Annotated in this window: 41 protein-coding genes, 2 tRNA genes and 3 rRNA genes (2 of these 46 only partly in view); 21 read left to right on the top strand and 25 right to left on the bottom strand. The window is 72.1% G+C overall.

Annotation, left to right across the window (positions count from 1 at the left end; translation table 11 throughout):
* On the bottom strand, positions 1–2,186 hold the 5' portion of the coding sequence (locus tag AYX06_RS14720) for an HAD-IB family hydrolase (RefSeq protein ID WP_062736401.1). 70 nt of this gene lie to the left of the window's left edge; 2,186 of the gene's 2,256 nt are visible here — the first part of the coding sequence; the start codon lies at positions 2,184–2,186; its stop codon lies beyond the left edge, outside the window.
* 146 nt (positions 2,187–2,332) lie between these two features.
* Here AYX06_RS14720 and AYX06_RS14715 point away from each other — a divergent pair, with 146 nt between their 5' ends.
* The 4 genes from AYX06_RS14715 (at position 2,333) to AYX06_RS14700 (ending at position 6,273) form a co-directional block, all read left to right on the top strand.
* Complete coding sequence (locus AYX06_RS14715) at positions 2,333–3,121, top strand: SDR family NAD(P)-dependent oxidoreductase (RefSeq protein ID WP_062736400.1); 789 nt, start codon at positions 2,333–2,335, stop codon at positions 3,119–3,121.
* A complete protein-coding gene (locus AYX06_RS14710) occupies positions 3,118–3,903 on the top strand; it encodes a lysophospholipid acyltransferase family protein (protein ID WP_062736399.1) in 786 nt (261 codons plus the stop codon). The genes AYX06_RS14715 and AYX06_RS14710 overlap by 4 nt, the downstream gene beginning before the upstream one ends.
* A 37-nt stretch (positions 3,904–3,940) precedes the next feature.
* Positions 3,941–5,614: an FAD-binding oxidoreductase gene (locus tag AYX06_RS14705; protein WP_062736398.1), complete on the top strand. Its 1,674-nt coding sequence runs from the start codon at positions 3,941–3,943 to the stop codon at positions 5,612–5,614.
* Between the two features lie 224 nt (positions 5,615–5,838).
* Positions 5,839–6,273, top strand: coding sequence for a YkvA family protein (locus tag AYX06_RS14700; protein WP_062736397.1), 435 nt, complete (start codon positions 5,839–5,841; stop codon positions 6,271–6,273).
* Positions 6,274–6,468: 195 nt separating this feature from the next.
* Here AYX06_RS14700 and rrf read toward each other — a convergent pair.
* From rrf to AYX06_RS14670, 6 genes are all read right to left on the bottom strand, one after another.
* Positions 6,469–6,585: ribosomal RNA gene (gene rrf, locus AYX06_RS14695) — 5S ribosomal RNA — on the bottom strand.
* Positions 6,586–6,812: 227 nt separating this feature from the next.
* Positions 6,813–9,946, bottom strand: a 23S ribosomal RNA gene (locus tag AYX06_RS14690).
* Positions 9,947–10,618: 672 nt separating this feature from the next.
* A 16S ribosomal RNA gene (locus AYX06_RS14685) occupies positions 10,619–12,145 on the bottom strand.
* Together the 16S, 23S and 5S rRNA genes form the textbook arrangement of a ribosomal RNA operon.
* Positions 12,146–12,718: 573 nt before the next feature.
* Positions 12,719–16,648 carry a 1,4-alpha-glucan branching protein GlgB gene (glgB, locus tag AYX06_RS14680; RefSeq protein ID WP_062736396.1) on the bottom strand — a complete coding sequence of 1,310 codons (3,930 nt, stop codon included), beginning with the start codon at positions 16,646–16,648 and terminating at the stop codon, positions 12,719–12,721.
* Between the two features lie 53 nt (positions 16,649–16,701).
* The gene (gene treS / locus AYX06_RS14675) at positions 16,702–18,471 is read right to left on the bottom strand and encodes a maltose alpha-D-glucosyltransferase (protein WP_062736395.1); all 1,770 of its coding nucleotides are present in this window, start codon (positions 18,469–18,471) and stop codon (positions 16,702–16,704) included.
* Positions 18,472–18,578: 107 nt separating this feature from the next.
* Positions 18,579–21,071 carry a maltotransferase domain-containing protein gene (locus AYX06_RS14670; RefSeq protein WP_269148877.1) on the bottom strand — a complete coding sequence of 831 codons (2,493 nt, stop codon included), beginning with the start codon at positions 21,069–21,071 and terminating at the stop codon, positions 18,579–18,581.
* A 144-nt stretch (positions 21,072–21,215) separates the two neighbouring features.
* Here AYX06_RS14670 and glgP point away from each other — a divergent pair, with 144 nt between their 5' ends.
* Positions 21,216–23,813 carry an alpha-glucan family phosphorylase gene (glgP, locus tag AYX06_RS14665; RefSeq protein ID WP_062736394.1) on the top strand — a complete coding sequence of 866 codons (2,598 nt, stop codon included), beginning with the start codon at positions 21,216–21,218 and terminating at the stop codon, positions 23,811–23,813.
* Positions 23,814–23,835: 22 nt separating this feature from the next.
* On the opposite strand, the gene glgX is transcribed toward glgP, so the two are convergent.
* From glgX to AYX06_RS14635, 6 genes are read right to left on the bottom strand one after another with little or no spacing between them, the layout of a single operon-like run.
* On the bottom strand, positions 23,836–26,055 hold the full coding sequence (gene glgX, locus AYX06_RS14660) for a glycogen debranching protein GlgX (RefSeq protein ID WP_062736393.1): 2,220 nt from the start codon (positions 26,053–26,055) through the stop codon (positions 23,836–23,838).
* Complete coding sequence (gene rlmB / locus AYX06_RS14655) at positions 26,042–27,004, bottom strand: 23S rRNA (guanosine(2251)-2'-O)-methyltransferase RlmB (RefSeq protein ID WP_062736392.1); 963 nt, start codon at positions 27,002–27,004, stop codon at positions 26,042–26,044. The genes glgX and rlmB overlap by 14 nt, the downstream gene beginning before the upstream one ends.
* 40 nt (positions 27,005–27,044) lie before the next feature.
* On the bottom strand, positions 27,045–28,475 hold the full coding sequence (gene cysS / locus AYX06_RS14650) for a cysteine--tRNA ligase (RefSeq protein ID WP_062736391.1): 1,431 nt from the start codon (positions 28,473–28,475) through the stop codon (positions 27,045–27,047).
* Positions 28,476–28,510: 35 nt separating this feature from the next.
* Positions 28,511–29,002 (bottom strand): 2-C-methyl-D-erythritol 2,4-cyclodiphosphate synthase, encoded by a 492-nt coding sequence (ispF, locus tag AYX06_RS14645; protein WP_062736390.1) that lies wholly within the window; start codon positions 29,000–29,002, stop codon positions 28,511–28,513.
* A gap of 4 nt (positions 29,003–29,006) precedes the next feature.
* Positions 29,007–29,840, bottom strand: a complete 834-nt coding sequence (gene ispD, locus AYX06_RS14640; protein ID WP_062736389.1) for a 2-C-methyl-D-erythritol 4-phosphate cytidylyltransferase — start codon at positions 29,838–29,840, stop codon at positions 29,007–29,009.
* A gap of 7 nt (positions 29,841–29,847) precedes the next feature.
* Positions 29,848–30,330 (bottom strand): CarD family transcriptional regulator, encoded by a 483-nt coding sequence (locus AYX06_RS14635; RefSeq protein ID WP_017831963.1) that lies wholly within the window; start codon positions 30,328–30,330, stop codon positions 29,848–29,850.
* A gap of 154 nt (positions 30,331–30,484) precedes the next feature.
* On the opposite strand from AYX06_RS14635, the gene AYX06_RS14630 reads away from it, so the two are divergent.
* Positions 30,485–31,048: a hypothetical protein gene (locus tag AYX06_RS14630; RefSeq protein WP_062736388.1), complete on the top strand. Its 564-nt coding sequence runs from the start codon at positions 30,485–30,487 to the stop codon at positions 31,046–31,048.
* 95 nt (positions 31,049–31,143) lie between these two features.
* Here AYX06_RS14630 and AYX06_RS14625 read toward each other — a convergent pair whose 3' ends face one another.
* Positions 31,144–31,824 carry a response regulator transcription factor gene (locus AYX06_RS14625; RefSeq protein WP_062736387.1) on the bottom strand — a complete coding sequence of 227 codons (681 nt, stop codon included), beginning with the start codon at positions 31,822–31,824 and terminating at the stop codon, positions 31,144–31,146.
* On the bottom strand, positions 31,821–33,089 hold the full coding sequence (locus AYX06_RS14620) for a sensor histidine kinase (RefSeq protein ID WP_062736386.1): 1,269 nt from the start codon (positions 33,087–33,089) through the stop codon (positions 31,821–31,823). The genes AYX06_RS14625 and AYX06_RS14620 overlap by 4 nt, the downstream gene beginning before the upstream one ends.
* A 217-nt stretch (positions 33,090–33,306) precedes the next feature.
* On the opposite strand from AYX06_RS14620, the gene phoU reads away from it, so the two are divergent.
* Positions 33,307–34,005: a phosphate signaling complex protein PhoU gene (phoU, locus tag AYX06_RS14615; protein ID WP_047803016.1), complete on the top strand. Its 699-nt coding sequence runs from the start codon at positions 33,307–33,309 to the stop codon at positions 34,003–34,005.
* Positions 34,006–34,105: 100 nt separating this feature from the next.
* Here the strand turns inward: phoU and AYX06_RS14610 are convergent, their stop codons facing one another.
* From AYX06_RS14610 to AYX06_RS14600, 3 genes are read right to left on the bottom strand one after another with little or no spacing between them, the layout of a single operon-like run.
* Positions 34,106–34,864, bottom strand: a complete 759-nt coding sequence (locus AYX06_RS14610; protein WP_062736385.1) for a phosphoglyceromutase — start codon at positions 34,862–34,864, stop codon at positions 34,106–34,108.
* A 57-nt stretch (positions 34,865–34,921) separates the two neighbouring features.
* A complete protein-coding gene (locus AYX06_RS14605) occupies positions 34,922–35,233 on the bottom strand; it encodes a DUF2516 family protein (protein ID WP_307725491.1) in 312 nt (103 codons plus the stop codon).
* 9 nt (positions 35,234–35,242) lie between these two features.
* Positions 35,243–36,412: a trans-sulfuration enzyme family protein gene (locus tag AYX06_RS14600; protein ID WP_062737108.1), complete on the bottom strand. Its 1,170-nt coding sequence runs from the start codon at positions 36,410–36,412 to the stop codon at positions 35,243–35,245.
* A gap of 82 nt (positions 36,413–36,494) precedes the next feature.
* Between AYX06_RS14600 and tmk the strand changes: the two genes are divergently transcribed.
* The 4 genes from tmk to AYX06_RS14580 are packed head-to-tail and all read left to right on the top strand — an operon-like array spanning position 36,495 to position 40,588.
* On the top strand, positions 36,495–37,208 hold the full coding sequence (gene tmk, locus AYX06_RS14595; protein ID WP_062736384.1) for a dTMP kinase: 714 nt from the start codon (positions 36,495–36,497) through the stop codon (positions 37,206–37,208).
* Positions 37,205–38,344, top strand: coding sequence for a DNA polymerase III subunit delta' (locus AYX06_RS14590; RefSeq protein ID WP_062736383.1), 1,140 nt, complete (start codon positions 37,205–37,207; stop codon positions 38,342–38,344). Before tmk ends, AYX06_RS14590 begins: the two co-directional genes overlap by 4 nt.
* Positions 38,345–38,376: 32 nt before the next feature.
* The gene (locus AYX06_RS14585; RefSeq protein ID WP_062736382.1) at positions 38,377–39,963 is read left to right on the top strand and encodes an alpha/beta hydrolase; all 1,587 of its coding nucleotides are present in this window, start codon (positions 38,377–38,379) and stop codon (positions 39,961–39,963) included.
* 31 nt (positions 39,964–39,994) lie between these two features.
* The gene (locus AYX06_RS14580) at positions 39,995–40,588 is read left to right on the top strand and encodes a HutD family protein (protein WP_062736381.1); all 594 of its coding nucleotides are present in this window, start codon (positions 39,995–39,997) and stop codon (positions 40,586–40,588) included.
* A gap of 29 nt (positions 40,589–40,617) precedes the next feature.
* Here AYX06_RS14580 and AYX06_RS14575 read toward each other — a convergent pair whose 3' ends face one another.
* Both AYX06_RS14575 and AYX06_RS14570 read right to left on the bottom strand, forming a co-directional pair.
* Positions 40,618–41,256 (bottom strand): hypothetical protein, encoded by a 639-nt coding sequence (locus tag AYX06_RS14575; protein ID WP_062736380.1) that lies wholly within the window; start codon positions 41,254–41,256, stop codon positions 40,618–40,620.
* Positions 41,257–41,367: 111 nt separating this feature from the next.
* On the bottom strand, positions 41,368–42,075 hold the full coding sequence (locus tag AYX06_RS14570) for an HAD-IA family hydrolase (protein ID WP_062736379.1): 708 nt from the start codon (positions 42,073–42,075) through the stop codon (positions 41,368–41,370).
* 242 nt (positions 42,076–42,317) lie between these two features.
* Here AYX06_RS14570 and AYX06_RS14565 point away from each other — a divergent pair.
* Positions 42,318–42,393 (top strand) — tRNA-Thr (locus AYX06_RS14565).
* A gap of 104 nt (positions 42,394–42,497) precedes the next feature.
* On the opposite strand, the gene AYX06_RS14560 is transcribed toward AYX06_RS14565, so the two are convergent.
* Positions 42,498–44,192: a sensor histidine kinase gene (locus tag AYX06_RS14560; RefSeq protein ID WP_084271784.1), complete on the bottom strand. Its 1,695-nt coding sequence runs from the start codon at positions 44,190–44,192 to the stop codon at positions 42,498–42,500.
* Between the two features lie 88 nt (positions 44,193–44,280).
* Between AYX06_RS14560 and AYX06_RS20885 the strand changes: the two genes are divergently transcribed.
* The 6 genes from AYX06_RS20885 to AYX06_RS14535 all read left to right on the top strand — a co-directional run bounded on the left by AYX06_RS20885 (position 44,281) and on the right by AYX06_RS14535 (position 48,853).
* Positions 44,281–44,712, top strand: a complete 432-nt coding sequence (locus tag AYX06_RS20885; protein ID WP_307725492.1) for a response regulator transcription factor — start codon at positions 44,281–44,283, stop codon at positions 44,710–44,712.
* A 30-nt stretch (positions 44,713–44,742) separates the two neighbouring features.
* Positions 44,743–45,405 carry a PP2C family protein-serine/threonine phosphatase gene (locus AYX06_RS20880; RefSeq protein WP_307725493.1) on the top strand — a complete coding sequence of 221 codons (663 nt, stop codon included), beginning with the start codon at positions 44,743–44,745 and terminating at the stop codon, positions 45,403–45,405.
* A complete protein-coding gene (locus AYX06_RS14550) occupies positions 45,402–47,357 on the top strand; it encodes a glycosyltransferase family 2 protein (RefSeq protein WP_062736378.1) in 1,956 nt (651 codons plus the stop codon). Before AYX06_RS20880 ends, AYX06_RS14550 begins: the two co-directional genes overlap by 4 nt.
* A complete protein-coding gene (locus tag AYX06_RS14545; RefSeq protein WP_062736377.1) occupies positions 47,341–47,673 on the top strand; it encodes an STAS domain-containing protein in 333 nt (110 codons plus the stop codon). The genes AYX06_RS14550 and AYX06_RS14545 overlap by 17 nt, the downstream gene beginning before the upstream one ends.
* Positions 47,666–48,097: an ATP-binding protein gene (locus tag AYX06_RS14540; RefSeq protein ID WP_062736376.1), complete on the top strand. Its 432-nt coding sequence runs from the start codon at positions 47,666–47,668 to the stop codon at positions 48,095–48,097. Before AYX06_RS14545 ends, AYX06_RS14540 begins: the two co-directional genes overlap by 8 nt.
* A 186-nt stretch (positions 48,098–48,283) precedes the next feature.
* Positions 48,284–48,853, top strand: a complete 570-nt coding sequence (locus AYX06_RS14535) for a glycosyltransferase (protein WP_062736375.1) — start codon at positions 48,284–48,286, stop codon at positions 48,851–48,853.
* Positions 48,854–48,891: 38 nt separating this feature from the next.
* Here the strand turns inward: AYX06_RS14535 and AYX06_RS14530 are convergent, their stop codons facing one another.
* The 4 genes from AYX06_RS14530 to AYX06_RS14515 form a co-directional block, all read right to left on the bottom strand.
* The gene (locus AYX06_RS14530) at positions 48,892–49,221 is read right to left on the bottom strand and encodes a hypothetical protein (protein ID WP_147017505.1); all 330 of its coding nucleotides are present in this window, start codon (positions 49,219–49,221) and stop codon (positions 48,892–48,894) included.
* Positions 49,222–49,281: 60 nt separating this feature from the next.
* Complete coding sequence (locus AYX06_RS14525; RefSeq protein WP_062736373.1) at positions 49,282–49,746, bottom strand: hypothetical protein; 465 nt, start codon at positions 49,744–49,746, stop codon at positions 49,282–49,284.
* A 167-nt stretch (positions 49,747–49,913) separates the two neighbouring features.
* Positions 49,914–50,897: an NAD(P)H-quinone oxidoreductase gene (locus tag AYX06_RS14520; RefSeq protein ID WP_062736372.1), complete on the bottom strand. Its 984-nt coding sequence runs from the start codon at positions 50,895–50,897 to the stop codon at positions 49,914–49,916.
* A gap of 149 nt (positions 50,898–51,046) precedes the next feature.
* Entirely contained in the window at positions 51,047–52,450 is a 1,404-nt protein-coding gene (locus tag AYX06_RS14515) for a cryptochrome/photolyase family protein (protein ID WP_198161403.1), read from the bottom strand.
* Positions 52,451–52,534: 84 nt separating this feature from the next.
* Here AYX06_RS14515 and AYX06_RS14510 point away from each other — a divergent pair.
* From AYX06_RS14510 to AYX06_RS14500, 3 genes are all read left to right on the top strand, one after another.
* A tRNA-Ser gene (locus AYX06_RS14510) sits at positions 52,535–52,622 on the top strand.
* A 168-nt stretch (positions 52,623–52,790) separates the two neighbouring features.
* Positions 52,791–54,923, top strand: a complete 2,133-nt coding sequence (locus AYX06_RS14505; RefSeq protein WP_062736371.1) for a bifunctional metallophosphatase/5'-nucleotidase — start codon at positions 52,791–52,793, stop codon at positions 54,921–54,923.
* An 88-nt stretch (positions 54,924–55,011) separates the two neighbouring features.
* Positions 55,012–57,671 carry the 5' portion of an ExeM/NucH family extracellular endonuclease gene (locus tag AYX06_RS14500; protein ID WP_062736370.1) on the top strand. It continues 1 nt past the right edge of the window, so only the first 2,660 of its 2,661 coding nucleotides appear in the window; the start codon lies at positions 55,012–55,014; only part of the stop codon is in view: it crosses the right edge, with 2 bases visible at positions 57,670–57,671.

The raw sequence follows: 57,671 nt of genomic DNA, 5'->3' as shown, positions 1-57,671 counted from the left end.
TTGACGGTGTAGGGGTGGCCCATCAGCACCAGCCAGCTGGCGTCCGCGTGGGAGTCCCCGTAGCCGTAGGACCGGGTGAGGTCGTACCCGCCCTGCTCCGCGTACTTCTTCAGCCACTGGGCCCTGGCCTCGTCGACCAGGGGCGGGGTGGCCAGGTAGCCGGTCATCACGCCGTCGCGCTCGTCCATCCGCCCGGCCACGACCTCGTCGAACAGGTGGGCGAGGGGCTCCACGAGCAGGTCGATGGAGCCCGTGACCAGGACCGTGCGGTGCCCCGCGGCGCGGTGCTCCTCGATCCGGGCCAGTGCCCCCGGGCGCAGGAGGCGCCGCATGTCCCGGCCCAGCGGCCCGGCCACCTGATCGCGCACGGTCCGGGCGGGGACCCCCTCGTAGCGGCGCATGAACGCGCGGATGAACTCGCCGCGGTCCCGCTTCTCGGCCTTCAGGTAGGTCGGGGCGCTCGAGACGAGGTCGACCGCCTCCGCGGGCCACTTCGCGAGGCCCAGGGTGCGGCGGCGCAGCTGCAGGTACTGGTGGATGACCGTGGAGTTGAGCACGGTGCCCTCGAGGTCGAAGACGGCGAGCACGTCGGTGCCCTCGCGGAGCGTCCGCCGGGGCGCGTTGCGCCGCCGGGACGCGGCGCGGAGCCGGCCGTAGGCCTTGGTCATCTCGGTCAGCGCGGGCAGGTGCACGTTCTGCCAGTAGTCGGCCCAGTCGATGGACCGGACGTCGAAGGTGCGGTCCTCCGGCGTGCCGGCCGGCAGGGAGTCGTTGAGCTGGCGGGTGCGGGCGTCGTCGAAGATCATCTCCGTGCGCGTGTAGGACTGGTAGAGGTCCACGTAGGTGCGCAGGGAGCCGAGCCCGGACTGCATCTTGTGCATGGAGTTCGCCCACTCCCGGGTGCGGGAGGTCGCCGGCAGGGCCGCGGTCAGTTTCCCGCCCACCGCGGAGAGCTTCTCCTTGACCGCCAGGGAGCGCTCCACGGCGTTGTTCGCGGGGAACTTCCACTCGGGCACCCGGATCGGGTTGCCCTCGTCGTCCTGGATCGGGTGCGCGGTGAAGAACGCCAGCACGTTCTCGTACATCTGGTGGAACGGCAGCGGGTTCGAGGCCCCCGAGCACACCTGGTAGAAGCCGGGTTCGGGGGCCTCGGCCCCCGCGGGGGTGGGCGTGCCGGACGCGTCCCGGTGCCCGCCCACGGCCAGCGCCACGATCGCGTTGACCACGAAGTCGACGGGGATGACGTCCAGCACCGAGTCCGGCAGGCCGGGGAACTCCGGCAGCGCGCCCTTGGCGTAGGCCATGATCAGCGGGTCGGCCACCTTGTAGCCGTCGATCCAGCCCGGGTAGGGGTGGCGCAGGGCCGACTCGATGATGGAGGGCCGCACCACGGACAGCCGGTGCCCGGCACCGGCCCACTTCTGCTCGGCGACGCGCTCGCCCAGGGCCTTGGTGAAGGTGTAGATGTCGGTCCACCCCAGCGACTGGGCCCGGGTGCGCCCGTACTCGACGAGGCGGGTGCGCACCCACTCCTCCCGGGCGGCCTCCGCGGCGCGGGCCACGGACTTGGGGCCCTCCTTGCCGTGGCCGGCGGTGGCGTCGTCGATGAGGGCCTGGAGCCGCTCGGGCGTGCGCGAGGCCATGTCGGCCTCCTCACGGGCCCGCAGGGCGGCGTCGAACTCGGCCGCCCAGTCCACGTCGTGGTCCACGGGGGCCTCGGGGCGCAGCCCCTTCGCGATCCCGCCCACGTAGCAGGTGGAGACGTGGATGACGTGCGGGTCCTGCCCGGAGCTCAGCAGCGCGTCGTAGAGCCCGATGGCACCGCCGACGTTCGTGCTGAACGCCTCGTGGATCGGCGGGTCGAAGGACACGGTGGAGGCCGAGTGGATCACCACGTCGAACGGCTCGGTGATCTCCGCCAGCGCGGACAGGTCCCCCTCGAGCACCGCGGTGCGCTCCGCGAAGACCTGCTCGGCCCGCTCCCCCATCGACTCCCGCCAGGTGCGGAAGGCCGGCTTGCGCAGCAGCTGCCGCAGGCGCTGCGCCCCGCTGGTGCTGCCCTTGGGCCGCACGACGGCGGTGACGTGCACGCCGTCGTGGGCGGAGAGCAGCCGTTCGAGCACGGCCTGCCCCAGGAAGCCGGTGGCTCCCGTCAGCAGAACGCGCGTGGTGGGGGTCTCGGTCAACGGGGTTCCTCCGGATGGTGTGCTGGTCCGCCGACGGTGCGGTGCGGGCGGGGGCTGGGGCGGACCGGCACGGCGGGCGGCGACGGCGACCCGCGCGCGGACCGCTCCCGGTTACGCTACGGCTACCGTAGTGTAGCCTAGATCTCATGCTTACCGCTCTCGTGACGGGGGGGACGTCCGGCATCGGCGCCGCGTTCGCCGATGCCCTGGCCCGCCGTGGAAATGCCCTGGTTCTGGTCGCCCGCGACGCGGACCGCCTCGAGCAGACGGCGGCCCGTCTGCGCGCGGAGCACGGCGTGCCCGTCGAGGTGCTGGCGGCGGATCTCGCGGACCGCGCCGACGTCGACCGGGTGGCCGCCCGCGTCGAGGACCCGCTGCGCCCGGTGGACGTGCTGGTGAACAACGCCGGCTTCTCCGTGAAGACGCCCTTCACCGCCCCGGACACCGGCGCCCACGACCGCGCGTTCGAGGTCATGTGCCGGGCCGTGCTGGTCCTGTCCTCCGCCGCGGCCCGGGCCATGACGGCGCGCGGGTCCGGCTGGATCATCAACGTGTCCTCCATCGCGGGGCTGATCACGATGGGCTCGTACTCGGCGATCAAGGCCTACACCACCGCGTTCACCGAGGCACTGGCCGTGGAGCTCCACGGCACGGGCGTGCACGTCACCGCGCTGCTGCCCGGCTGGGTGCGCACGGAGTTCCACGAGCGCGCGGGCATCACCGGCTCCTCGATCCCCTCCTTCATGTGGCTCACCCCGGAGCGCGTGGTCGAGGAGGCCCTCGACGACGTCGCCCGCGGCAAGGTGATCTCGATGCCGACCAAGCGCTACCGGGCCCTCGGGGCCGTCCTGCGGCACCTGCCGCGGTTCGCGGTCCGGCGGATCTCCGGCATGGTCGCCTCCGCCCGCCAGAAGGAACGGGCGGCCGGGTCGTGAACCGCCGCAAGCACCACGACCAGGTCCCGGTCCGGCGCTCCATCGACGGCGGGGGCGAGACCTCCGCCTCCGAGCCGGCCCCGTCCGCCCCGCCCGCCTCCTCCGCGCAGCTGGACCCCGCGCGGTTCCGGGACCCCCGGCGCCGGCTGGCCCGCCGGATCGCCCAGCGGGTGTTCCTGCACGGGCTGGCCTACCGCACGGTGCGCCGCACCGTGGTGACCCATCCGGCGGCCGAGGCCCTCGACGGCCCCTGCATCGTGGTGGCCAACCACTCCAGCCACCTCGACGCCCCGCTGGTGCTCGGCTCCGTGCCCCGGCGCGTCCGCCGGGACCTGGCGACCGGGGTGGCCGCGGACTACTTCTTCACCGCCCCGCACAAGCGGATGTTCACGGAGCTGATCTTCAACGCGTTCCCGGTGGACCGCACCGGCACGGGGGCCAACCGCGGGCTGTCCAAGCAGCTGCTGAAGGCCGGCGTCCCCCTGCTCGTCTTCCCCGAGGGGACCCGCTCCCGCACGGGCCGGATGGCGCCCTTCAAGATCGGCGCCGCGGGCCTGGCCAAGGCCGTGGGCGTGCCGGTGCTCCCGGTCGCCCTGATCGGCGCGCACGAGGCCATGCCGCACGGCAGCAAGTGGCCGCGCCCCGGCCGGCCCCGCGTCGTGGTGGCCGTCGGCGAGCCCCTCGTCGCCCGGGACAAGGAGCCCACCGCGGCCTTCAACGAGCGCATCGAGTCGTCGGTGCGCGCGCTCTACGCCGAGCACCGTCCGCGCATCGACGCCTGAGCACCCCCACCCCGAGAACCAGGAGAGTACTGCGCAGATGGCACACGTGAAGCACATGAAGTGGTGGGGCTGGGGCGAGGAGGGCGTGCACTTCGAGTACGCGAACAAGCCGGCCTTCGCCCCCTTCGTGAAGAAGGCCCTGGACGTCGACCTGCGCCCGCGGCAGCGGGACACCATCGACTTCGCGACGGTGAGCGTCCCGGCCTCCCGCGCGGACGACGACGTCCTGGCCGCCCTGCGGTCGGTCACCGGCGCCGAGCACGTGAGCCTCGACGACGAGCTGCGGATCGTGCACTGGGCCGGCAAGTCCGTGACCGAACTGCTGCTCACCCGGGCCGGCGACTTCGCCCGGGTGCCCGACGTCGTCGTCTATCCCGGTGCCGAGGACGAGGTCGCCGCGGTGCTGCGGCTGGCCGTCGAGCGGGACCTGGTGGTCATCCCCTTCGGCGGCGGCACGAGCATCTCGCGCAGCCTCCAGCCGGACCCCACCGAAGAACGAACGATCGTCTCCCTGGATCTGGGGCGGCTGAACCGGGTGCTCTCCATCGACGAGACCTCGGGCCTGGCCACCATCGAGGCCGGTGTCCTGGGCCCGGACATGGAGGACCAGCTCAACGCCCGCGGGTGGACCCTGGGCCACTTCCCCGACTCCTTCACGCACTCCACCCTCGGCGGCTGGGCCGCCACCCGGTCCTCCGGGATGCAGTCGGACAAGTACGGGGACATCGCCGACATCGTGCGCGGGCTGCGAGTGGTCCGGCCCGGCGGCACCGTGGTGCTGCGCCCGCTCCCGTCGACCTCCACGGGTCCGAGCCTGCGGGAGATGATCATCGGCTCCGAGGGCCGGCTCGGCGTGATCACGCAGCTGGACGTGCACGTCCACCGCATCGCGGAGCAGCGCGAGGTCATCGCGTACATGTTCCCCACCTGGCAGCAGGCGCTCACCGCGATGCACGACATCGCCCGGTCCGACATCCGGACCACCTTCGCCCGCGTCTCCGACGCGCACGAGACCGCGTTCTCCCTGTCCACGCAGAAGGCCCCGACCACGCTCAAGAAGAAGGTCACGGCCAAGGGCCAGGACCTGCTGTGGGAGGTCATGCGCCGCCGCGGCTGGGACACCGACGCCATGTGCATCGCCTATGTCTGCTTCGAGGGCGAGAAGGCCGAGGTCGAGCGCCGCAAGAAGGCCGTGGCCGGCCTCGTGAAGAAGCAGGGCGCGCTGGTCCTGGGCTCGGGCCCCGGCGCCCTCTACGACCAGAAGAAGTTCGACACCCCGTACCTGCGGGACTTCCTGCTCGAGCAGAACACCATCGGCGACGTCTCGGAGACGGCCGCCCCGTGGTCCAAGCTCACCACCGTGCACAAGGCGGCCTACGACGCCGCGCACCGGGCCTTCGCCGCACAGGGCAAGACCGGGTGGATCATGTCCCACATGTCGCACTCCTACCACGCCGGGGCGTGCCTCTACTTCACCTTCGGCTACGAGATCGGCGCGGACCCGCACGGCGAGTACGCCGCGATCAAGAGCGCCGTCCAGCAGGCCTTCATCGACGCCGGCGGAACCCTGTCCCACCATCACGGCGTGGGCCTGGAGCACAGCCCCTGGATGGAGCAGGACGTCTCCCCCGAGGGAGTCGACCTCATGCGCCGCCTCTTCAGCGCCACCGACCCGGGCGGCAACCTCAACCCGGGCAAGATCGTCAGCTGACCCCCGGACCCGTTCGTGCGGCAGGCCCCCACCCCGCGCGGGTGGGGGCCTGCCGCACGAACAGATCCGTCTCCGGGCACCGGCCGGAGACGCCCTGCCGCAGCAGGTCACTGCCTCGGCACCTGAGGGTAGTGTCGGGCCCGTCGAGGTCTTCCCGCGACAGGGCGCGGGAGAGCCCCCGTCCTCGGGGAGCCGCTTCGAACGGTGAGAGGGGATGGTGCGCCGTGCCGTGGTGGTGGAGCTCGGCCTGGCCCGTGCTGGTGGGCGCCCTCGGGGCGCTGCTGGTGGTGTGGCTGGTGCTGCTCGTCGTGCTGTGGAGGGCCGCACCGGACCGCCCCGGGGTGCACGACGCGCTGCGGCTGCTGCCGGATGTGCTCCGGCTCGTCAAGCGGCTGGCCGGTGACCGCGCACTCCCCCGCGGGGTGCGCGTGCGGCTGCTGCTGCTGCTCGCCTACCTGGCACTGCCCGTCGACCTGGTCCCGGACTTCGTCCCGGTGCTGGGCTACGCCGACGACGCGGTGATCGTCCTCCTGGTGCTGCGCTCGGTAGCGCGCACCGCCGGCCCACAGGCCTTGGAGCGACACTGGCCGGGCACCCCGGACGGCCTGGCCGCGGTGCGCCGTCTCGTGGGTGACCACAGGCAGCGGGACGCCGAATGAAGAAAAGGCCCGCACCGGTGTCGGTGGAGTGCCGGCAGCGCCGGTGCGCAGGGCATGAGGAAAGGCCCCGCACCGGTGGGTGCGGGGCCTGTCGACTGATGTGGGGAGCCCCCGCACCGGTGGGTGCGGGGCCTTTCGACTGATGTGGGGAGCCCCCGCACCGGTGGGTGCGGGGGCTCGACCCTTGTGGGTGTGGTCCGGCGGTGTCCTACTCTCCCACACCCTGGCGGGTGCAGTACCATCGGCGCTGTGGGTCTTAGCTTCCGGGTTCGGGATGGGACCGGGCGTTTCCCCCACGCTATGACCGCCGTAACTCTGTCTCCCCCTGCTCTCCCGCGCCGGTGCCGGCGGGGTGGGGGGGAAATCTGGTCACAGTGATGACTGTGGATGCAATTGTGTGCTGCGGTGGTGCAGCCGTGGCCCGTGCCGGCCCACCGCGGGCGGTGGGGTCGGGGAGGGTTGTTGGTTGGGAGCCGTATAGTGGACGCGGTGTTCTGTGGTGTCCCACCGGTGTCCCCACGCTTGGTGGGGGGTGGGTGTGGGGTAAGTTGTCGGCGTATTAGTACCGGTCGGCTGCACACGTCGTTGGTTCGTGCTTCCACCTCCGGCCTATCAACCCAGTGGTCTCGCTGGGGGCCTCTCACACCAAGTGGTGTCTGGAAATCTCATCTCGAAGCGAGCTTCCCGCTTAGATGCTTTCAGCGGTTATCTCTTCCGAACGTAGCGAAGCAGCGGTGCACCTGGCGGTACAACTGCCATACCAGAGGTTCGTCCGTCCCGGTCCTCTCGTACTAAGGACAGGTCTTCTCAAATTTCCTGCGCGCGCAGCGGATAGGGACCGAACTGTCTCACGACGTTCTGAACCCAGCTCGCGTACCGCTTTAATGGGCGAACAGCCCAACCCTTGGGACCAACTCCAGCCCCAGGATGCGACGAGCCGACATCGAGGTGCCAAACCATGCCGTCGATATGGACTCTTGGGCAAGATCAGCCTGTTATCCCCGAGGTACCTTTTATCCGTTGAGCGACGGCCATTCCACAATGTACCGCCGGATCACTAGTCCCGACTTTCGTCCCTGCTCGAGCTGTCGCTCTCACAGTCAAGCTCCCTTGTGCACTTACACTCGACACCTGATTGCCAACCAGGCTGAGGGAACCTTTGGGCGCCTCCGTTACTCTTTAGGAGGCAACCGCCCCAGTTAAACTACCCATCAGGCACTGTCCCTGACCCGGATCACGGGCCGAAGTTAGATGTCCAGAGTGACCAGAGTGGTATTTCAACGTTGACTCCACGTGCACTGGCGTGCCCGCTTCACCGTCTCCCACCTATCCTACACAAGCCACACCGAACACCAATACCAAACTATAGTAAAGGTCTCGGGGTCTTTCCGTCCTGCTGCGCGTAACGAGCATCTTTACTCGTACTGCAATTTCGCCGAGTTCATGGTTGAGACAGCGGGGAAGTCGTTACTCCATTCGTGCAGGTCGGAACTTACCCGACAAGGAATTTCGCTACCTTAGGATGGTTATAGTTACCACCGCCGTTTACTGGGGCTTGAATTCTCCGCTTCGCCGTGAGGCTAACGGGTCCTCTTAACCTTCCAGCACCGGGCAGGAGTCAGTCCGTATACCTCGTCTTGCGACTTCGCACGGACCTGTGTTTTTGATAAACAGTCGCTTCCCCCTGGTCTCTGCGGCCCTTACCCGCTCGCACCAGCTAGTGGTGTCCACGGTCCGGGCCCCCCTTCTCCCGAAGTTACGGGGGCATTTTGCCGAGTTCCTTAACCATGATTCTCTCGATCGCCTTAGTATTCTCTACCTGATCACCTGTGTCGGTTTGGGGTACGGGCGGCTGGAACCTCGCGTCGATGCTTTTCTCGGCAGCATAGGATCACCGAATCCCCCCACGGATGGGGGTCCCGTCACGTCTCAGGCACGTGATCCGCGGATTTGCCAACGGATCGCCCTACACGCTTAGACCGGGTCTACCATCGCCCGGCTCGGCTACCTTCCTGCGTCACACCTGTTAATACGCTTACCTCCCCGGTTCAGGTCCCACGCTCCCCGACACCGGCGACCGGCCAATGGCCGGCACCTGGTGCGGTTCGGGTGGTTAGTGTCCCCGGTTCGATAGGGGCGGTTCTTCGCCGGTACGGGAATATCAACCCGTTGTCCATCGACTACGCCTGTCGGCCTCGCCTTAGGTCCCGACTGACCCAGGGCAGATTAGCTTGACCCTGGAACCCTTGATCATCCGGCGGACGGGTTTCTCACCCGTCATTCGCTACTCATGCCTGCATTCTCACTCGTGTGGGCTCCACCACTGGGTCACCCCGCAGCTTCACTGCCCACACGACGCTCCCCTACCCATCGCACCACCTGAACCACCCCCACGAAAGGGACGGCTGGGTATCGTTGGTGCAATGCCACAACTTCGGCGGTGTACTTGAGCCCCGCTACATTGTCGGCGCGGAATCACTTGACCAGTGAGCTATTACGCACTCTTTCAAGGGTGGCTGCTTCTAAGCCAACCTCCTGGTTGTCTGAGCAACTCCACATCCTTTCCCACTTAGCACACGCTTAGGGGCCTTAGTTGGTGGTCTGGGCTGTTTCCCTCTCGACTATGAAGCTTATCCCCCACAGTCTCACTGCTACGCTCTCACTTACCGGCATTCGGAGTTTGGCTGACGTCAGTAACCTTGTAGGGCCCATCGGCCATCCAGTAGCTCTACCTCCGGCAAGAAACACGTAACGCTGCACCTAAATGCATTTCGGGGAGAACCAGCTATCACGAAGTTTGATTGGCCTTTCACCCCTACCCACAGCTCATCCCCTCCATTTTCAACTGAAGTGGGTTCGGTCCTCCACGCGCTCTTACACGCGCTTCAACCTGGCCATGGGTAGATCACTTCGCTTCGGGTCTAGATCACGCCACTCACTCGCCCTGTTCAGACTCGCTTTCGCTACGGATACCCCTCACGGGTTAACCTCGCGACGTAACACTAACTCGCAGGCTCATTCTTCAAAAGGCACGCCGTCACCTTGTAGGGCTCCGACGGATTGTAGGCACACGGTTTCAGGTACTATTTCACTCCCCTCCCGGGGTACTTTTCACCTTTCCCTCACGGTACTGGTCCGCTATCGGTCATCAGGTAGTATTTAGGCTTACCAGGTGGTCCTGGCAGATTCACACGGGATTTCTCGGGCCCCGTGCTACTTGGGTACATGCTCCGCGCGGCAGCGGCGATTTCGTCTACGGGACTCCCACCCTCTACGGCCCGGCACTCACACCGGTTCGACTATCGCCCTGCACTCACACGCCCGGGCCGGCAGACCCGGGACGACACGCCCCACGACCCCGATGATGCAACCCCTGCCGGGTCTCACACACCATCGGTTTGGCCTCTTCCGCGTTCGCTCGCCACTACTGACGGAATCACTGTTGTTTTCTCTTCCTGTGGGTACTGAGATGTTTCACTTCCCCACGTTCCCTCCACGCACCCTATGCATTCAGGTACGGGTCACCACGCATAACACGTGGCGGGGTTTCCCCATTCGGAGACCCTCGGATCACAGCTCGTTTATCAGCTCCCCGAGGCTTATCGCAGATTACCGCGTCCTTCATCGGCTCCTGATGCCAAGGCATCCACCGTGCGCCCTTAAAAACTTGCCACATGATCACAGAACACACCGACCAACAACCACAACCAGCACCCGTCCACCGGCACCCCCACCCCGAAAGGCAGCAGCACCAGCACGAACACGCGCTCTCGCAGTCGTCGGCGGCGATCAATCACGAACTCTCCCGCACCACCACCCACCCCGCACGCAGCGGAAGCAGGAGAGGGCACGGGCGTTCTTAAGATGCTCGCGTCCACTATACAGTTCTCAAACAACAACCCACACACCCCACACCATGGTGCTTCGGGGGGCGGCACCGGACCCCCGCAAGGAGGACCGCACCGACCCACCGCACCGGTGGGGCGCCGGGACAACCAGAGCCAACACACCCCCACGACCCCGGCCCCCCGCACCACCACCCCCCTGAGGGGACAGCAGCACCGGAAGACCCGGAAACCACGAGGGCCCTGTTGTCTCAGGACCCAACAGTGCGCCATGGACCACACCCCCACCACCCGGGTATCAGCCGTTCCACCACCCCACCGACCCCCCGGCCCGCAAGGACCAGAGAACACAGCGGAGCGGGTACTGAAGAAGAACCCGGCCGGCACACGAGGTGCGGCCGCTTGCTCGTTGACATTCCACCCATGAGCTCACCCCACCAGCACCACGCACGGGCACTAGGGCGGGGGCGACCACCACACGGCGGTCAACGGCTCCTTAGAAAGGAGGTGATCCAGCCGCACCTTCCGGTACGGCTACCTTGTTACGACTTAGTCCCAATCGCCAGTCCCACCTTCGACGGCTCCCTCCCACAAGGGGTTAGGCCACCGGCTTCGGGTGTTACCAACTTTCGTGACTTGACGGGCGGTGTGTACAAGGCCCGGGAACGTATTCACCGCAGCGTTGCTGATCTGCGATTACTAGCGACTCCGACTTCATGAGGTCGAGTTGCAGACCTCAATCCGAACTGAGACCGGCTTTTTGGGATTAGCTCCACCTCACAGTATCGCAACCCTTTGTACCGGCCATTGTAGCATGCGTGAAGCCCAAGACATAAGGGGCATGATGATTTGACGTCATCCCCACCTTCCTCCGAGTTGACCCCGGCAGTCTCCTATGAGTCCCCACCATCACGTGCTGGCAACATAGAACGAGGGTTGCGCTCGTTGCGGGACTTAACCCAACATCTCACGACACGAGCTGACGACAACCATGCACCACCTGTCCACCGACCCCGAAGGGAAACCCCATCTCTGGGGTAGTCCGGTGAATGTCAAGCCTTGGTAAGGTTCTTCGCGTTGCATCGAATTAATCCGCATGCTCCGCCGCTTGTGCGGGCCCCCGTCAATTCCTTTGAGTTTTAGCCTTGCGGCCGTACTCCCCAGGCGGGGCACTTAATGCGTTAGCTACGGCGCGGAGAACGTGGAATGTCCCCCACACCTAGTGCCCAACGTTTACGGCATGGACTACCAGGGTATCTAATCCTGTTCGCTCCCCATGCTTTCGCTCCTCAGCGTCAGTAACAGCCCAGAGACCTGCCTTCGCCATCGGTGTTCCTCCTGATATCTGCGCATTTCACCGCTACACCAGGAATTCCAGTCTCCCCTACTGCACTCTAGTCTGCCCGTACCCACTGCAGACCCGGGGTTGAGCCCCGGGCTTTCACAGCAGACGCGACAAACCGCCTACGAGCTCTTTACGCCCAATAATTCCGGACAACGCTTGCGCCCTACGTATTACCGCGGCTGCTGGCACGTAGTTAGCCGGCGCTTCTTCTGCAGGTACCGTCACTTGTGGCTTCTTCCCTGCTGAAAGAGGTTTACAACCCGAAGGCCGTCATCCCTCACGCGGCGTCGCTGCATCAGGCTTCCGCCCATTGTGCAATATTCCCCACTGCTGCCTCCCGTAGGAGTCTGGGCCGTGTCTCAGTCCCAGTGTGGCCGGTCACCCTCTCAGGCCGGCTACCCGTCGTCGCCTTGGTGAGCCATTACCCCACCAACAAGCTGATAGGCCGTGAGCCCATCCAAAACCAGTCAAACCCTTTCCACCCCCCACCATGCGATGAGGAGTCGTATCCAGTATTAGACCCGGTTTCCCAGGCTTATCCCAGAGTCAGGGGCAGGTTACTCACGTATTACTCACCCGTTCGCCACTAATCACCCCCGCAAGCGGGAGATCATCGTTCGACTTGCATGTGTTAAGCACGCCGCCAGCGTTCGTCCTGAGCCAGGATCAAACTCTCCGTCAAAAAACAGAAAAACAAACCCACCCACCCCGCAACAGAAGCAGGACGAGCGAGCGATCCAGGCCGAAAAAGACCACCCACACCCCACGGAGGCGGGACACAGGCGATCCATCAACCAAACAAAACATTTGGTATCAACAAACATGGCACACTATTGAGTTCTCAAACAACAGACCGGTGAGCGTGTCCCGCTGGACACCGTGCTCCCGGAGTGCTCTGCAACCTTAGCCCTCCCGGTCGGTCCGGTCAATCTCAGGTGAACTCTTGGTGACCTGATCGTGACTGGAGCGCCGTTCCGGCGAAGCTCGCAAGCCGCCACCCTAGCACGTCCCCGGCTCCTCGCAGCGCGCTGGCCGCTCGGTCCGGAATGGTGTGGGTGGGGTGCCGTCCCGTGGTGCTCCCGGAGGAGTTCCTCGCCGCGACGACTTGGAAGAAGTTACCCGGTTCGCCGGCCCTGTGCAACCCGGCGGTTGGGCGCTCCGCACCGCCGGCCGGGGACGGGGAAGGGCCCGGGTCCGCAGACCCGGGCCCTTCCCGGTGCACCGGTCCCGCCCTACGGGGACGACCGGTGCGGACTCAGTGCTCGGCAGGCTTGAGGTAGAGCACCGCCAGCGGCGGGACGGTCAGCACGGCGGAGGCGGGATTGCCGTTGTGGGCGCCCTCGGTCGCGCTCACCCGCCCGAGGTTGCCCACGCCCGAACCGCCGAAGTGCTCCGAGTCGGTGTTGAGCACCTCGGTCCACTCGCCGGCCCACGGCAGGCCCAGCCGGAAGTTCTCGTGCGGGTTGCCGGCGAAGTTGGCGACGCACACCAGCGGGTTGCCCTGCTCGTCCCACCGGGTGAAGGACAGCGTGTTGCGCCCGGCGTCGGCGGCGTCGATCCACTCGAAGCCGGCCGGGTTGTTGTCCCGCTCGTACAGCGCCGGGGTGTCGCGGTAGACCGTGTTGAGGGTGCGCACGAGCTCCTGGACGCCCTTGTGCGGCGGGGTCTCCGAGAGCCACCAGTCGAGTCCGTGCTCCTGGGACCACTCGGACTCCTGGGCGTACTCGGTGCCCATGAAGATCAGTTGCTTGCCGGGGTGGGCCCACATGAACGCGAGGTAGGCGCGGACGTTGGCCAGCTGCTGCCACCGGTCCCCGGGCATCTTGCGCAGCAGCGAACCCTTGCCGTAGACGACCTCGTCGTGGGAGATCGGCAGCAGGAAGTTCTCCGAGAAGGCGTAGACGAGCGAGAACGTGAGCTTGTTGTGGTGGTAGTACCGGTTGACCGGGTCCTCGGCCATGTACTCGAGGGTGTCGTGCATCCACCCCATGTTCCACTTCAGCCCGAAGCCCAGTCCGTCGGCGTCGGTGGGCCGGGTCACCCCCGGGTACGAGGTCGACTCCTCGGCGATCATGACGATCCCCGGGGTGCGCTTGTACGCCGTGGCGTTGGCCTCCTTGAGGAACGCGATGGCCTCGAGGTTCTCCCGGCCGCCGTAGATGTTCGGCTCCCACTCCCCCTCGTTGCGCGAGTAGTCCAGGTAGAGCATGGAGGCGACGGCGTCCACGCGCAGCCCGTCGATGTGGAACTCCTCCAGCCAGTAGGAGGCGTTGGCCACCAGGAAGTTGCGGACCTCGTTGCGGCCGTAGTCGGGGATCAGGGTTCCCCAGTCCTTGTGCTCGCCGCGGCGGGGGTCGGCGTGCTCGTACAGGGGCTCCCCGTCGAACCGGGCCAGGGCCCACTCGTCCTTGGGGAAGTGCCCCGGGACCCAGTCCACGATCACGCCGATGCCGGCCTGGTGGAGCTGGTCAACGAGGTAGCGGAACTCGTCCGGGCTGCCGAACCGGGAGGACGGCGCGTAGTAGGAGGTCACCTGGTAGCCCCAGGACCCGCCGAACGGGTGCTCCGCCACGGGCATGAACTCCACGTGCGTGAAGCCCTGCCACGTGAGGTACTCGACGAGCTCCTTGGCGAGGTCCTTGTAGCCCAGGCCCATCCGCCACGAGCCGATGTGCAGCTCGTAGACGCTCATCGGGGCGTTGTGGGGGTCGGTGGCCGCACGGCGGGCCAGCCAGGCGTCGTCCTGGAACTCGTAGGTCGACTCGAAGACGCGCGATGCGGTCGAGGGCGGGACCTCGGTGCCGAAGGCCATGGGGTCGGCCTTCTCCCGCCAGCCGCCGTCCCGGCCGAGGATGCGGAACTTGTAGGTGGCGCCGGAGCCCAGCCCCGGCACGAACAGCTCCCACACGCCCGAGGAGCCGAGGGAGCGCATCGCGTGCTCGCTGCCGTCCCAGCCGTTGAAGTCGCCGATGACGCGCACTGCCTGGGCGTTGGGCGCCCACACGGCGAAGCTCACGCCGGTGACGTCCCCCAGGGCGGAGGGGTAGCGGCGCACGTGGGCGCCGAGGACGGTCCACAGCGTCTCGTGCCGCCCCTCCCCGATCAGGTGCAGGTCGAGCTCCCCCAGGGTGGGGGCGAAGCGGTACGGGTCGTCCATCCGCTGCGGCTCGAGGTCCCGGTAGGTGACGTCCACCCGGTAGTCGGGGATCCGGCCCGGCTCGTGGGCCGGGACCACACCCGTGAAGATGCCGCCCCACTCGTGCTCGAGCTCGAAGGTGCCGTCCTGCGTGACCACGGCGACCGCCGTGGCGAACCGGCGCAGGGTGCGCACGGTGACGCTGCCGTCCGGGCCCAGGTGGGCGCCCAGGACCCCGTGCGGGTTGTGGTGGCGGCCCTCGGAGACGGCGGCGAGCACGTGCTCCGGCACGGGGACGGGCCCTGCCGGGGCGACGTCGTGGCCGGCGGCCTGGACGGGGTCGGATCGGTCCTGCGGGGTGCTGGCGGTCACTGCGTCCTCGATTTCCGTTCCCGGTTCCGCCGCAGCGCGCCGCGCGGAACGGGACCTGTCGTCGTCATGGCCGGTGCCGGATGCGGAGTCCGCGCCGGCGGGTTCAGGGTTCACGCTACGCGACCGCTGATCGTCCAGGAAACGGCGCACCGCTCCGGCCGGCACGCCCAGCCAGTCCGGCCGGTTGCGCTGCTCGTAGACGACCTCGTAGAGCGCCTTGTCCAGCCACAGCGCCTGGAACAGCGGGGAGTCGCGGTCCACGACGTGCCCGGCGCCCTGCTCGTAGCCGGACAGGAAGGCCTCGGCGGTCCGGCGGCCCCACTCCTCGGTGTCCCCCGCCCCGGCGCGCGCCCCGAACGCGGCGGCGTAGTCGAAGGAGCGGAGCATGCCCACGACGTCGCGCAGGGCCACGTCCGGCCGGGTGCGCTCCTCGATCGGGCGCAGGGGCTCCCCCTCGAAGTCCAGGACCTTGAACTGGCCCTCCTCCGTCTGGAGGACCTGCCCCAGGTGGTAGTCCCCGTGGATGCGCTGCAGCGGGGGCAGGTCGGTCACGCCGTCGAGGGAGCCCAGCAACGCGTCGAGAGCGTCCGCGTGCTCGGCGAACAGGGACCCGGACTCCGCCCGGGCCCACCGGATGCGCCCGGCGAGGCCGTCCAGCAGGCGGCTGCGGGCCGCGTCGTCGGGGGTCTCCGTGCCGAAGGCGCGGGACAGGTCCCGGTGCACGCGGGCGGTGGTGCGGCCCAGCTCACGGGCCTCGTCGGTGAAGTCGGCGCCCTGCTCGGCCGCCTCGACGGCCCGGCCCCAGGCGTCGGCGGAGCCGGCGAGGAACTCGGTGGCCACCGCCAGCTGGCCCTCCGCGGCGGTCAGGCCGGTGCGCCAGCGGGCGTCGAGCCAGCCGAAGGTGGCCGGGACGGCGGGGCAGCCGAGGGCGGTGAGCTCGCGGCCGACCTCCACGTCCGGGTTGGCGCCCTCCCCCACGACCCGGAAGAACTTCACGATGACGGCGTCGGCGTGTGCCCGGCCCGGCGGCGGGGTGATGATCACCGAGGAGTTCGACTGCTCGCTGGAGATCACCCGGACCTGCTCGCGGGACTCCACCGCGTAGGGCACGCGCAGCACGTCCCCGTGCGCACCGGTCAGGGACAGCCCCAGCGGCCCGCCCCCGGCGGTCTCCTGCTGCTGCATGAGCGCAAGCGCAGTGCCCACGAAGGCGGGGTCCCCGACGCCGTCGTAGACCCACGAGCCCGCCACCGCGCCGTCGGCCCCGGGCACGGGCAGACCGGTGCGGTCGGCCACGGCGCGCCCGGCCCGTGCGGCGCGGTCCTTGAGCTTGCGCGCCGCCCGCAGCGGACCGGGGCCCTGCTCCGTGCCCGGCGCGACCGCCGGCCCGGCACCGGCGTCCGCCGGGGCCGTCGGCTCCGCCACCAGGAACCGCTCGGCGCCCTCGAGGGGCGCCGCGCGGAGAGTCAGCGGCACCTGGAGCAGCTCGGTGCGGTCCCCCGCCGAGGCCTCGACGAGCAGCACGCGGGCCGTGCCGCCCGCCCGCTCCGGCAGGGCGAGCTCGGCGAGGACCCGCAGGTCCGCGCCCGCGCCGCCGTCCGCGAAGGGAAACCACCGCTGCTTCGGCAGCCACCGCCGCAGGAGGTCGAGGAGCTCGTGGGGGTGCTGGTCGGTCATGGGATCGGGTCCTTCCGGGGCGGGCGGGGTGGTGGCCGGACGCGCGGTCGCGCTCAGGACGTCTTGACGGGCGTGATGATCGGCAGGGCCGTGGTCTGCGGGTGCGTGCCGTCGTCGCGGCGGGCCGCGCGCAGCCGCAGCCAGAAGAAGTCCTGGCTGCCGAGGGTGATCCGGTACTCCCCGGCCTCGTCCACCTCTCCGAACAGGTCGCCGCCGAAGAGCTCGCGCAGCCCGCGGCCCGCGAACTGCGGCAGCCGGATGCGGGCGCACGCGGGCGTGTGGGCCAGGTTGAACAGGCACAGCACCGTCTCGCCGCGGCCGTCCTCGGTCTCCTCGTCCGGGAGCACCCGCAGGAACGCGAGCACGGAGTCGTGGTCGGTCTCCACGTTGACGTAGCTGCCCAGACCGAACGCCGGGTGCGCCTTGCGCACCGCCAGCATCTGGCGCATCCAGTGCAGCAGGGACGACGACGACGCCAGCTGCGCCTCCACGTTGACCTGGTTGTAGTGGTAGACCAGCGACTGGACCACGGGCAGGTACAGCTTGCCCGGGTCGGCCTTGGAGAACCCGGCGTTGCGGTCCGGGGTCCACTGCATCGGGGTGCGGGAGGCGTCGCGGTCGTCGAGCCAGATGTTGTCCCCCATCCCGATCTCGTCGCCGTAGTACAGGAACGGGCTGCCCGGCAGGGACAGGAGCAGGGCGTGGATGAGCTCGATCTCCGCCCGGGAGTTGTCCAGCAGGGGCGCCAGCCGGCGGCGGATGCCCACGTTGGCGCGCATCCGGGAGTCCGGGGCGTACCAGCCCAGCATCGCCTGGCGCTCCTCGGTGGTGACCATCTCGAGCGTCAGCTCGTCGTGGTTGCGCAGGAACGTGCCCCACTGGGTCCCGCGCGGGATGTCGGGCGTCTCCTGCATGGTGTCCACGATCGGGGCGGCCTTCTGGTCCCGCAGCGCGTAGAAGATCCGCGGCATGATCGGGAAGTGGAAGCACATGTGGCACTCCGGGTCCTGCTCGGTCCCGAAGTACTCGACCACCTCGTGCGGCATCTGGTTCGCCTCGGCGATCACCACGCGCCCGGGGTACTCCTCGTCGATCATCCGGCGCAGCTGCACGAGGAACTCGTGGGTGCCCGGGAGGTTCTCGCAGTTGGTCCCCTCCTCCTCGATCAGGTAGGGGATCGCGTCGGCGCGGAAGCCGTCGATGCCCATGTCCAGCCAGAACTTCACCACGTCGTGGACGGCCTCCACCACGGCCGGGTTCTCGAAGTTGAGGTCGGGCTGGTGGGAGAAGAACCGGTGCCAGAAGAACTGGCGGCGGATCGGGTCGAACGTCCAGTTCGACTCCTCGGTGTCCACGAAGATGATGCGGGCGTCCTGGTACAGCTCGTCCGTGTCCGACCAGACGTAGAAGTCGCCGTAGGGGCCGTCCGGGTCCTCGCGGGAGGCCTGGAACCAGGGGTGCTGGTCGCTGGTGTGGTTCAGCGGCAGGTCGATGATCACCCGCAGGCCGCGGGCGTGCGCCTCCGCGACGAGCCGCTTGAAGTCGCTGATCGTGCCGAACTCGTCGAGCACGGAGTAGTAGTCCGAGATGTCGTAGCCGCCGTCGCGCAGCGGGGACTCGAAGAAGGGCGGCAGCCAGAGGCAGTCGATGCCCAGCCACTGCAGGTAGTCCAGCTTGTCGATCAGACCGGAGAAGTCGCCGGAGCCGTCACCGTTGGCGTCGGAGAACGCCCGGACGAGGACCTCGTAGAACACCGCTTTGCGGAACCAGTCGGGGTCGTGGGAGATGCCGGGGGCGTTGAGCGAGAACGGCGAGATGCTCATGCGGGGGTGCCGCCTTTCGGGCAGGTGGGTCGGAGGCCTTCGGGTGGGAAGGGGGCCCTCCCGGGTGGTGCGTCCCGGGAGGGCCCCGACGGGGTCCGGAAGATCCCCTACTTGACGTTGCGCCGGATGTGCAGGACGTGCGCCGGGTCGTGGTGCGGGTCGAGGCGCACGTAGTTGTGCGTGCCCCACTTCCAGGAGTGGCCGCTGAGCAGGTCGTCCACCCAGAAGCTGCCGTCCTCGTTGAAGTCGGCGTCGTCCAGGTTCAAGGACTCCAGGTCGAGCCACACCGTGCCCTCGCGGGTCGCGTGCGGGTCCACGTTGACGACCACGATGATCGTGTCCTTGTAGGCGGAGCCGCCGTGCCGCACCGTCTTGGTCTTCGTGTACGCGACCAGGGCGTCGTCGGACGTGGACTGCACCGTCAGGTTCTGCAGGTCGCCCAGCGAGGCGTGCCGGCGGCGGATCTCGTTGAGCCGCGTCAGGTACGGGGCCAGGGACTCCCCGCGCTCCTCCGCCCCGGCGAAGTCCCGGGGGCGGAACTGGTACTTCTCGTTGTCCACGTACTCCTCGGCGCCCTGCCGGGCCACGTGCTCGAAGAGCTCGTAGCCGGAGTAGACGCCCCACAGCGGGGAGCCCGTGGCGGCCAGCACCGCGCGGATCCGGAACGCCGCGGGACCGCCGAACTGGAGGTACTCCGTGAGGATGTCCGGGGTGTTCACGAAGAAGTTCGGCCGGTACACCGCCGAGGTCTCGTGGCTGACCTCGTGCAGGTACTCCTCGATCTCCTTCTTGGTGTTGCGCCAGGTGAAGTAGGAGTAGGACTGCTGGAAGCCCACCCGGGCGAGGCCCTGCATCATGGCCGGGCGGGTGAACGCCTCGGCCAGGAAGACGACCTCGGGGTGCTTGGCGTTGACGGTGCCGATCAGCCACTCCCAGAACCACAGGGGCTTGGTGTGCGGGTTGTCCACCCGGAAGATCTTCACGCCGTGGGAGATCCACAGCTCCACGATCCGCAGCACCTCGAGGGACAGCCCCTCGGGGTCGTTGTCGAAGTTGATCGGGTAGATGTCCTGGTACTTCTTCGGCGGGTTCTCGGCGTAGGCGATCGAGCCGTCGGCCCGGGTGGTGAACCACTCCGGGTGCGCCGTGACCCAGGGGTGGTCCGGGGACGCCTGCAGGGCGAGGTCCAGGGCGACCTCGAGGCCGAGGTCGGCGGCGCGGGCCACGAACCCGTCGAAGTCCTCGAACGTGCCGAGGTCCGGGTGGATCGTGTCGTGCCCGCCCTCGGGGGCGCCGATGGCCCACGGGGACCCGGGGTCCTGGGGGCCGGCCACGAGCGTGTTGTTGGGGCCCTTGCGGTGGGCGCGGCCGATCGGGTGGATCGGGGGCAGGTACACCACGTCGAAGCCCATCCCGGCCACGGCCTCGAGCCGCTCGGAGGCGGTCCGGAAGTTCCCGGAGGTCCACGTGCCGGTCTCGGGGTCGAGGACGGCGCCCTCGGAGCGCGGGAAGAACTCGTACCAGGACCCGCGGCCGGCGGCGGTGCGCTCGACCTTCAGCGGATAGCGGCGGCTCTCGGTGACGAGGTCGCGCAGCGGGCGCTCGGCGACGGCGGCCAGGACCTCGGCCGAGGTGCCGGCCTCGAGCCGGTGCTCGGCGGGCAGCTCCTGGTTGCCCAGCGCGCGGGAGGCGGAGCGGAACAGCTCGACGTCGGAGTCCGGGCGCCCGGGCTCCGCGGCGGCGCGGTCGAAGAGGACCACGCCCTCGGCCATCATCAGCTCGACGTCCTGGCCCACGCCGACCTTGATCTCGGCGGCGTGCCGCCAGGTCTCGTAGAGGTCGCCCCAGCCCTCGACGGCGAAGGTCCACGCGCCCTCGGAGGTCGGGGTCAGCCACGCCTCGTAGCGGTCGGTGCCAGGAGTGGTCAGGACCATGGGCACCCGCTCGGCCTCGGTGCCCTGCGGGTCGTAGAGCACCGCGGTGACGCCGAGGGCGTCGTGGCCCTCCCGGAACACGGTGGCGCCCACCCGGATCGACTCGCCCGGCAGGGCCTTGGCCGGGAAGCGCCCGTCCTCGACCACGGGGCTCACGCCCACGATCGGGATCCGGCCGTAGACCAGGTCCTCGCGGGAGAACGCCGACCCGGCGGCCTTCCTGCGCGTGGCCGGGGCCTTGCGCGTGGTCGCGGCCTTCTTCGTCGTCGACGTCCGGGCGGCCGGGGTCTTCGCCGTGGAGGTCTTCGCGGTGGAGGTCTTCGCGGTCGACGTCCGCGCCGACGCCGTCTTGGCGGTGGGCGTCTTGGCCGTCGACGTCTTCGGGGTCGAGGTCCTGCGCGCGCGGGTGCTGGGCTCCGCCGCGGGCACCACGGAGATGCCCGGCTCGTCCTCCACGGACGCGGCGTCCGCGGCCTTCTTGGCGGTGGAGGCCCTGCGGCGCGCCGGGGCCTTCTTCGCCGGCGGCTCGGCCGGGACTGCGGCCCCGTCGCCGGGAACGGCCGCCTCGGCGGCGGAAGTCGTCGGGAGGTCGGGGGCGGACGTGCCGGCCGGGCTCGCGGCCGGGTCGGACGGGGACGGCGTGTTGGCTTGGCTCACCTGGAACACGTTAGCGACAAACCCCGCGATCGTTAAGCCCGCTGTCGAAGGGCTCGGCAGTGTTCCCGTCCCGGCGGGCGCGCCCGGCGCGCCCGGGCGACGACCGGGCGAGGACACGGCCGGTTCCCGCCGGGTCACCGGTAGTCTGACCGCGTGAAGGCAATCCGTAGATTCACCGTGCGCACCGTGCTGCCGGAGTCCATCGCCCCTCTGAGCCGTCTCGCGAGGAACCTCCGCTGGTCCTGGCACCGGCCGACCGAACAGCTGTTCGCGGATCTCAATCCGCAGGCCTGGGAGACCGTGCACGGCGACCCGGTCAAGCTGCTGGGCTCCCTCACCCGGGAGGAGATCCAGCAGATCGCCGAGGACCCCGCCACCGTGCGGCGGATCGAGGAGCTCGACGCCGATCTGGAGCGCTACCTCACCGACGAGCTGTGGTACCAGAAGACCCAGACCGAGGACGCCCCCCGGGCCATCGCCTACTTCTCGGCCGAGTACGGCGTGACCTCCGTGCTGCCCCAGTACTCGGGCGGGCTGGGCATCCTCGCCGGGGACCACCTCAAGAGCGCCTCGGACCTCGGTGTGCCGGTCGTGGGCGTGGGCCTGTTCTACCAGCACGGGTACTTCAAGCAGTCGCTCTCCCGCGACGCCTGGCAGCAGGAGTCCTATCCGGTGCTCGACCCGGACGGGATGCCCCTGGCCCTGCTGCGGGAGGAGGACGGGACGCCCGCGCGGATCACCCTCCCGCTGCCCAACGGCCGCTCGCTGTCCGCGCAGATCTGGCGCGCCGACGTGGGGCGCGTGCCGCTGCTCCTGCTCGACTCCGACATCCCGGACAACGACGACCACGCCCGCAGCGTCACCGACCGCCTCTACGGCGGCGGCGGCGACCACCGGCTGCAGCAGGAACTGCTGCTCGGGATGGGCGGGATCCGCGCCCTGCGCACGTTCTCCCGGCTGACCGGGGCGCCGGCCCCGGAGGTCTTCCACTGCAACGAGGGCCACGCCGGGTTCCTGGGCATCGAGCGGATCGCGGAGCTCATGGAGCCCTCCGACGGGAGCGAACCGCTGACCTGGGACGAGGCGCTGGCCTCGGTGCGCTCGGCGACCGTGTTCACGACCCACACCCCGGTGCCCGCGGGCATCGACCGGTTCGAGCGGGCGCAGATCGAGCACTTCTTCAACGCCGGTCTCGCCCCGGCCGTCCCCACGGCCAACGTCCTGTCCCTCGGCGCGGAGGACTACGACGACGGCGACCCGTCCAAGTTCAACATGGCGGTGATGGGCCTGCGCCTGGCCCAGCGCGCCAACGGCGTGGCCAAGCTGCACGGCGTGGTCTCCCGCGGCATGTTCCGGGGGCTGTGGCCGGGCTTCGACGAGGACGAGGTGCCGATCGGCTCCATCACCAACGGCGTGCACGTCATGACCTGGATCGACCCCCGCATGGCGGAGCTCGCCCTGGACCCGATGGGCTCCGACCTCAACCGGGCCGCGCGGTGGCGGCGGATCTACGGCGTGGACGACGCCGAGCTCTGGGCGGTGCGCCGGGAGCTGCGCACCCGCCTGGTGGAGGACGTCCGGGCCCGGCTGCGGGCCTCCTGGAAGAAGCGCGGCCTCGCGGACGCCGAGCTCGGCTGGACCGACTCGGTCCTCGACCCCGGGGTGCTGACGATCGGCTTCGCCCGCCGGGTGCCCACCTACAAGCGGCTCACGCTCATGCTGCGGGACCCGCAGCGGCTCAAGAAGATCCTGCTGGACCCGGAGCGCCCGGTGCAGCTCGTGGTCGCGGGGAAGTCCCACCCGGCGGACGAGCAGGGCAAGCGGCTGATCCAGGACCTCGTGCGCTTCACGGACGACCCGGAGGTGCGCCACCGGATCGTCTTCCTGCCCAACTACGACATCGCGATGGCCCGGACCCTGTTCCCGGGCTGCGACGTGTGGCTGAACAACCCGCTGCGACCGCTGGAGGCCTGCGGCACCTCGGGGATGAAGGCCGCCCTCAACGGCGGGCTGAACCTGTCGGTGCTCGACGGCTGGTGGGACGAGATGTACGACGGCCAGAACGGCTGGGCCATCCCCACCGCGGACGAGGGCGCCCACCCGGACGAGCGCGACGACATCGAGGCGGCCGCCCTCTACGAGCTCATCGAGAACCACGTGGCGCCCCGCTTCTACGGGGAGGCGGCCGACGCCTCCGAGCCGGGCACGGACGTGGTGCCGCACCAGTGGCTGGCCATGGTCCGGCACACCCTGGCGACGCTGGGCCCCCGCGTCTCGGCCAAGCGGATGCTCGAGGACTACGTGCGGGATCTCTACGTCCCCGCCGCCGTCTCGGGACGCCGGGCCGCCGAGGACGGGCACGCCGCCGCGCGCGCGAAGTCCCGGTGGATCGGGCGCGTGCGCCAGGCCTGGGGCCAGGTCTCGGTGGAGCACGTCGACACCGAGGGCGTGGCCCAGGACCCGCAGATCGGCGACGAGCTCTCCGTGTGCGCCTACGTCACCCTCGGCTCGCTGGCCCCGGAGGACGTCTGCGCGGAGATCGGCTACGGCCGCGTCTCGGAGACCGACCACATCCACGAGCGCAAGTACGCGAGCCTGCGCCCGACCGGCGACCTCGGGGGCGGGCGGCACAAGTTCTGCGGCACGATCACCGTGGACCGTTCCGGGCCCTTCGGCTACACCGTGCGGGTGCTGCCCGCCCACCCCCACCTCGCCGACAAGGCGGAGCTGGGGCTCGTGGCCAACGCCTGAATCCGCCCGGCCCGGCGCGTCTTCAGAGGAGCCGGAACAGGGTGACCGAGTTGGCGGGCACGCCCTGGGGCCGCCCGGCGCGGTAGCGGGCGCCGTAGCGGCCGTGCAGCACCGAGGCGGTGCTGTGCACCAGGGCGTAGACGCCCTCCGAGGCCCGCAGCGGGTGCTCCTCCTCGTCGGGGCGCAGCAGCTGCGTGACGTCCGGGAACGTGATCGCCATGTCGGCGCTCGCGCCGTTGACCACCATCAGCCCCGAGACGCGTCCGCCGCGCGAGCCGATCAGCACCTGGATGGTGCGGGCGCCGGGGGCCTGCCAGTCGGTCGCGGTCATGGGCGAGCCGTCCGGGCCGAACCAGTGCATCATCACCTCGTCCGGCCGGGTCGGGAAGTGGGACGGCTGCCCGGCGAGGAACTCGCCGCGCACGGCCACGAGGGAGCGGGTCGCGGCCAGCATGGCCCGGTCGGCGGGGGTGTGGCGCCAGTCCACCCAGGAGAGCTCGTTGTCCTGGCAGTAGGCGTTGTTGTTCCCGCGCTGGCTGCGGCCGAACTCGTCCCCGGCGGTGATCATCGGCACGCCCTGGGAGAAGAGCAGGGTGGCCATCACGTTGCGCGCGGTCTGCGCGCGGTCGGCGCGGATCCGCACGTCCCGGGCCGGGCCCTCGATCCCGTGGTTCCAGGAGTGGTTGTCGTTGGTGCCGTCCCGGTTCTTCTCCAGATTGGCCTGGTTGTGCTTGTTGTCGTAGGACACGAGGTCGGCCAGGGTGAAGCCGTCGTGGGCGGTCACGAAGTTCACGGAGGCCAGGGCGCTGCGCCCGGAGGCGGCGAACAGGTCCGCGGAGCCGGTGAGCGCCCCGGCCAGGCGCGAGGCGTTGCCCCCGTCCCCGCCCAGGCTCATGCTGCGCGGGCCGGTGAGCCAGAAGTCGCGGACGGTGTCCCGGAAGCGGTCGTTCCAGTCGGCCCACCCCTCGGGGAAGTGCCCGGTCTGCCATCCGCCCATGCCCACGTCCCACGGCTCGGCGATGAGCTTGGTGCCGAACAGCGCGGGGTCCGCGTTCACGGCGACCAGGAAGGGGTGGTTGCGGGTGAAGCGGTGGCGTTCGTCGCGGGCCAGCTCCGGGGCGAGGTCGAAGCGGAAGCCGTCCACGTGGCAGCGCTCCACCCAGAAGCGCAGGGAGTCCAGGGCCATCTGCACCACACGGGGGTTGCCGAAGTTCACCGAGTTGCCGCACCCGGTGACGTCCACGTAGCGGCCGTCGTCGCCGTGCCGGTAGTAGGCCTCGTCGCCGAGGCCGCGCCAGCAGTAGGCCGGCTCGCCCTGCCCGGCCTCGGCCGTGTGGTTGTAGACCACGTCGAGGTAGACCTCGAGGCCGGCCCGGTGCAGGTCGCGGACCATCGCCTTGAACTCGTCGAGCACGCCCTGGGGGCCGCGGGCGCGGGCGGCCTCGGTGGCGTAGCCGGCGTGCGGGGCGAAGAAGCCCAGCGTGTTGTAGCCCCAGTAGTTGCTCAGCCCCAGGGCCGTGAGGTGGGGCTCGTCCAGGTGGGCGTGCACGGGCAGCAGCTCCACGGCCGTGACGCCCAGCGAGGTGAGGTAGTCGGTCATCACCGGGTGGGCCAGGCCGGCGTACGTGCCCCGGAGCTCTTCGGGGACGTCGGGGTGCAGGGCGGTGAGGCCCTTGACGTGCGCCTCGTAGATCACCGTGTCCCGCCACGCGGTGGCCGGCGGGCGGTCCTCGTCCCAGTCGAAGTCCTGCTGGGCGACCACGGAGACGTAGCGTCCGCCGTAGGCGTCCGGGCCGGGGTCCTCGACGTCGTCCGGCGGGGCCACGCGGCGCAGGCCCTTGCCGTAGGGGTCGAGCAGGACCTGCTGGTCGGAGGGGTCCGGGGCGCGGCGGCGGGCGGCCACCGGCGAGTCCGCGGGCACGAACCCGTACTCCGTGCCGACGGGCAGCGCCGGGGCCTCGTCCCGGTGCAGCATGTACTCGAAGCCTGTCTCGGAGAGCCGCTGCTGCTCGGCCGGGGGGATCGTCCCGTGGTGCACCCCGCCGGTGCGTCCGGTCAGCCGGCGCCGCTGCCAGCGCCCGCCCGGCAGCCGGAAGACGATGTCGAGGTCCGGCACCCCGGGGGCGTAGACGGCCACGTTGGCGCTGCCGTCGCGCTCGTGCGAGGGGTGCACCCCCAGCGGGTACGGGTGGGAGACGTAGGGCCGGCCGGTGTCCTGCCGCCGGGGCTCAGGAACCAGCACGGCGTCGCGACACCTCGTACAGGGTGATGCCCACGGCCAGCGAGGCGTTGAGGGACTCCATGGCGGAGTCGATGGGGATGGAGACGACCTGGTCGCAGTTCTCGGTGACCAGCCGGGACAGGCCCTTGCCCTCGGCCCCGACCACGATCACCAGCGGCTCGGTGGCGAGCTCGAGCCCGGGCAGCTGGACGTCGCCGTCGCCGTCGAGGCCGACCACGAAGTAGCTCATGCCCTTGAGCTCCTCGAGCGCGCGGTTGAGGTTGGCCGCCTTCGCCACGGGCACGCGGGCGGCGGCGCCGGCGCTGGTCTTCCAGGCGGAGGCGGTGACGCCCACGGAGCGGCGCTCGGGGACGATGACGGCGTTGCCGGAGAAGGCCGACGCGCTGCGGATGATGGCCCCGAGGTTGCGCGGGTCGGTGATGCCGTCGAGGGCGACCAGCAGCGGCGGGCGGTGGATGTGCCGCTTCTCCCACTGGGTCATCAGCCGGCGGGCGGTCTCCACGGCGTCCTCGTACTCATAGGCCGGCACCTGCAGGGCCACCCCCTGGTGCACGGCGTCGCTCGTGAGCCGGTCGAGCTCGGACTTGGAGGCCTCGAGGATCGTGATCCCGCGCTCGGCGCAGATCTGCAGGATCTCCCGCACGCGGTCGTCCACGTCGATCCTGCTCGCCGCGTAGAGGGCCTTGGCGGGGATGTCCGCCCGCAGCGCCTCGACCACCGAGTTCCGCCCGGTGACGAGGTCCTCCTGGACCTTGCCCCGGGTGCGGCCGCCCTGGGGCTGGCGCCGCTCGGCGGCCTTCTTCATCTTGTGCGCCTTGTGGTACGGGCGGTCCTCGGCCTTCGGCGTCGGTCCCCGACCCTCGAGCGCCTTGCGGCCGTGGCCGCCGGTGCCCACGAGGGGGCCCTTCTTGTTCTTGCGGATCGCACCGGGGCGCTTGGGGGCTGGCATGGGATTCCTCTGTTTCGGTCGGTGGTGGGTGGGGGCCGGCTCAGGCCACGGACCAGGCGGCGCCGTCGGCGCCGTCGCGGACCGCGACGCCGGCCGCGGCCAGCTCGTCCCGGATCGCGTCGGCCCGGGCCCAGTCCTTGGCGGCGCGGGCCTGCTCGCGCTGGGTCAGGAGGGAGCGCACGAGGGCGTCGAGGGCGGCGTGCTCGGCGGCGTTGCCGCCGGCCCCGCCGAGGTCCATGAGCCCGGTCAGCCCGAGGACGTCGGTCATGGCCCGCACGGCGCGGGCGGGCGCGGACGGGTCACCGCCGTCGGCGAGCGCGGAGTTGCCCGCCCGCACGGCCTCGTGCAGCGCCGCGAGGGCCTGGGGCACGTTGAGGTCGTCGTCCATGGCCTCCTGGAAGGCCGCCGGCACGTCGGCGGGGGTCCAGGCGAGGTCGAGCCCGGAGTCCGCGGCGTGGCGCAGGAAGGACTCGATGCGCTCCACGGCGGCGGCCGCCTCGGTCAGGGAGGTGGGCCGGTAGTCCAGCACGGAGCGGTAGTGGGCCTGGCCGAGGTAGTAGCGCACGGCGAGCGGACGGGCCGCGGCGAGCATGTCCGCCGGGGAGACCGTGTTGCCGATCGACTTGGACATCTTCTCCCCCGCGGAGGTGACCAGGCCGTTGTGCAGCCAGAAGTTCGCGAAGCGCTGCCCGGCCGCGGCCGACTGGGCGAGCTCGTTCTCGTGGTGGGGGAAGCGCAGGTCCAGGCCGCCGCCGTGGATGTCGAAGTGGTCCCCGAGGTACTTCCCGGCCATCGCGGAGCACTCGAGGTGCCAGCCGGGCCGGCCGGCCCCCCACGGGGACTCCCAGCGCGCGGTCTCCGGCTCGCCGGCCTTGTGCCCCTTCCACAGGGCGAAGTCGCGGGGGTCGCGCTTGCCGCGCGGGTCGGCGTCCGGGGCGTCCTGCATGTCGTCCACCGACTGGTGGGTGAGCTCCCCGTAGCGGGCCCAGGAGCGGACGTCGAAGTAGACGTCGCCCGAGCCGTCCGGGGCCGGGTAGGCGTGCCCGGCCTCGACGAGGGCCCGGATCAGAGCGTGCATCTCCGGGACGTGGCCGGTCGCGCGCGGCTCGTAGGTGGGCCGGGCGATGCCGATGGCGTCGTAGGCGGCGTTGAAGACCTGCTCGAACCGGTAGGCCAGCGCCCACCACGGCTCGCGGGGGTGGTCGCCGGTGTAGTCGGGGGCGAACGAGGCCGCGGCGTTGGCGAGGATCTTGTCGTCGATGTCGGTGACGTTGCGCACCGTGGTGACCCGGTGGCCGCGGAACTCCAGCCAGCGCGCCAGCAGGTCGAAGACGAGCGCGGAGCGCACGTGCCCGATGTGCGGCATGCCCTGGACGGTGGCACCGCAGTAGTACAGACGCGCCTCACCGGGGTGGACGGGCTCGAAGTCCCGCACGGAGGCGGTGGCGGTGTCGTAGAAGCGCAGAGTCACACGGCCCATCATAAGGGCGCGCGCCCGCGGGCCGGTCAGGCCCCGCCCGCTCCCACGGCGACGACCAGGGCGGTGGCCACGGCCGCGAGCCCTTCGCCCCGGCCCGGGAACCCGAGGTGGTCCGAGGTGGTGGCGCTGACCGTCACGGGCGCGCCGGCCGCGGCGCTGAGGGCGGTCTCGGCCTCGGCGCGGCGGGGCGCGAAGCGCGGCCGCTCGCCGATCAGCTGCACGGCCACGTTGCCGATCTCGAACCCGGCCGCCCGCACGATCCGGGCCGCCTCGGCGAGGAGGTGCAGCCCCGAGGCGCCCTGCATCTCGGGGCGGTCCACGCCGAAGTTGGAGCCCAGGTCCCCGGTGCCCGAGGCCGAGAACAGGGCGTCGGCGGCGGCGTGGGCCACGACGTCCCCGTCCGAGTGCCCGGCCAGGCCCCGCTCCCCCGGCCACTCGAGCCCGGCGACCCACAGCGGGGTGCCCTCGGGCCCGAAGGCGTGGACGTCCACGGCGATGCCGGTGCGGGGCAGGTTCACGGGGTCAGCGCTCCTCGGGGGTGGTGGCGGTGGAGGTGGCGGTGGCGGTGGAGGGCCCGGCGGCGACCGGGACCGCGCCGGCGGCGCCGGGCGCCCGGCCCCGGAGCACGGCCTCGGCCAGCACGAGGTCGAGGGGCCGGGTGATCTTGAAGGCGTGCTCGTGGCCCGGGACCGTCTGGACGACGACCCCGGGGGCGTGGGTCTCCACGAGCGAGGCGTCGTCGGTGACGGTCTCCGGGTCCGTGCCGGCCTCGGCGGCGGCGCGGTCGACCGCGCGCAGCAGGGCGAGGTCGAAGCCCTGGGGAGTCTGCACCGCGCGCAGGACCGTGCGGTCCACGGTCCCGAGCGAGCGGCCGGCCTCGTCGACCCGGCGCATCGTGTCCGCGACGGGGAGCACCGGCACCACGGCCCGCGCACCCGAGCGCACGCGCCGCGCCACGGACCGGAAGACCGCGGGCGGGGTCAGGCACCGCGCGGCGTCGTGGACCAGCACCGCGGTGCACCCGGGGCCGGTGCGCCCCAGCACGGCGAGGGCCGCCCGGACCGACGCGGCGCGGGAGGCGCCGCCGGTCACGGGCAGCGCCCCGTGCGCCCGGGCCAGGGCGGACAGGTCGACGTCGCCGGCGGGGACCGTGACGAGCACCCGGTCGGCGATCCCGGCCTCGGCCACGCCGCGCAGGGCGTGCTCGAGCAGGGGGCGGCCGTCCAGTGGCACGAGGGCCTTGGGGATGCCGTGCCCGAGCCGGGTGCCGGACCCGGCCGCCACGACGACGACGGCGAACCCGCCCTCCGGGGAGGGCGGGTTCGCCGTCGTGGGCCGTGGCCCGTTCCCGGTCACGGGGAGGTCAGGACGCCAGGATGTCGTCGAGGCGCTTCTCGGCCTCTTCCTCGTCGATCTTCTTGGCGAGGGCGAGCTCGGAGGTGAGGATCTGACGGGCCTTCGTCAGCATCCGCTTCTCCCCCGCCGAGAGCCCGCGGTCGCGGTCCCGGCGCCACAGGTCGCGCACGACCTCGGCGACCTTCAGGACGTCGCCCGAGGCGAGCTTCTCGAGGTTGGCCTTGTATCGCCGGGACCAGTTGCTGGCCTCCTCGGTGTCCTTCGCCTGCAGGACCGAGATGACCTTCTTCAGCCCGTCCTCGTCGACGACGTCGCGAACGCCCACCAGGTCCACGTTCTCCGCGGGGACCTCGATGACCAGATCGCCCTGGGTCACCTTGAGCTTGAGATACATCTTCTCTTCGCCCTTGACGGTGCGGGTCTTGATCTCCTCGATGGTCGCCGCGCCGTGGTGCGGGTAGACAACCGTCTCGCCAACCTCAAAAACCATATGGAAATACCCCTTTCAGAACGTCCATTCTAACACGGTGTAGGATTCGCCGATCCGCCGTGGCCGCCCCCGGGCGCCCGGCGATGCGGACGATCCGTCGGCAAACGGATAAGCTGGTCGGGACATCGTCCTGAGCTCCCGAGGAGTACGCGCCGTGAAGACCGCCGCCCGCAAGTCCCTGAAGCGCGCAGGCCTCAGTGCCGCCGCCGTGGCCGCCCTGCTCACAGCCAGCGGGTGCAGCGCCATCAACCCGGTGGCCACCGCCGAGGTGGGCTACGCGCCCGCGGACGGCATCGTGGTGGAGATGGGCGAGCTGAAGGCGACCGATCTGCTCATCGTGGCCGAGAGCGCCGAGTCCGAGGGCCGGCTGCTGGGCAGCCTCACCAACAGCGGCGACCAGGACATCACCGTCACGGTGGACGCGGACGGCGCCACGGGTGAGATCCCCGTCCCCGCCGGGAGCACCCTGAAGCTGTCCGAGACCGAGCCCGTGATCCTCGACCCGGCCGGTGCCATGCCCGGCCTGATGGTCGAGACCGAGATCAGCGCCGCCGGCGAGTCCGTGACCGAGTCCGTGCCGGTGCTCGACCACACCTTCCCCCGCTACGCCGAGTTCATTCCCGGTGGGGCCCCGACCACCCCGGCCAACCCGTCCAACGTCCCGGCGAAGCCGGGCGAGGAGGGCTTCGTGGGAGGCCAGCAGGCCGACGAGCACTGACCCGCCGCCGAGGCGCACGGGCAGGGCCCGGGACCCGCGGCGCGGGTCCCGGGCCCTTTCCGGTGCACGCACGTGGTGGCTCCCGCGGCGGGCCCTCAGGCCTCGAACTTGTAGCCCAGCCCCCGCACCGTGACCAGGTGCCGGGGCGCGGAGGGGTCGGGCTCGATCTTGGCGCGCAGGCGCTTGACGTGCACGTCGAGGGTCTTGGTGTCCCCCACGTAGTCCGAGCCCCAGACCCGGTCGATGAGCTGCCCGCGGGTGAGCACCCGGCCCGCGTTGCGCAGCAGCATCTCCAGCAGCTCGAACTCCTTGAGCGGCATGGCCACCTGCTCGCCGTTGACGCTCACCACGTGGCGCTCCACGTCCATCCGCACCGGGCCGGCCTGCACGGTGGCCGTCACGAGCTCCTCGGGCTCCGCCTGGCGGCGCAGCACGGCCCGGATCCGGGCCACGAGCTCGCGCGAGGAGTAGGGCTTGGTGACGTAGTCGTCGGCGCCCAGCTCGAGCCCCACCACCTTGTCGATCTCGGCGTCCTTGGCGGTGAGCATGATGATCGGGACCGAGGAGCGCTGCCGCACCTGCCGGCACACCTCGGTGCCGGACTGCCCGGGGAGCATGAGGTCCAGCAGCAGCAGGTCGGCCCCGGCCCGGTCGAACTCCGTGACGGCGTCGACGCCGTTGTCCACGACCTGCACCTCGAAGCCCTCCTTCCCCAGCAGGTAGGAGAGGGGGTCGCTGAGGGATTCCTCGTCCTCGACGATCAGGATGCGGGTCATTGTCGGTCCTCCGTGCTCCCGGTCCGGCGCGCGGGGGCGGCCGGCCGTGGGGTCGTGGTCACTGGTTGGGCTCGCGCCGTCGTGGGCGCCGGTGGGGCGGACGCGCCGGAGGCCGCCGGGGCGGTCTCCTCGGGCTCGTCGGCGCCCTCGATCTGGGGGATGCGCAGGGTGAAGGTGGAGCCGCGGCCCGGCTGCGACCACACGGTGGCCTCCCCGCCGTGCTGCGACATGACGTGCTTGACGATGCTCAGGCCCAGCCCGGTTCCGCCCGTGCGCCGGGAGCGGGCCGCGTCCACGCGGTAGAAGCGCTCGAAGATCCGGTCCTGCTCGTCCTCGGGGATGCCCGGGCCCTGGTCGGTGACCGAGATCTGCGCCATGCCGTCCCGCTCGCGGACGCCGACGCCCACGCGGGTGCCCTCCGGGGAGTAGTGCACCGCGTTGTCGATGAGGTTGCGCAGGGCGGTGACCAGCAGGTCGGGGTCGCCGAAGACGGGCCGGGTCACGCGGCCGCCGACCACCAGCTCGATCCGCTTGTTCTCGGCCGGGAACCGGTTGCGGTCCACGGCGTCGGCGATCACCTGGTTGAGGTCCACGGGCCGGCCCTCGGTGACGACGTCGGCGCTCTGCAGGCGGGACAGCTCGATGATGTCCTGCACCAGGGCGGTGAGTCGGACCGACTCCTTGTGCAGCCGCTGGGCGAAGCGGCGCACGGCCTCCTCGTCCTCGGCCGCGTCCTCGATCGCCTCGGCGAGCAGCCCGATCGCCCCCACCGGGGTCTTCAGCTCGTGCGAGACGTTGGCCACGAAGTCGTTGCGGATCGACTGCGCCCGGGCGATCTCGGTCTGGTCGTCGGCGAGCAGCAGGATGTACTCCTCGGCGATGGGCGCCACCCGGACGTCGAGCACCACGGCGCCGGTCTGGAAGGGCCCGCGGGACAGTTCCACCCGCCGCTCCTCGATCACCCCGCTGCGCCGGGCGCGGCGGATCATCTCCAGCATCTGCTCGTGCACCACGGTGTGCCCCCGGACCAGGCCGAACGCGTAGGCGGCCGGGGAGGCGCGCACCACGCCGTCGACGCCGTCCACCACCACGTAGGCGCGCCCGATCACGGCGAGGACGTCCGCGGTGCCGTCCGGCAGGGTGGGCTCCTGCACGTCGGCGCGGGCGCGGCGGCCGCGGCCGCTCAGCCGCAGGCCGATCAGACCGCTCACGCCCAGGGCGAAGCCGAGCAGGCCGGCGACGACGGCGATGGCAGTTGGACTCACGGATCCAGCTTAGGCTTCCGCCGGCGCGGGGAGCTCCCCCCGGGCGTCACGAGCTACAGGTTCAACGAACGTTCACCCTAAGATGAGCGGAAGTTCACTCCTGGCTGTGACCGTGGCGGCGGGTGTGCTCGCACCTCGCCCCCTCGTCATCCGTTCCGTCCCGCGCCGTGCCCCGGCCGCGGGCCGCGGACGTGCCGCATCTCGAAAGGACACACCCGTGCGCAAGGTTTTCCAGGCAGAGCTCCACCAGGTCGGGGAGGAGCTCATCCAGATCGCGACCCTGGTGCGCGAGGCCCTCGCCCGTGCCAAGGACGCCCTCCTCGACGCGGACATCCAGCTGGCCGAGGAGGTCATCTCCAACGACGCCCGGATCGACTTCCTGCAGAACGACCTCGACGAGCGCTCCATCGACATCCTCGCCCTGCAGAGCCCCGTGGCCTCGGACCTGCGGATGATCGTGGGGGCGCTGCGGATGAGCGCCTCCCTCGAGCGCGCCGGGGACCTGGCCCGCCACCTGGCCCAGGCCGTCCGCCTGCGCTACCCGGACCCGGTCATCCCCGAGCCGCTCGTGGAGACGTTCACCCGCATGTTCGACCTCGACCTGCAGATCGTGGACCGCGTCATCCAGGTGCTCCAGACCCGCGACCTCTCCCTCGCCGACGACATCTACGCCCTCAAGGGCGAGGTCAACGCGCTGCACCAGTCGGTGTTCGACGCCCTGGCCGCCCCCACCTGGGACTGCTCGGTGCCCACGGCCGTGGACGTCACCCTGTGCTCCCGCTACCTCGAGCGGATCGGCGACCACGGTGTCTCGGTGACCCGCAAAGTCTCCTACCTCGTGACCGGGGACTGGGTCCCCGCCAGCTCCGACCGCCCGACCGGCCACGGGCACGTGGGCCGCGACGGCGGCGAGTGAGTCCCCGCCCGGGCGCGGCACGGTCCGCGCCCGGGAGCGCCGAAGGGCCGGCCCCACCGCCGCGGTGAGGCCGGCCCTTCGGCGTGCTGCGGTGCCGGGGCTACTTCTTGCCCTGGTTGGCGACCGCCTGGATCGAGCTGGCGGCGGCCTCCGGGTCGAGGTACTCGCCGCCGGCCACCACGGGGCGCAGGTCCTCGTCCAGCTCGTAGTAGAGCGGGATGCCCGTGGGGATGTTCAGCGCCGCGATGTCGTCGTCGGAGATGCCGTCCAGGTGCTTCACCAGCGCGCGCAGCGAGTTCCCGTGCGCCGCCACGAGCACGGTGCGCCCGGCCTGCAGGTCGGGGACGATCTCCTGCTCCCAGTAGGGCATGAAGCGGTCGAGGACGTCCTTGAGGCACTCGGTGCGGGGGGCGTTCTCCACGTCGGCGTACCGGGGGTCCCCGGCCTGGGAGTACCGGTCGGAGTCGTCCAGCTCCGGCGGCGGGACGTCGTAGGAGCGCCGCCAGGTCATGAACTGCTCGTCGCCGTACTCCTCGCGGACCTGGGTCTTGTCCTTGCCCTGCAGCGCACCGTAGTGGCGCTCGTTGAGCCGCCACGACCGCTTGACGGGGATCCAGTGCCGGTCCGCCCGGTCCAGCGCGAGGTGCGCCGTGGTGATCGCCCGGCGCAGCAGCGAGGTGTGCAGGACGTCCGGGGCGATGCCCTTCTCCACGAGCAGCTCACCGCCGCGGACGGCCTCCTCCCGCCCCTTGTCGGTGAGGTCCACGTCCACCCACCCGGTGAACAGGTTCTTCTCGTTCCAGTCGGACTGTCCGTGGCGGAGCAGGACGAGCTTGTACGGTGCTGATTCGGTAGCCATGGCCCCATTCTTCCATCCGGGCGCGGGCCCCGGGACAAGCGGGCGCCACGGGGCGGGTCACCAGCTGTTGGGCCCCTTGGACTCCAGGCCCACGGCCGGGCGGACGTCGGCGAGGTAGACGCCCACGGCCGTGCCCGCGATGAGCAGGACGAAGAGGCTGGGCCGCAGCAGCAGGGTGAAGACCGTGAACGCGAGGGACCCGCCGGTCAGGGCGAGCCAGAAGCCCTTGGTGCGCTTGAACGCGCGCTGGAACTGCACCGGCGCCTTGGTCAGGCAGTCGACGAAGGCCCACACGGCCAGGCCGGCGACGACCAGCGCGAGGGCGATGTCGATGAATCGCACGAGATAGAAGACCCAGGGAATGTCCACGGTCCCAGCCTACCGGTCGATCCCGCGCAGGGCGTGGTCGAGGTCCTCCCAGAGGTCCTCGACGTTCTCGATGCCCACCGACAGGCGCAGCAGCGTCTCCGGGACGCTGCGCGGCTCCTCGTGGTGCCGGCGCCGGCGCTCGATCAGCGACTCGACGCCGCCGAGGGAGGTCGCGGGGGTCCACACCCGCAGGCGGTCCACCGCCGCCTCGACCGCGTCGACGTCCCCCGCGGGCACGATGGCCACGATCGCGCCGAACCCGTCCATCTGCGCGGCGGCGCGCTCGTGCCCCGGGTCCCCGGGCAGACCGGGGTAGCGGACCTCGAGCACCGCCGGGTGCTCCTGCAGCCGGCGGGCGAGCTCGCCCGCCGTCGCCGCGGAGCGCTCGATCCGCAGCGCGAGGGTCCGCATCCCCCGCAGCGCGAGCCACGCCTCGAACGGGCCCGGGATCGCCCCGTGCAGCGAGCGGTGGCCCTTCAGCCGGTCCCGCAGGCCGGGGTCGGAGGTGACGGCCGCCCCCAGCACGACGTCGGAGTGCCCGGCCAGGTACTTGGTCACCGAGTGCACGACCACGTCGGCGCCGTGCTCCAGCGGGCGCTGCACGAGGGGCGTGGCGAAGGTGTTGTCCACGCACGTGAGCACGCCGCGCTCCCGGGCCGCGGCGAGCAGCGCCGGGAGGTCGGCGACCTCGAGCATGGGGTTGGTGGGGCTCTCCAGCCACAGCAGGTCCGCGGCGCCGAGGGCGGCCACGACCTCCTCGGTGTCCGCGACGTCCACGGTGACGGTCGTCAGCAGCCCGCGCGCCTCGAGGTCCTTGGCCAGGGCCAGGGAGCCCTGGTAGCTGTGCCGGGGCATGACCAGGCACCCGCCCGCGGGGACGAGGGACAGCACCGAGGCGATCGCCGCCAGGCCCGAGGCGTAGAGCAGCCCGGGCTGCCCGGCCCCCTCGAGCCGGGCCAGGACCTCCTCCATGTCCTCCCACGTGGGGTTGCTGTAGCGCCCGTAGGCGCGATCGGCGGCGTCGAGGCCGCCGGAGCCCCGGTACGTGGAGGTCAGGACGATGGCGGGCCCGACCGGGGCGTCGTGCTCCGGCGCGGGCCGCCCGCCGGCCACCACCACGGTGTCCGGGCGCAGGGCGTCGGTGGAGTGGGCGGACGGGGTCTCGGGGCGCGCAGTCATGGTCACAGGCTAGCGGCCCGGCGGGTCCCCAGCGGCAGGGCGCGGAGCGCTCCCTGTCCCCCGCGGTCGATAGGCTGGTGGGGTGACCTCCCGACCGGCTCCCGCCCCGCCGTCCTCCTCCGCCCCGGAGTCCTCCCCCGCGCCCGCCCGGCGCGGGGTCTTCGTCGTGTTCGAGGGCGGGGACGGCGCCGGGAAGTCCACGCAGGCCCGACTGCTCGCCGACGTGCTGCGCGCGGCGGGGCACGACGTCGTGCGCACCCGGGAACCGGGCGGCACCCCGCTGGGCGAGCGGGTGCGCGCCCTGGTCCTGGACCCGGCGCACGGCCCGGTGGACGCCCGCACCGAGGCCCTGCTGTTCGCGGCCGCCCGGGCCGCCCACGTCGAGCAGCTCATCCGCCCCGCCCTCGCGGCCGGGCGCACCGTGGTCTGCGACCGCTACGCCGACTCCTCCGCCGCCTACCAGGGCGCCGGGCGCGGGCTCGGGGTGGACCGCGTCGCGGAGCTCAACCGCTGGGCGACCACCGGCCTCGTGCCCGACCTCACCGTGCTGCTGGACGTCCCCGCGACCACGGGCCGCGCCCGCCGGGAGGCCCGCGACGGCGATGCCGGCGACCGCCTGGAGGTCGAGCCCGACGCCTTCCACGACGCCAACCGCGAGGCCTTCCTCGAGCTGGCCGCACGGGCCCCGGGCCGCTACCTGGTGCTCGACGCGACCCGGCCGGCCGAGGAGCTCGCGGCCGCCGTCCGGGACCGCCTGGCCCGGCTCCCCCGGACCGCCGCGGAGGTCGCCTCGTGAGCGTGTGGGACCAGCTCCTGGGCCAGGAGGCCGTGGTCGGGCAGCTGCGCCGCGCCGCGCGGGAGGACCGCCCCACCCACGCGTGGCTGTTCACCGGCCCACCCGGCTCCGGCCGGTCCAACGCGGCCCTGGCCTTCGCGGCGGCGCTGCTGTGCGAGCAGCAGGACCCCGCCGACCGCGGCTGCGGGCACTGCCACGCGTGCCGCACGGTGCTGGCCAGCTCGCACGCCGACCTCACCCACTTCGTCACGGAGAACCCGCAGATCACCATCGACGAGGCCCGGGAGCTCGTGGTCCGGGCCCAGGACCGGCCGTCGGTGGGCCGCTGGCGCGTGATGGTGATCGAGGACGCCGACCGGATGGTGGAGCGCACCTCCAACGTCATGCTCAAGGCCATCGAGGAGCCCCCGCCGAACACGATCTGGCTGCTGTGCGCCCCCAGCCCCATGGACGTGCTCGTGACCATCCGCTCCCGCTGCCGGCCCGCCACGCTGAAGGTCCCGGCGGTGGAGGACGTCGCGGAGCTGCTCATCCGCCGGCACGGGGTGCCCCGGCAGCGGGCGCAGGAGAGCGCCCGGCTCGCCCAGTCCCACGTCGGGATCGCCAAGCGGCTCGCCCTCTACGACGACGCCCGGACGCGGCGGCAGGAGGTGGTGTCCATCCCCCTGAAGCTCTCCGGGGTGCCCGACGCCGTGCGCGCCGCGGACCGGCTGCACAAGATCGCGGTCGAGGAGTCCCAGGCGGACGCCGAGGCCCGCAACGAGTCGGAGCGCAAGCAGCTGCTCGTGGCGCTCGGTGCCCCCGAGTCGGGCCGGGTGCCGCCGGCCATCCGCGGCGCGCTGAACCGGCTCGAGGCGGACCAGAAGCGGCGCTCCCGGCGGATCCAGACCGACACCCTCGACCGCTTCCTCATCGACCTCACCACCTTCTACCGGGACGTCCTGACCCTGCAGCTGCGCACGGGCTCCGGTCTGGTCAACGAGCACCTGGCCCAGCAGCTGCGGGACCACGCCTCCAACGCCACCCCCGAGCAGACCCTGCAGCGCATCGACGTGATCAGCCGGACCCGCGACCGGATCCGCACCAACGTCAGCGCGCAGCTCGCGTTCGAGGCGATGGCCGTCTCCCTGCTGTGACCCCGTCCGACGCCCGTTCCCCGAGGAGCCCCATGATCCGCCGTGCCTCCCGACCACGCCGCGCGCCCCTGCCCGCCGCGGCTGCGCTGACCGCGGCGGGCCTGCTCCTGGGCGGGTGCTCCTCCCTGGGCGCCTCCGGCACGGACGAGCCGTCCGGGGGCGCGAGCGGCGCCGTGGTGGAGGGCACGCCCGCGGAGCTCGAGCGGTTCTACACCCAGACGGTGGACTGGGGCGAGTGCGAGTTCGAGATCGAGACGAACGGTGCGGAGGACGACCTCCGGTGCGCCGCCGTGGAGGTGCCCCTGGACTACGACGACCCGTCCGGGGAGACCACCACCGTGGTGATGTCCCGCCTCCCGGCCGAGGGACAGGCCCGCGGCAGCCTCCTGATCAACCCGGGCGGGCCCGGCGCCTCCGGGGTGGACGCGACGGCCTTCGCCGAGTACACGGTCACGGACGAGGTGCGGCAGGCCTACGACGTCGTGGGCTTCGACCCGAGGGGCGTGGGACGCTCCGCGGGGATCGAGTGCCTCGACGACGCCGAGCTGGACGCGTGGCGCGCCGAGCCGATGTTCGACCCGCGGTCGGCGCCCGCCGACGAGATCCGCGAGGAGTACGGGCGGCTCGGCGCGCAGTGCGTGCAGAACTCCGGGGACCTGGTGGCGGAGATGGACACCGCCAGCGCCGCCCGGGACATGGACGTCCTGCGGGCGGTCCTGGGCGACGAGCGCACCACGTACCTGGGCTTCTCCTACGGCACCCACCTGGGCGCCGTGTACGCCGACCTGTTCCCCGAGCGGGTGGGCCGGCTCGTGCTCGACGGCGGCGTGGACCCGACCCTCAGCGCCCAGGAGGCCACCGCCGACCAGGCCGAGGGCTTCGAGGAGAACCTGCGGCACTGGGTGCAGGTGTGCCAGGCCGAGATCCGCGGCTGCGTGGTCGGCGGCTCGAGCACGGACGCGGCGACGGCGCGGATCCAGGAGCTCATCGCCTCGGTCGAGGAGGGCACCGTCACCGCCGGGGACGGGCGCCGCGTCACGGCCACGAACGTGGTGGAGGGCATCCTGACCCCGCTGTACGCCACCACGTCCTACCCGCAGCTCAACGAGGCCCTGGGGGCCGCCTTCGACGGGGACTTCTCCCCGCTGCTGGCCCTGTCCGACGCCACCCACGGGCGCGACGCCGAGGGCCGGTACGCGAACAACACCACGATGGCCTTCACCGCGGTCAACTGCCTCGACCGGTCCGCCGGGACGGTCACCGAGGAGCAGATGGCCCGGCACCAGGAGCAGCTCGAACAGCTCGCGCCGACCTTCGGCCCCTACCTCGGCTACGGCGACGCCGCGTGCCAGGGCTGGCCGGTGGAGCCCGCGGCCGCACCCGCTCCGGTCGACGCCGCCGGCGCCGCCCCGATCCTGGTCGTGGGCACCACGCACGACCCCGCGACCCCCTACCACTGGTCCGAGGCCCTCGCGGAGCAGCTGGAGAGCGCCCGCCTGCTGAGCTACGACAGCTACGGGCACACGGCCTACGCCTCGGGCGACGAGTGCGTGCAGGACGCCGTGGACGCCTACCTGCTGGAGGGCGAGCTGCCCGAGGAGGGGACCACGTGCTCCTGACCCCGCCCACGACCGCCGACCGGAGGCTCCCGTGACCGACCCGCTCCCCCGCCCCGTCCTGCTGCGCGCCGGCGACCTGCCCGTCACCCGCGCCGGGGGTCGCACGGTGCGCCGGATCGCCGCCGGCCCGGCCGGGGCCTGGGAGCTCTCGCTGCTCGACCTCGAGCGCCCCGGCACGCTGCCCGCCGCCGCCGGGGCGGAGCGCGTGCTCACCGTCGTCGACGGCGAGCTGCTCGTGCTCGGGACCGGCGGGCGGGAGCAGGCGCTGGAGCGGCACCGGCCCTTCCGGGGTCCCGCCGACGAGCCCGTCGACGCCGCGCTGCCCACCGGCCCGGTCCGCGCGCTCGAGGTCCTGGCCCCGCGCGAGGCGGTCCGGGCGCACGTGGTGGTCCTGGAACTGTCCAAGAAGCGCCCGCACCCGGTCTTCGCGGACCAGCTGGCGGTCCTGCTCTCCGGCCGTGCCGTGCTCACGGCCGGCGGGGTCACGGCCGGCGGGATCACGGAGACGACCACCGAGGAGATCGGGGTCCACGACACCGTGCGCGGCGCCGAGCCGGACAGTCCCGGGATCACCGGCCGGGGCTTCCTGGCCGTCGTGTCCCTGGATCCGCCGGCGCGGGACTGAGCGGCCCGCACCCGCCCGGGGCCTCCCGGTCAGGCCCGCGCGAGCTCGGCGCGCTGGCACCAGCCGCCCGCGCGGAAGGCGAGCGCCAGCAGGCCGAGGAACACCCCGGCCACCAGCAGCACCGCGTCGGTGTCCCCGAAGGACCAGCCGTTGACGAACGGCGCCCGGCCGAGCTCCACGCCGAGGTCGGCGAAGATCCTCCCCTGCGCGGCCGCGAAGAGGAACGGGCCCAGCAGGGACAGCGCCACGAGCGAGACCGAGGACGCCGTCAGCCCCACGGTCAGGACCCGGTCGAACGGCTTGCCGAGGTGGATGCGGTGGCACAGGTAGGCGAGGAAGAAGCAGATGCCGGCGAAGACCACGGTGCCCAGGGCCAGGGTCAGCGCGTAGAGGACCATGCTGGAGGACTCCGCTCCCGTCACGCGCACGTGCACCAGGTCGTAGCCCTCCGAGCTGAGACCGGGGGCCAGGTCCCCCACGTTCGGGGCGGTCGCCGCGGCGGCCTCCAGCCACAGGTCCGCCCGGCCGTGCCAGGCCCGCACCCCGGCCTCGGCACCGGCCAGCAGGACGACCAGCCCCAGCACCCCGAAGGCGAGCGTCAGCACCGTGATCAGCACGCGCTGCGAGGTCCGCCAGGAGCGGTGGAGGGGCGGAGCGGGACGTTCCATGGGGGTCCTCTGGGGTGTGCCGGAGCGGCGGCCCGCCGGTCCCCGACCAGCATGCCAGCCGACGGTGCCCTCGCGCTCCCGGCACGCAGGAGGGGACCGTGCCGGGGCGGGTCAGCGGCGGAGGGCCACGGGCGCCCGGAGGAGGCCGGGCAGGTCCCGGACGGAGTCCACCACCACGTGCGCCCCGGCCGCGCGCAGGGCCTCGGCGGGATGGGCGCCCGTGCGGACCCCGACGACGGCGGCCGACCCGGCGCGCCGGCCGGCCTGCATGTCCGCCGCCGTGTCCCCGACGACCATCACGCGGCGGACGTCGCCGAGGTCCAGGGCCAGCACCGCGGTGAGGACCATGTCCGGCCAGGGCCTCCCGCGTCCCGCGTCCGAGGGGCACAGGCTGAGGTCGGCCAGTCCCGTCCAGCCCAGCTGCTCCAGCAGCGTGTTCATGCTGTGCCGGTTGTGGCCGGTGGCCAGGCACACCCGCAGCCCGGCCGCGCGCAGCTGCGCGACCGCCTGCTCCGCGCCCTCCACCGGGCACACGCCCTCGGCGGCCAGGAGGTCGTCGAGGTGGCGCTCGAAGTCCCGCACGGCCTGCCGTGCCCGGTCGGGCTCCGCGGCGAAGAGCTGCTCGAGCACTCCGGACCGCGACTGCCCCGGGCTGCCGCGGAGGTGGTCCAGCATCCGCCGGAACCGCTCGGAGCCCGGGTCCACGCCCAGTCCGGCCGCTGTCCGCTCGAAGGCCCGCTCCACGATCCCGTTGTCGTGGAAGAGGGTCCCGGACATGTCCAGGAACGCCAGGTCGAGGTCCTGCGCCGTCTCGCCCACCGGGGCCCTCCTGTCCCGGGAGAGCCCCAGTGGCCGCCCCGTCGTCGTGTCCGTCCATGGTGCGCTCCCGGCCCCGGGCCCGGAAGGCGTGGCGGCCGAAGGGCGGGTGAACACCCGGGGAACGCGGGCGCCGTGCCGGTGCCGCACCGGCAGCACGCCGGGACGGCCGGAATTGCGGACGCCCGCACGCTCTCTGCTACAGTTTCACCTGCACTGATCCCGTCCCGGACGGCGACGTGCAGGCCTCCTTAGCTCAGTCGGTAGAGCGTTTCACTCGTAATGAAAAGGTCGTCGGTTCGATTCCGACAGGAGGCTCCACCCGGAAGGCTCCGGACCCAGCAGGGTCCGGAGCCTTCGTCGTCCCCGCGGACCGGACCTGTCAGTGCCTCGTCCCTGCCGGCGCCCCCGTCCCTGCCCGTGCCTCAGTCCTGCCGCTGCAGGGCCTCGAGCGCGCCCGCCCCGGCGGACCCGGGGCCGGCGAGCGGCAGGAGGACCGTGAAGACCGTGCCCTCCCCCAGCGCGCTCTCGCAGCGGATGCTCCCGCCGTGGCGCTCGACGATCTCCCGGGCGACCGCCAGCCCCAGACCCAGCCCGGGGATCGCGCTCATCCGGGCGTTGGGGCTGCGGAAGAACCGGCCGAAGACGTCCTCGGCGTCCTGCGGCCGCATGCCCATGCCGCGGTCGGCCACCCGGAGCTGCACGGCGCGCCCGCCGGGGGTGAGGCTCACCGTGACGGGCCCGCCGGACGGCGAGTACTTGATCGCGTTCGAGAGCAGGTTGTCCAGCACCTGGCCGATGCGCACGGGGTCGCACTCCAGCACGAGGCGCCGCGGCGCCTCGACGTGCAGGTCCACCCCGCCGGCGGCGGCCTTCGGACCGGCGGCGGCGACCGACTGCTCGACCACCTGCACGAGGTCGGCGGACACGAGCTGCGGCTCGAGCGCCGAGCTCGCCGTGCCCAGCAGGTCCTCCACCAGGACCAGCAGCTGGTCGGCGTTGCGCTCGATGACCTCCAGGCCCGAGCGGACCTGCCCGGGCAGCCCGTCGTCCATGGCCAGCAGCTCGGTGTAGCCCCGGATGGAGGTCAGCGGCGTGCGCAGCTCGTGCGAGACCCCGGCCAGGAAGTCGTCCTTGGCCTGCAGCGCGGCGACGAGCTCCGTGACGTCGTTGAAGGACAGGACGGAGCCCTCCGGGCGTCCGTCGTCGTCGCGCATGACCCGCGCCGAGACGGAGAGCACCCGCTGGACGGGGGCCCGGCCGGCCCAGACCAGGACGTCCGAGAAGGACTCCCCGCGCACCGCCCGGGCCGCCGCCCGCTGCTCCGCGGGCAGGGGCGTCCCCTCCGCGTCGGCGTAGATGAGCAGGTCCGCCTCGGCGCCGTCGGACATGCCCTCGGGCAGCGACAGCTCGTGGATCCGGCGCTGGCGCCGGTTCATCAGGACGTCGTGGCCGTCCTCGTCGACGGCGAGCACCCCCACGTCCACCGTGTCCATGACGGTCTGCAGCAGCCGTTCCCGGCGCGCGGTCACGTCCAGCAGGCGGCGCAGCTGCGCGTCCTTGGCCGTCAGCTCGGCGTTCTGCCGCTCCATGCTGTTCGAGAGCACCTGGACGGTGATCCCGATGCCCAGGAGCATGAACGGGATCAGCAGCGGGGCCGTGATCATCTGCGCCGTCACCGGCCGCGGCGGGACGAGCAGCGGGACCCAGACCATGGCCAGGGACAGCAGGAAGCCGAGCGGGGCGGCGGCCCGCGGCAGCCGCCCCGAGGCGGCGAGCCAGATGACGGGGAACGCGGCCATGATGCCCACCCCGGTCACCCAGGTCAGGGTGGCCTCCCGGAGGAGGGTCAGGGGCACGAAGTCCAGGACGGGGACGGCCAGGAAGGCCCCGTCGGGCAGCCGGTCCCACGGCACCAGCACGCACAGGGCCGTCAGGGCCAGGGTCAGCGCCGTCGCGAGGTGGAGCCGCAGGTCCCCGCGCACGGGCGCGTGCACCACCCAGACGCCGAGGACGAGCACCACCGTCGTGACGCTGAACGGCAGCTGGCTCAGCAGCACCCGCCGGCGCATCGACAGTTCGTGGAAGCTGAGTCGGTCGAAGGACAGGACGGTGAGCATGCGGTCCACGGGAAGCACTTCCGACGGGGGTGAGCCGTCCCCGGAGGGTCGGGATGACATTCGCAAAGATTAGCGGCTTAATGGGTGCATGACCCCCTCCCCCCAGGGCCGTCGTGCCGTCGTCATCGAGGATCACGACGACATCCGCAACCTTCTCGCCCAGACCATCGGCATGCGCGGATTCGCCGTGACCACGGCCGCGACCGGCCGCGAGGGCCTCGAGGCCGTCCGCCGCGACGGCGCAGACCTCATCACCCTCGACCTGAACCTGCCCGACCTCGACGGCATGGAGGTGTGCCGGCAGGTCCGGGAGTTCTCGGACGCCTATCTCCTCATGGTCACCGCCCGCCCCGGCGAGATCGACCGACTGGAGGGCCTGGAGCTCGGGGCGGACGACTACATCAGCAAACCGTTCAGCCCGCGTGAGCTGCAGGCGCGGATCGAGGCGATGTTCCGCCGCCCGCGCGCCCGGGCGGAGCAGGCCGACGCGGAGGAGCTGCGCCGCGCCGCGGAGGTCTAGCGCAGCCTCCTGCCCTCGGCCGCCCCGGTCGTGGCCGGCTACGACGTGGCCGGCGCGTGCCGGCCCTCCCGCAGCGTGGGCGGGGACTTCTTCGACTGGTACGCCACCGAGGGCGGCCTGCAGATCTCTCTGGCCGACGCCATGGGCAAGGGCATGGGCGCCGCCCTCATCGCCGCCACGGTCCGGGCCGTGCTGCGCTCGGCCGCCGGGCAGCCCGACATGGAGCGGGCCTTCCGGGACACCTGCCGCCACCTCGAGAACGACCTCGACCACTCCGGGTCCTTCGTCACGCTCTTCCACGCCCGGCTGGACACGGCCCGCGGGGTGGTCGACTACGTCGACGCCGGCCACGGCCTGGGCCTGCACGTGCACGCCGACGGGGTCGTGCGGCTCCGCCCGGGCGGCCCGCCCGTGGGCGCGGTGCCCGGCACGAGCTGGACGCCCGGTCGGTTCGCGCTCGCGCCCGGCGACGCGCTCGTGGTGGTCAGCGACGGCCTGCTCGACGCCTACGACGACGTGGACGAGGCCGTGCGCGCCGTGGCCGAGGCCACCTCCCGCGGCGCGGACGCCCGGGCGGTCTGCGCGGCCGTGCTCGACCTCGCCCGCGGCGGAGCCCCGGACGCGGACGGACCCGGCGACGACGTGACCGCGGTCGTCCTCCGTCGGCTCCCGGAACCGGGGGTGGGGGCATGAACCGCTTCCTGGTCCGGCTGCTGGTCGTCCTGACCCTCCTGCTGGGCGTGAACTACATCGCCTGGCGCTGGCTCGAGTCGCTGAACTGGGCCGCGTGGTGGATCGCCGTGCCCCTCGTGCTCGCCGAGACGTACAGCCTCATCGACGTCTCGCTGTTCGGGCTGACCGTGTGGCGCCTCCGGCGCCGGGGGGAGGCCGGGGACCCGCCCCCGGGCGCCACCGTGGACGTCTTCATCACCACCTACGACGAGCCGCTCGACCTCGTGATGGGCACCGCCCTGGCCGCGAAGGCGATCCGGCACCCGCACAGCACGTGGATCCTCGACGACGGTGCCCGGCCCGAGCTGGAGGCCCTCGCCGCCGAGCACGGGCTGGGCTACCTGACGCGCAGCGCGGACTGGGCCGACCGGCCGCGCCACGCCAAGGCCGGCAACCTCAACAACGCCCTGATGCTCACCCACGGCGAGTTCCTGCTGATCCTCGACGCCGACCAGGTGCCGGACCCGCGGATCCTCGACCGGACCCTGGGCTGGTTCAACGACCGCAAGGTGGCGCTCGTGCAGACCCCGCAGTGGTTCGTCAACGTCCCGGAGCACGATCCCCTGGGCAGCCAGGCCCCGCTGTTCTACGGGCCCATCCAGCAGGGCAAGGACGGCTGGAACGCCGCCTTCTTCTGCGGCTCCAACGCGATCCTGCGCCGCGAGGCGCTCATGCAGCTCGGCCTCTCCGGCTACGTCCGGGAGGTCGAGCAGGACGTCAAGGAGTCCCTCGCCCGCACGCGCACCGCCCTGCGCCGGGCCCGGAAGTCCCCCGAGGCCGCGAACCCGGTGGTCGCCGGCATGCTCGACGACGTCGAGGCCGCCACCGAGCGCGCCCGCGCGGAACTCCGGGCCGGGGCACCGCTGACCGAGCTGACCTACCGGCTGCAGCGGGCCGTGGACGCCGCCGCCCGGCGGACCGTCACCCAGGACTTCTCCCAGATCCAGGCGGACCTCGCCTCGATCGCCGCCCTGGAGCTGCCCCCCGAGGACGGCATGGTGTGGCCGGAGGAGCTCTCCTCCGCCGTGGACCGGATGTCCCGCCGCGACCTCTCCCCGCTGGCGTCGGTGGAACCGGTCCGGGAGGTGCTCGAGGCGGTGTCCGTGGAGCGGCCCGGCGAGGCCCAGCCGCTGATGCCGCTGGCCACGATCTCGGTCACCGAGGACATGGCCACCGCCATGCGCCTGCACGGGCTGGGCTGGCGCAGCGTCTACCACCACGAGATCCTCGCCCACGGCCTGGCCCCCGAGGACCTCAAGACCATGCTCACCCAGCGCCTGCGCTGGGCGCAGGGCACGGTGCAGGTCCTGCTCCGCGAGAACCCGCTGCTGCAGCGCCGGCTCGGGTGGGGGCAGCGGCTCATGTACTTCGCCACGATGTGGAGCTACCTGAGCGGTTTCGCGGCCGTCGTCTACTTCGCCGCGCCCATCGTCTACCTGGTGCTGGGCATCCTGCCCGTCACCAGCCTCAGCTGGGACTTCTTCGTCCGGTTCATCCCCTTCATGGTGGTGAACCAGCTGCTGTTCCTCGTGGTGGGACGGGGCATCCCCACGTGGCGCGGCCAGCAGTACAGCCTGGCCCTGTTCCCCATCTGGATCCGTGCGTGCACCACCGCCGCGCGCAACGTGTGGTTCGGCCGGCCCCTCGGCTTCGCGGTCACGCCCAAGGTCCGACAGGACTCCGGCCCCGCCTGGCACCTGATCCGCCCGCAGCTGGTGGTGATGGGCCTGCTCGCCGCGGCCCTGGTGATCGGCACGCTGCGCCTGGCGCTGGGACTGAACGAACCGGTGGGGACCCTGGTCAACGTGGCCTGGGTCGCCTTCGACCTGGTGGTGCTGAGCGTGCTCGTCACCGCCGCGAGATACACGGGCTTCGACCCGGAGGAGAGGAAAGCCGATGCAGTTCACGGTTGAGCAGAAGCCGAGGTTCGCCCACATCACGGGCACCGGACGGCTGAACATGGTCGGAGCGCCGAAGCTGCGGGAGGTCGTGGCGCAGGTCGTGGACGGGGGCAGCAACCACGTGGTGGTCGACCTCGGCGGCACGGAGTTCATGGACTCCTCCGGCCTGGGCGCCCTCATCGGGTGCCTCAAGCTGGCCCGCCAGGCCGGCGGGGACCTGCGGATCGCGAACGTCCGGCCCCAGGTGCGCATGGTCCTCGAGCTCACCAGCATGCACCGCGTCCTGACGCCCTACGACACCGCTGACGCGGCCTTCGCCGATGACTGAGGCGACGTCCCGCCGCTGCCGGCGCGGCCCGGCCACCGCCGAGACCGTGGACGCCCTGCACGAGGACTTCGACGCCCTGTGGGAGGCCGCCGCGTTCGTGCCCGAGGCCGACCGGATGGCCTTCACGCTGGCGGTCATGGAGGCGGCCGGCAACGTGGTGGTCCACGCGGTGCCCGCCGCGGAGGCCCCCATCCAGCTCGAGGTGGACCTCGCCGCGGGACCGCACCGGCTGGAAGCGATGATCTACGAGATCGGCGCCGCCCCGGCCGAGGTGGACCTCGGCCGCGCCATGGCCGAGGAGCACCTCGAGTCGGGCCGGGGACTGGCCCTGATCCAGGCCCTCGTGAGCCGCGTGGTGTTCGAGCGCCGCGGGGACACGAACGTCTGGGAGCTCTCCCGGGAGTGCGGCCCGGAGGCCCCGTAGGACCGGTCGTCCCCCTATTCGCGTATGTCAACTGTCTGCCGCGATCCCTAGAATTGGAGGCAGGACAGGACGTCAGGGGGGACATCCGGTGTCATCTGCAGCACGCATTCGGGGAGCCGATCAGGGCTCCCGCCGCGGGGGGAACCGCCCGCAGGACGCGCAGCGCGCAGCGCGGGAGGCGTCGTCATGATCGCGGCCATCATCCCCGCCCACGACGAGGCGGCCCGCGTGGGGCACGCGGTCACCGCGCTCCACCGCCAGACCCGCCCGCCGGAACGGATCCTCGTGATGTCGGACGAGTCCACGGACGCCACCGTGGACGTGGCGTTGCGCGCCGGCGCCGAGGTCCTGCTCACCGTGGACAACCTGCACCACCGCGCCGGGGCCCTGAACCAGGCCCTCGGCACGGTGCGGATGGAGGCCGGCGACCTCGTCCTGCTGCTCGACCCGGACGCCGAGCTGCCACCGGGGTTCCTGGCCCGCGCGCTCACCGCCCTGCAGGACCGCAACGTGGGCGCCGTCTCCGCCCGGGCCTCCGCCGTGGGCGGTGCCGCCGCCCTGGTCCGCTGGTGCGCGCTCGAGGACGTCCACCGGTCCTTCGGCCGCTACTGCGACGAGGGGCCGGTGACCGGGCACGCCCGGCTGGCCCTGGACCTGGAGGCGGTCGGGTGGCGCCTGGCTGCGCCGCTGGAGGCCGGACAGGACGTGCCGGTCGGGGTGCTCCACGGCGCCCCGGCGCAGCCGGTGGCCGCCTGACCCACCGGGCGCCCTGCGGCGACGCCCGGGACCGGTCCTCAGGACCGGGTAGCGCGTCCCACGACCACGGCCGCCGCGCCGGCGAGGACCGTGGTGGTCAGGCACCCGATCGGGATGGGCAGACAGCATCCGCCCACCGAGACGTTCGTGCCCCGCCGGGTACGGGTCGAGTAGCTGGGGAACGGCAGCATCCGCAGCCCCGAACGGCGGCCGCCGCGCCCGTACGGGGCCCCGCGGTAGCCGGGGAGGTCGTAGCCCGGCCCGAAGCGGCCGGGCCCCCGGTGCCCGGGGCGGCCCAGCGGCGAGCGGGACCAGCGGGAGTCGAAGTCGTCGTCGGCCGCGCGGTAGTCGAACCCTGGAGCAGTCATGCCGTCCATCAAACCATCAGCAGGCTGTTGAGTCCATCCCCGGCGGACCTGCCGGACGGCTCACCCGCGCTCCAGCAGCTCCCGGGCGCGGTCCACGTGCCCGCGCACGGCCTCGGCCCGGCGCACCACCGCGTCCAGGCGGTGGGCCGCGCTCTCGTCGTCGGTGCGCATGAACCGGGCCATGGTCAGCGCCTCGGCGGCCTGGGCCATGGCGTTGCCGGCCCGGGAGAGCTCACGGTGGACGTCGTTGAGGTAGCCGCCGGTCGAGGCGGGGATGTCGTGGCTGCTGCTTGGTGCCGTGCGCTGGGCGGCGGCGCAGATCGCCCGCACCTCCGGCAGCAGGTCGGCCAGTGCGTTGGCGGTGGGCACCACGGACTGCGCGAGCGCCTTGTCGGGGAGGGTCTCGAGGATCTGGTGGAAGCGGTCCAGACCTCGGCGGAACCGGTCGTGGGCGCGGCGCCACACACCCAGCCCCAGCTCGGCCTCGTCACGGCGAGCGGCGCGGTAGTCGCGCAGGAATGCCACGGGCGGTCCTTTCGGGAGGAGACAGTCCATCCTACGGCGATCGGCGCGGCCGTCCGCCCGACGGCGATCGGCGCGGCCGTCCGCGCGACGGCGATCGGCGCGGCCGTCCGCGCGGCGGGAGCGCCCGGTCCGCGGACGCCCCGGGCACGGTGGCCCGGGGCGGGTGCTCACGGGACGAGCAGGACCTTGCCGATGTGCGTGCCCGAGTCGAAGTACTCGTGGGCCTGCGCCGCCTGGTCCAGGGGGAAGGTGCGGTTGACCACCGGGACGATCCGCCCGGCCTCGACCTGGGGCCAGACGTGCTCGCGGAGGGCGGCCATGATCCGGGCCTTCTCCCCGGCGGGCCGGGCGCGCAGCGTGGTGCCGATGACCGCGGCGCGCTTGGCCATGAGCTTGCCCAGGTCCAGCTCCCCCGTGCGCCCGCCCTGCAGGCCGATCACGACCAGCCGCCCGTTGACGGCCAGCGCGTCGAGGTTCCGCTCCAGGTACGCCCCGCCCACCACGTCGAGGACGATGTCCGCGCCGTGGCCGTCCGTCAGCTCCCGGACGCGGGCCACGAAGTCCTCCTCGCGGTAGTCGATGGTCTCCGCGCCGAGCTCGCGGGCCGCGGCCGCCTTTCCCGGGCCGCCGACCGTGGTCAGCACCCGCAGGCCCAGCGCCCGGCACATCTGGATGGCGTTGGTGCCGATCCCGCCGGTGCCGCCGTGGACGAGCACCGTCTCCCCCTCCCGGGCCGCGGCGGCCATGAAGACGTTGGAGAAGACGGTGGCGCACACCTCGGGCAGCCCGGCCGCGGCCTGCAGGTCCACGCCCTGCGGGACGGGCAGCACCTGCGCGGCGGGGACCACGACCTCCTCGGCGTAGCCCCCGGAGTCCAGCAGCGCGACGACCTCGTCCCCGACGGCGATCCCGGTCTCCGCCGGGACCGCCGGGCCGAGCTCCTGGACCGTGCCCGAGACCTCCAGCCCGAAGATCCTCGAGGCCCCCGGGGGCACCGGGTACCGGCCCAGGCGCTGCATGACGTCGGCCCGGTTGATGCCGGCCGCGCGGACGCGGATCCGCACGCCGTCCGGGGTGAGCTCCGGGGCGGGGACCTCGGTCACGGCGAGCACCTCCGGCCCGCCGGGGGTGGTCTCGAGCACTGCGCGCATTCTGGGGCCTTCCTGTCGGGAACGACGTGCGCTCCCATTGTGTCCCCGGGTCCGGCCGGGGTCACCCGCGGCCGCCGGACCTCCCCCACCGGCGAACACCGGGCCCGGTGCTCCCCTGCTGCTCGCCCTGGGTCGGCCGGCGGCGCCGCTCAGCGGATGGAGGCGTAGGCGTCCAGGGCGCGGGAGCGGCTGGCCGGCAGGTCCACCACCGGGGCGGGATAGCCCACCGGCGGCCCGAGCAGGCCGGGTTCGTGCGGATCCACCCCGGAGTCCCCGGCCAGCTCCGGGACCCACCGGCGGATGTAGCGGGCCTCGGGGTCGAACCGGCGCCCCTGCGTCAGGGGGTTGAAGATCCGGAAGAACGGGCTCGCGTCCGCCCCGGAGCCGGCCACCCACTGCCAGTTGCCGGGCCCGCAGGCGGGATCGGCGTCCACGAGGTGGTCCCAGAACCACTGCTCCCCGCTGCGCCAGTCCACCAGCAGGTTCTTGGTCAGCAGGGACCCGGCGACCATCCGGACCCGGTTGTGCATCCAGCCCGTGGTCAGCATCTGCCGCATCCCCGCGTCCACCAGCGGGAACCCGGTGCCCTCGGCGGGGTCCCGCCACGGGAACGCGTCGAACGCCGGGCGGACGTGGCGCACGTGCAGCTGCGGCTCCTGGTGCAGCAGGTGCCAGTTGAACTCGCGCCAGCCCAGCTCCGTCAGGAACTTCTCCAGCCCCGGGCTGCTCCCCTGCTCCGCGCGGTGCCGGACCGCGGCGTCCCACACCGCGAAGGGACTGATCTCCCCCCAGCGCAGGTGCGGGGAGAGCCGGCTGGTGCCCTCCCGGTCGGGGCGGTCGTGGCCCTCGTCGTAGTCCTCGGCACGGTCCAGGAAGTCGTCCAGCCGCTCCCACGCGGCGGCCTCTCCCGGCGTCCACGTCCCGGCCAGCCCGGCCGCTCGCCCGGCCTCGGGCAGCAGGCCCCACGCCTCCGGGTCCTCCCCGGCGGCGCAGGCCGCGACGGCCCGGTCCGCGCCCCGTCCCGCTCCCGGCACGGGCAGCGGCTGACGGATCTCCAGCGCCCGCAGGGCCTTCCAGAAGGGGGTGAACACCTTGTACGGCCCGCCGGCCCCGGTGCGCAGGGCCCACGGCTCGTGCAGCAGCGACGCCTGGAAGGAGTGGGCCTCCACCCCGTGCTCCGAGCACCACTGCTTCACCCCGGCGTCCACCGCGAGCTCGGGGCCGCCGTACCGGCGGTTCCAGGTGATCCCGCCCGCCCCGGTGCGCTCGAGCACCTCGGGCAGCACCGCCCCGGCGGGCCCGCGGCGCAGCACCAGCGGGATCCCCAGCTCCTCCAGGGAGGCGCGCAGGGACCGCAGCGACCCGTGCAGCCACCACCTCGAGGCCGTGCCCAGGGGGCGCACACCCGCCGACGCCTCGTCCAGGACGAACAGCGCCAGCACCTCCCCCCGCCGGCACGCGGCCTCGAGGGCGGGATGGTCGGTGACGCGCAGGTCGTCCCGGAACCACACGATCGTCGTCGTCCCGCGGGCGGGGCTCTCCGGTGCGCTCACGCGCCCACCCTAGCGGGGGCTTTGCTGGCGTTCCCAGCGGCGTGGAAGAATGGGCGGCGCGCTCCGCCGTCCCGGCGAGCGCGGGGAAGGTTGTCCGAGCGGCCTAAGGAGCCGGTCTTGAAAACCGGTGTGCGGTGACCCCGTACCAAGGGTTCAAATCCCTTACCTTCCGCTCCTGCCACGGCCCCCGGCGCCCCGCGCCGGGGGCCGCTGCGCTCCCCGCCCCTCCGGCCGATTCCCGGCACGCCGCCGACATGTGCCCGCCACGACGCCGGACGTTCACATCTGCATGCTCCAATGGGGACATCGACTCGTCACCCCGCCCCCGGAGGACCCCGTCATGACACCCCCGAAGCACCGTCCTGCCCTGCACGCGGCTCTCGCCGCCGGCGTCGTCTCCTCGTCCGTGCTCGTCCTCCCGGCGGCGCACGCCGACGAGACCGTGGGCGCGCCCCCGGCCCCCGCGTCCCCCGCGGCCGCGGACGTCGACCTGCTCTACTTCAACGACTACCACGGCCGGCTCGCCTCCGACCCGCTGCTGTTCGCGGGCGCGATCGAGCAACTGCGCGCCGAGAACGAGGAGGGCACGCTGCTGCTGTCCGGCGGCGACAACGTCGGCGCCTCCGAGTACGTCTCGGCCGTCCAGCAGGACAACCCCACCCTGGACGTGCTCGACGCCCTCGAGCTGGACGCCTCCGCCGTGGGCAACCACGAGTTCGACCGCGGCGTGGCGGACCTCACCGGCCGCATCACCGAGCGCGCCGACTTCCCCTACCTCGCGGCCAACGTCCTGGGCCCCGACGGCGCGCCCGTCACCGAGGCCTCCGCGACCTTCGACGTCGACGGCGTGCGCATCGGCGTGGTCGGCGCCGTCACCCAGCAGACGGCCACGCTCGTCTCGCCCGCCGGGATCGAGGGCATCACCTTCGGGGACCCCGTCGCGGCGGTCAACGCCGAGGCGGAGCGGCTCGAGGCGGCGGGGGCCGACGTCGTCGTCGCCCTCTACCACGAGGGAGTGGCGAACGCGTCCGACGTCCTGGGCGACCGGCTGGTCACCGGGACCTCGGAGACGGTGGACGTGGTGTTCAACGCCCACACCCACGACGTCTACGACGAGGCCGTCGACCGTGACGGCGACGGCACCCTCGAGCGCGCCGTGCTGCAGGCCGGCTCCTACGGCGGCAGCCTCGGACGCGTCTCGTTCAGCTACGACCGGGAGACCGACGCCGTGGACGCGCGCACCGAGGTGCTCGACGTCGGCGAGACCGTCACCGCGAGCGAGGAGGAGCTGGTGGACCGGTACCCCCGCGTCGCCCGGGTCGCCGAGATCGTCGCCGCGGCCGAGGCCGTGGCCGTCGAGCAGGGCAGCACCCCGGTCGGGCAGATCACCGGGGACATCACCACCGCCTACGGGCTCCGGGACGGGCAGCCGGCCCGTGACGACCGCGGCGCCGAGTCGAGCCTGGGCAACCTCGTCGCGGAGTCCATCCGCGCCACCCTGCAGGAGCCCCACGGCGTGCAGATCGGCCTGATCAACCCCGGCGGACTGCGCGCGGATCTGCTCTGGGCGGACAACCCCGGCGAGGCCCTCGACGGCGACCGCGACGGCCAGGTCACCGAGGCCGAGGTGAACCAGGTGATGCCCTTCTCCAACAACCTGAACACCGTCACCCTCACCGGCGCCCAGTTCAAGCAGGCCCTCGAGCAGCAGTGGCAGCCCGCCGGATCCTCCCGGCCCTACCTCCAGCTGGGGCTCTCGGAGAACGTCTCGTACACCGCCGACCCCTCCCGGCCGGTCGGCGACCGGATCACCTCCATCACGGTGGACGGCGCGCCCTACGACCCCGCGGGCAGCTACGTGGTGGGCTCCGTGTCCTTCCTGACCTCCGGGGGCGACAACTTCACCGCGCTCGCCGAGGGCACGGCCGCCACCGACACCGGCCGGATCGACCGCGAGGCCTTCTCGGAGTACCTCGCCGCGAACGCCCCGCTCAGCCCGCGCTTCGATCGCCGCTCGGTCCAGCTCACCGGCGCCGCCGCCGAGGCCTGCACCGTGCGCTTCGACGTCTCCTCCCTCGACATGACGTCCCTGGGCGCCCCGGACACCACCTCGTTGTCCGTGCGCGCCGGAGCCCCGGACGGGACGGAGCTCGGCACGGTGCCGGTCCTCGACGGGGCGGCCTCCGTCAGCCTCGACAGGGCCGCACTGACCGAGGGCGCTGCCGTGTGGCTGGTCGCCGACCCCACCGGCACCCGGGTGCGGGTCCCGGACGCCGTCCTGGGCCTGGCCGCGGACTGCGCGACGCCCGAGCCCACCGAGCCGGAGCCCACGGAGCCCACCGAGCCGGCCGGGCCCCAGCAGCCCGGCAAGGGCCGGCCCGGAGAGCACCCCGGGAAGGGCGAGCCCGGCCGCGGCGTCTGGGAGCACGGCTCCGAGCGCGCCCGCCAGGTCCTCGGCCGCCTCTTCGGCTGAATCCCCGCCCGCTTCCTCCCTGCGCTGCCCTCTTCCTCGTCCTCTCCCTCTTCCTCTTTCTCTCCCTGACCGAAGGAACCCTCCCACCGTGAAGACGCTGCTCTCCCTGCCCCTGAGCGGGGCCCTGGCCGCGGCACTGCTCGCCGCGCCGCTGACCGTTCCCGTCCACGCCGCCCCGGACGGGACGGCCGTGGTCATCAACGAGGCCTACACCAACGGCGGTTCGGCCAACGCCGTGCACCGGCACAAGTTCGTCGAGCTCTACAACCCCACGTCCGAGACCGTGGACCTCACCGGCTGGACGCTGCAGTACCGGTCCGCGGGCGGCACCGGCGAGGCCAGCGCCGTCGCGCTGTCCGGGACCATCGCCCCGGGCGGCTACTTCCTGGTCCAGGGCGGGTCCAACGGCGGCAGCGGGCAGCCCCTGCCCACCCCCGACCTGACCACGTCCTTCAATCCCGCGGGAGTCTCCGGCACGATCCTGCTCTCCGACGGCGCCGAACGCCTGAGCGCGCCCACCGGCTCGGTGACCGGCGCGGACGGCATCGTGGACCTGCTCGGCTACGGCACCTCCAACACGTACGAGAGCGCACCGGCCACCGGCCCGGCCACCAACGGCGACCCCCGGTCGATGACCCGCCAGGACGGCGTCGACACCGACGACAACGCCGCCGACTTCACGGCCACCGGCACCGTGACCCCGCAGAACTCCGGCGGCGACGGCCCGGTGCCCGAGCCCACCCCCGAGCCCACGGCACCGCCCGTCAGCCTCCCGATCCGGGAGATCCAGGGCACCGGGGACGCCTCGCCGGTGGCCGGGCGGACGGTGACCACCCGCGGCGTGGTCACCGCCGTCTACGCCACCGGGGGCCTCGACGGCTGGTACGTGCAGACGCCCGGCACGGGCGGCGACCTCGACCTCGGGCAGCACGAGGCGTCGGACGGCGTGTTCGTGCACTCCCCCTCGGCCGTGGCCGACGTGCGGCTCGGCCAGTACGTGGAGGTCACCGGGACGGTCGCCGAGTACTACGGCCAGACCCAGCTCAGCGTGCGCCCCGACGGGCTGCGGGTCCTGGACGAGCCCGTGGAGGCCGTCAAGCCGGCCACGGTCGGCTGGCCGGCCGACGACGCCCGGCGCGAGAGCCTCGAGGGCATGCTGCTCGACCCGGCCGGCGAGTTCGTGATCACGGACAACTACGGCCTCAACAGCTACGGGGAGCTCGGGCTCGCCGCCGGCGGCGCACCCCTGGTCCAGCCCACCGCCGTCGGGGCCCCCGGCTCCCCGGAGGCCGCCGCCCAGGCCGCCGACAACGCCGCCCGCGGGGTGCTGCTCGACGACGGCGCGACCACCAACTACGGCAACTTCGCCAACGCGTCGGTGCCGCTGCCCTACCTCACCCCGCAGACCCCGATGCGGATCGGCGCGCCCGTCGACTTCGTGGCGCCCGTGGTGCTCGGCTACTCCTTCGACGAGTGGCGCCTCCAGCCCACCACGCACCTCACCGGGGCGAACCCGGAGGACGCGCCGGTCGTCGCCGAGAACGCCCGCACCGCCGCCCCGGAGGACGTGGGCGGGGACCTCCAGCTGGCCACGTTCAACGTGCTCAACTACTTCAGCACCACCGGTGACGAGCTCTCCGGCTGCTCCTACTACACCGACCGCGCCGGTGACCCGATCAGCGTGCGCGGGGGCTGCCTGGCCCGCGGGGCGGCCGAGCAGGAGGACCTGGAGCGCCAGCAGGCCAAGATCGTGGCCGCGGTCAACGCCCTCGACGCCGAGGTCGTCTCCCTGGAGGAGATCGAGAACTCCGCGAAGTTCGGCAAGGACCGCGACCAGGCGCTCGCCGACCTGGTCGCGGCCCTCAACGCGGCCGCGGGGGCGGAGGTCTGGGCCTACGTGCCCTCGCCGGCGCAGCGGCCTGCCCTCGAGGACGAGGACGTCATCCGCACGGCGTTCATCTACCGGCCCGCCGCGGTCGGCCCCGTGGGCGAGTCCGTGATCCTGCAGGACGAGGAGAACTTCGACAACGCCCGGGAGCCGCTGGCCCAGACGTTCCGCCCCGCCGGCGGGAGCCCGGACGACGACTTCACCGTGGTGGTCAACCACTTCAAGTCCAAGGGCTCCGCGCCCCGCACCGGGCCCAACGCCGACGCCGGGGACGGCGCCGGGGCCTGGAACGCCGACCGCACCGCGCAGGCGCAGGCGCTGGTCGATTTCGCCGAGCAGCTGAAGACCTCGCAGGGCACGGACCGGGTCTTCCTCACGGGCGACTTCAACTCCTACGACCAGGAGGACCCGATGCGGGTCCTGCACGACGCCGGATACGCGAACCTGGCCCCCGAGGGCGAGTACTCCTACGCCTACGGCGGCATGCTCGGCTCCTTGGACCACGTCCTGGCCTCCCCCGCCGCGGCCGAGCTCGTCACCGGCTCGGACATATGGGAGATCAACGCCCACGAGTCGGTGGGCCTGGAGTACAGCCGGCACAACTACAACGTGACCGACCTCTACGCGGCGGACCCGTACCGGGCCTCCGACCACAACCCGGAGGTCGTGGGCCTGGCCTTCGGCGGTGCGGAGCCCACCGACCCGCAGAAGCCGGGCCGGGGCCACTCCGGCGAGCACCCCGGCCGAGGCACCTCCGGCGAACACCCCGGCCGAGGCACCTCCGGCGAACACCCCGGCAAGGGCCTCCGGGAGCACCCCGGCGACCGCGCCCGCGAGGTCCTGCAGGGCCGCCTCGGCTG

The organism is Kocuria turfanensis (genome assembly GCF_001580365.1).
GTDB classification, from domain to species: Bacteria; Actinomycetota; Actinomycetes; order Actinomycetales; family Micrococcaceae; genus Kocuria; species Kocuria turfanensis.
The sequence above is the reverse complement of the archived record's forward strand: the minus strand, read 5'-3'. Positions and strand labels throughout refer to the sequence as shown.

Bases quoted from the DNA above. Each gene is read 5' to 3' on its own strand.
- AYX06_RS14715 (WP_062736400.1), top strand. From the start codon at position 2,333: ATGCTTACCGCTCTCGTGACGGGGGGGACGTCCGGCATCGGCGCCGCG.
- AYX06_RS14705 (WP_062736398.1), top strand. From the start codon at position 3,941: ATGGCACACGTGAAGCACATGAAGTGGTGGGGCTGGGGCGAGGAGGGC.
- glgB (WP_062736396.1), bottom strand. From the start codon at position 16,648: ATGACCGACCAGCACCCCCACGAGCTCCTCGACCTCCTGCGGCGGTGG.
- treS (WP_062736395.1), bottom strand. From the start codon at position 18,471: ATGAGCATCTCGCCGTTCTCGCTCAACGCCCCCGGCATCTCCCACGAC.
- rlmB (WP_062736392.1), bottom strand. From the start codon at position 27,004: ATGCCAGCCCCCAAGCGCCCCGGTGCGATCCGCAAGAACAAGAAGGGC.
- AYX06_RS14635 (WP_017831963.1), bottom strand. From the start codon at position 30,330: ATGGTTTTTGAGGTTGGCGAGACGGTTGTCTACCCGCACCACGGCGCG.
- AYX06_RS14625 (WP_062736387.1), bottom strand. From the start codon at position 31,824: ATGACCCGCATCCTGATCGTCGAGGACGAGGAATCCCTCAGCGACCCC.
- AYX06_RS14610 (WP_062736385.1), bottom strand. From the start codon at position 34,864: ATGGCTACCGAATCAGCACCGTACAAGCTCGTCCTGCTCCGCCACGGA.
- AYX06_RS14600 (WP_062737108.1), bottom strand. From the start codon at position 36,412: ATGACTGCGCGCCCCGAGACCCCGTCCGCCCACTCCACCGACGCCCTG.
- AYX06_RS14585 (WP_062736382.1), top strand. From the start codon at position 38,377: ATGATCCGCCGTGCCTCCCGACCACGCCGCGCGCCCCTGCCCGCCGCG.
- AYX06_RS14575 (WP_062736380.1), bottom strand. From the start codon at position 41,256: ATGGAACGTCCCGCTCCGCCCCTCCACCGCTCCTGGCGGACCTCGCAG.
- AYX06_RS14560 (WP_084271784.1), bottom strand. From the start codon at position 44,192: ATGCTCACCGTCCTGTCCTTCGACCGACTCAGCTTCCACGAACTGTCG.
- AYX06_RS20885 (WP_307725492.1), top strand. From the start codon at position 44,281: ATGACCCCCTCCCCCCAGGGCCGTCGTGCCGTCGTCATCGAGGATCAC.
- AYX06_RS14550 (WP_062736378.1), top strand. From the start codon at position 45,402: ATGAACCGCTTCCTGGTCCGGCTGCTGGTCGTCCTGACCCTCCTGCTG.
- AYX06_RS14545 (WP_062736377.1), top strand. From the start codon at position 47,341: ATGCAGTTCACGGTTGAGCAGAAGCCGAGGTTCGCCCACATCACGGGC.
- AYX06_RS14540 (WP_062736376.1), top strand. From the start codon at position 47,666: ATGACTGAGGCGACGTCCCGCCGCTGCCGGCGCGGCCCGGCCACCGCC.
- AYX06_RS14535 (WP_062736375.1), top strand. From the start codon at position 48,284: ATGATCGCGGCCATCATCCCCGCCCACGACGAGGCGGCCCGCGTGGGG.
- AYX06_RS14530 (WP_147017505.1), bottom strand. From the start codon at position 49,221: ATGACTGCTCCAGGGTTCGACTACCGCGCGGCCGACGACGACTTCGAC.
- AYX06_RS14520 (WP_062736372.1), bottom strand. From the start codon at position 50,897: ATGCGCGCAGTGCTCGAGACCACCCCCGGCGGGCCGGAGGTGCTCGCC.
- AYX06_RS14505 (WP_062736371.1), top strand. From the start codon at position 52,791: ATGACACCCCCGAAGCACCGTCCTGCCCTGCACGCGGCTCTCGCCGCC.